51 protein-coding genes (2 of these 51 cut by a window edge) are annotated in these 57,671 nt (G+C 72.8%); 37 read left to right on the top strand and 14 right to left on the bottom strand.

Going from position 1 to position 57,671, the window contains the following annotated elements; all coding sequences use genetic code 11:
* Positions 1 to 565 carry the 3' portion of a CDP-alcohol phosphatidyltransferase family protein gene (locus FF096_RS16840; protein WP_309223433.1) on the top strand. 125 nt of this gene lie to the left of the window's left edge, so 565 of the gene's 690 nt are visible here — the last part of the coding sequence; its start codon lies off the left edge, out of view; it ends in the stop codon at positions 563 to 565.
* 141 nt (positions 566 to 706) lie between these two features.
* Here FF096_RS16840 and FF096_RS16835 read toward each other — a convergent pair whose 3' ends face one another.
* From FF096_RS16835 to FF096_RS16810, 6 genes are all read right to left on the bottom strand, one after another.
* Entirely contained in the window at positions 707 to 2,194 is a 1,488-nt protein-coding gene (locus tag FF096_RS16835) for an NAD(P)/FAD-dependent oxidoreductase (protein WP_155219202.1), read from the bottom strand.
* 23 nt (positions 2,195 to 2,217) lie between these two features.
* Entirely contained in the window at positions 2,218 to 3,345 is a 1,128-nt protein-coding gene (locus FF096_RS16830; RefSeq protein WP_155219200.1) for a glycosyltransferase family 2 protein, read from the bottom strand.
* A complete protein-coding gene (locus FF096_RS16825; protein ID WP_155219197.1) occupies positions 3,342 to 4,187 on the bottom strand; it encodes a carotenoid biosynthesis protein in 846 nt (281 codons plus the stop codon). The genes FF096_RS16830 and FF096_RS16825 overlap by 4 nt, the downstream gene beginning before the upstream one ends.
* The gene (locus FF096_RS16820; RefSeq protein ID WP_155219194.1) at positions 4,184 to 4,756 is read right to left on the bottom strand and encodes a GNAT family N-acetyltransferase; all 573 of its coding nucleotides are present in this window, start codon (positions 4,754 to 4,756) and stop codon (positions 4,184 to 4,186) included. Before FF096_RS16820 ends, FF096_RS16825 begins: the two co-directional genes overlap by 4 nt.
* The gene (locus tag FF096_RS16815; RefSeq protein WP_309223432.1) at positions 4,753 to 5,496 is read right to left on the bottom strand and encodes a monooxygenase; all 744 of its coding nucleotides are present in this window, start codon (positions 5,494 to 5,496) and stop codon (positions 4,753 to 4,755) included. The genes FF096_RS16820 and FF096_RS16815 overlap by 4 nt, the downstream gene beginning before the upstream one ends.
* Before the next feature lie 61 nt (positions 5,497 to 5,557).
* Entirely contained in the window at positions 5,558 to 6,046 is a 489-nt protein-coding gene (locus FF096_RS16810) for a YbaK/EbsC family protein (protein WP_155219192.1), read from the bottom strand.
* A 563-nt stretch (positions 6,047 to 6,609) separates the two neighbouring features.
* On the opposite strand from FF096_RS16810, the gene FF096_RS16805 reads away from it, so the two are divergent.
* Both FF096_RS16805 and FF096_RS16800 read left to right on the top strand, forming a co-directional pair.
* A complete protein-coding gene (locus FF096_RS16805; RefSeq protein WP_155219188.1) occupies positions 6,610 to 7,059 on the top strand; it encodes an SAV_6107 family HEPN domain-containing protein in 450 nt (149 codons plus the stop codon).
* Positions 7,060 to 7,188: 129 nt separating this feature from the next.
* Complete coding sequence (locus FF096_RS16800; RefSeq protein ID WP_155219185.1) at positions 7,189 to 7,908, top strand: hypothetical protein; 720 nt, start codon at positions 7,189 to 7,191, stop codon at positions 7,906 to 7,908.
* Between the two features lie 95 nt (positions 7,909 to 8,003).
* Here the strand turns inward: FF096_RS16800 and FF096_RS16795 are convergent, their stop codons facing one another.
* Positions 8,004 to 8,675 (bottom strand): hypothetical protein, encoded by a 672-nt coding sequence (locus FF096_RS16795; protein WP_155219182.1) that lies wholly within the window; start codon positions 8,673 to 8,675, stop codon positions 8,004 to 8,006.
* A gap of 179 nt (positions 8,676 to 8,854) precedes the next feature.
* On the opposite strand from FF096_RS16795, the gene FF096_RS16790 reads away from it, so the two are divergent.
* The 6 genes from FF096_RS16790 (at position 8,855) to FF096_RS16765 (ending at position 17,899) form a co-directional block, all read left to right on the top strand.
* Positions 8,855 to 10,618: a DNA polymerase Y family protein gene (locus tag FF096_RS16790; protein ID WP_155219179.1), complete on the top strand. Its 1,764-nt coding sequence runs from the start codon at positions 8,855 to 8,857 to the stop codon at positions 10,616 to 10,618.
* Between the two features lie 57 nt (positions 10,619 to 10,675).
* Positions 10,676 to 14,050, top strand: coding sequence for an error-prone DNA polymerase (locus FF096_RS16785; protein ID WP_309223431.1), 3,375 nt, complete (start codon positions 10,676 to 10,678; stop codon positions 14,048 to 14,050).
* A gap of 43 nt (positions 14,051 to 14,093) precedes the next feature.
* A complete protein-coding gene (locus FF096_RS16780; protein ID WP_155219176.1) occupies positions 14,094 to 14,858 on the top strand; it encodes a methyltransferase domain-containing protein in 765 nt (254 codons plus the stop codon).
* Positions 14,855 to 16,090: an alkaline phosphatase family protein gene (locus FF096_RS16775; protein WP_155219174.1), complete on the top strand. Its 1,236-nt coding sequence runs from the start codon at positions 14,855 to 14,857 to the stop codon at positions 16,088 to 16,090. The genes FF096_RS16780 and FF096_RS16775 overlap by 4 nt, the downstream gene beginning before the upstream one ends.
* A gap of 38 nt (positions 16,091 to 16,128) precedes the next feature.
* Positions 16,129 to 17,388: a DNA polymerase IV gene (locus FF096_RS16770; protein WP_309223430.1), complete on the top strand. Its 1,260-nt coding sequence runs from the start codon at positions 16,129 to 16,131 to the stop codon at positions 17,386 to 17,388.
* Between the two features lie 115 nt (positions 17,389 to 17,503).
* Positions 17,504 to 17,899 (top strand): DUF3040 domain-containing protein, encoded by a 396-nt coding sequence (locus FF096_RS16765; RefSeq protein ID WP_309223429.1) that lies wholly within the window; start codon positions 17,504 to 17,506, stop codon positions 17,897 to 17,899.
* 85 nt (positions 17,900 to 17,984) lie between these two features.
* Here FF096_RS16765 and FF096_RS16760 read toward each other — a convergent pair whose 3' ends face one another.
* The 3 genes from FF096_RS16760 to FF096_RS16750 are packed head-to-tail and all read right to left on the bottom strand — an operon-like array spanning position 17,985 to position 22,822.
* Entirely contained in the window at positions 17,985 to 20,453 is a 2,469-nt protein-coding gene (locus FF096_RS16760; RefSeq protein WP_155219170.1) for a DUF3488 and transglutaminase-like domain-containing protein, read from the bottom strand.
* A gap of 16 nt (positions 20,454 to 20,469) precedes the next feature.
* Positions 20,470 to 21,768, bottom strand: coding sequence for a DUF58 domain-containing protein (locus tag FF096_RS16755; protein ID WP_309223428.1), 1,299 nt, complete (start codon positions 21,766 to 21,768; stop codon positions 20,470 to 20,472).
* 1 nt (position 21,769) lies between these two features.
* Complete coding sequence (locus tag FF096_RS16750) at positions 21,770 to 22,822, bottom strand: MoxR family ATPase (RefSeq protein WP_309223427.1); 1,053 nt, start codon at positions 22,820 to 22,822, stop codon at positions 21,770 to 21,772.
* A 518-nt stretch (positions 22,823 to 23,340) separates the two neighbouring features.
* On the opposite strand from FF096_RS16750, the gene leuS reads away from it, so the two are divergent.
* Positions 23,341 to 26,166 (top strand): leucine--tRNA ligase, encoded by a 2,826-nt coding sequence (gene leuS / locus FF096_RS16745; RefSeq protein WP_155219167.1) that lies wholly within the window; start codon positions 23,341 to 23,343, stop codon positions 26,164 to 26,166.
* Positions 26,167 to 26,236: 70 nt separating this feature from the next.
* On the opposite strand, the gene FF096_RS16740 is transcribed toward leuS, so the two are convergent.
* Genes FF096_RS16740 through FF096_RS16730 form a run of 3 tightly spaced genes read right to left on the bottom strand, consistent with a single transcriptional unit; the run spans position 26,237 to position 28,879 of the window.
* Positions 26,237 to 26,926 carry a VTT domain-containing protein gene (locus FF096_RS16740; protein WP_155219165.1) on the bottom strand — a complete coding sequence of 230 codons (690 nt, stop codon included), beginning with the start codon at positions 26,924 to 26,926 and terminating at the stop codon, positions 26,237 to 26,239.
* The gene (locus FF096_RS16735) at positions 26,923 to 27,642 is read right to left on the bottom strand and encodes a glutamine amidotransferase (protein ID WP_309223426.1); all 720 of its coding nucleotides are present in this window, start codon (positions 27,640 to 27,642) and stop codon (positions 26,923 to 26,925) included. Before FF096_RS16735 ends, FF096_RS16740 begins: the two co-directional genes overlap by 4 nt.
* Positions 27,632 to 28,879: a Mur ligase family protein gene (locus FF096_RS16730; protein ID WP_155219432.1), complete on the bottom strand. Its 1,248-nt coding sequence runs from the start codon at positions 28,877 to 28,879 to the stop codon at positions 27,632 to 27,634. Before FF096_RS16730 ends, FF096_RS16735 begins: the two co-directional genes overlap by 11 nt.
* A gap of 355 nt (positions 28,880 to 29,234) precedes the next feature.
* Here FF096_RS16730 and mraZ point away from each other — a divergent pair, with 355 nt between their 5' ends.
* The 24 genes from mraZ (at position 29,235) to FF096_RS16610 (ending at position 54,319) form a co-directional block, all read left to right on the top strand.
* Positions 29,235 to 29,666 carry a division/cell wall cluster transcriptional repressor MraZ gene (mraZ, locus tag FF096_RS16725; RefSeq protein ID WP_117227058.1) on the top strand — a complete coding sequence of 144 codons (432 nt, stop codon included), beginning with the start codon at positions 29,235 to 29,237 and terminating at the stop codon, positions 29,664 to 29,666.
* Between the two features lie 206 nt (positions 29,667 to 29,872).
* On the top strand, positions 29,873 to 30,973 hold the full coding sequence (gene rsmH, locus FF096_RS16720; RefSeq protein ID WP_155219429.1) for a 16S rRNA (cytosine(1402)-N(4))-methyltransferase RsmH: 1,101 nt from the start codon (positions 29,873 to 29,875) through the stop codon (positions 30,971 to 30,973).
* Positions 30,970 to 31,575 carry a septum formation initiator family protein gene (locus FF096_RS16715; protein ID WP_155219161.1) on the top strand — a complete coding sequence of 202 codons (606 nt, stop codon included), beginning with the start codon at positions 30,970 to 30,972 and terminating at the stop codon, positions 31,573 to 31,575. Before rsmH ends, FF096_RS16715 begins: the two co-directional genes overlap by 4 nt.
* Positions 31,576 to 31,578: 3 nt before the next feature.
* Positions 31,579 to 33,786: a penicillin-binding protein 2 gene (locus FF096_RS16710; protein WP_309223425.1), complete on the top strand. Its 2,208-nt coding sequence runs from the start codon at positions 31,579 to 31,581 to the stop codon at positions 33,784 to 33,786.
* A gap of 46 nt (positions 33,787 to 33,832) precedes the next feature.
* Entirely contained in the window at positions 33,833 to 35,389 is a 1,557-nt protein-coding gene (locus FF096_RS16705; RefSeq protein ID WP_309223424.1) for a UDP-N-acetylmuramoyl-L-alanyl-D-glutamate--2,6-diaminopimelate ligase, read from the top strand.
* Entirely contained in the window at positions 35,386 to 36,813 is a 1,428-nt protein-coding gene (murF, locus tag FF096_RS16700; RefSeq protein WP_309223423.1) for a UDP-N-acetylmuramoyl-tripeptide--D-alanyl-D-alanine ligase, read from the top strand. The genes FF096_RS16705 and murF overlap by 4 nt, the downstream gene beginning before the upstream one ends.
* On the top strand, positions 36,810 to 37,943 hold the full coding sequence (mraY, locus tag FF096_RS16695; RefSeq protein WP_309223422.1) for a phospho-N-acetylmuramoyl-pentapeptide-transferase: 1,134 nt from the start codon (positions 36,810 to 36,812) through the stop codon (positions 37,941 to 37,943). The genes murF and mraY overlap by 4 nt, the downstream gene beginning before the upstream one ends.
* A 345-nt stretch (positions 37,944 to 38,288) precedes the next feature.
* Positions 38,289 to 39,698, top strand: coding sequence for an FtsW/RodA/SpoVE family cell cycle protein (locus FF096_RS16690; RefSeq protein WP_155219417.1), 1,410 nt, complete (start codon positions 38,289 to 38,291; stop codon positions 39,696 to 39,698).
* Entirely contained in the window at positions 39,698 to 40,804 is a 1,107-nt protein-coding gene (murG, locus tag FF096_RS16685; protein ID WP_155219155.1) for an undecaprenyldiphospho-muramoylpentapeptide beta-N-acetylglucosaminyltransferase, read from the top strand. The genes FF096_RS16690 and murG overlap by 1 nt, the downstream gene beginning before the upstream one ends.
* Positions 40,805 to 40,982: 178 nt before the next feature.
* Positions 40,983 to 42,515 (top strand): UDP-N-acetylmuramate--L-alanine ligase, encoded by a 1,533-nt coding sequence (gene murC, locus FF096_RS16680; protein WP_155219151.1) that lies wholly within the window; start codon positions 40,983 to 40,985, stop codon positions 42,513 to 42,515.
* 32 nt (positions 42,516 to 42,547) lie between these two features.
* Positions 42,548 to 43,327: an FtsQ-type POTRA domain-containing protein gene (locus FF096_RS16675; RefSeq protein WP_309223471.1), complete on the top strand. Its 780-nt coding sequence runs from the start codon at positions 42,548 to 42,550 to the stop codon at positions 43,325 to 43,327.
* A 240-nt stretch (positions 43,328 to 43,567) separates the two neighbouring features.
* The gene (ftsZ, locus tag FF096_RS16670; protein ID WP_155219145.1) at positions 43,568 to 44,683 is read left to right on the top strand and encodes a cell division protein FtsZ; all 1,116 of its coding nucleotides are present in this window, start codon (positions 43,568 to 43,570) and stop codon (positions 44,681 to 44,683) included.
* A gap of 9 nt (positions 44,684 to 44,692) precedes the next feature.
* On the top strand, positions 44,693 to 45,442 hold the full coding sequence (locus FF096_RS16665) for a YggS family pyridoxal phosphate-dependent enzyme (protein WP_155219143.1): 750 nt from the start codon (positions 44,693 to 44,695) through the stop codon (positions 45,440 to 45,442).
* Positions 45,443 to 45,631: 189 nt separating this feature from the next.
* Entirely contained in the window at positions 45,632 to 46,318 is a 687-nt protein-coding gene (locus FF096_RS16660; RefSeq protein WP_155219140.1) for a cell division protein SepF, read from the top strand.
* Between the two features lie 29 nt (positions 46,319 to 46,347).
* On the top strand, positions 46,348 to 46,653 hold the full coding sequence (locus FF096_RS16655; RefSeq protein ID WP_309223421.1) for a YggT family protein: 306 nt from the start codon (positions 46,348 to 46,350) through the stop codon (positions 46,651 to 46,653).
* Positions 46,654 to 46,697: 44 nt separating this feature from the next.
* Positions 46,698 to 47,501, top strand: a complete 804-nt coding sequence (locus tag FF096_RS16650; RefSeq protein ID WP_155219137.1) for a DivIVA domain-containing protein — start codon at positions 46,698 to 46,700, stop codon at positions 47,499 to 47,501.
* 74 nt (positions 47,502 to 47,575) lie between these two features.
* The gene (locus tag FF096_RS16645; RefSeq protein WP_155219134.1) at positions 47,576 to 48,142 is read left to right on the top strand and encodes a hypothetical protein; all 567 of its coding nucleotides are present in this window, start codon (positions 47,576 to 47,578) and stop codon (positions 48,140 to 48,142) included.
* An 8-nt stretch (positions 48,143 to 48,150) separates the two neighbouring features.
* Positions 48,151 to 48,456, top strand: coding sequence for a DUF167 domain-containing protein (locus FF096_RS16640; protein ID WP_155219132.1), 306 nt, complete (start codon positions 48,151 to 48,153; stop codon positions 48,454 to 48,456).
* A 232-nt stretch (positions 48,457 to 48,688) separates the two neighbouring features.
* Positions 48,689 to 49,108 (top strand): TraR/DksA C4-type zinc finger protein, encoded by a 420-nt coding sequence (locus tag FF096_RS16635; RefSeq protein ID WP_155219130.1) that lies wholly within the window; start codon positions 48,689 to 48,691, stop codon positions 49,106 to 49,108.
* 67 nt (positions 49,109 to 49,175) lie between these two features.
* Positions 49,176 to 49,844 (top strand): signal peptidase II, encoded by a 669-nt coding sequence (lspA, locus tag FF096_RS16630; RefSeq protein WP_155219128.1) that lies wholly within the window; start codon positions 49,176 to 49,178, stop codon positions 49,842 to 49,844.
* Positions 49,841 to 50,785 (top strand): RluA family pseudouridine synthase, encoded by a 945-nt coding sequence (locus FF096_RS16625; protein ID WP_155219126.1) that lies wholly within the window; start codon positions 49,841 to 49,843, stop codon positions 50,783 to 50,785. The genes lspA and FF096_RS16625 overlap by 4 nt, the downstream gene beginning before the upstream one ends.
* A gap of 41 nt (positions 50,786 to 50,826) precedes the next feature.
* A complete protein-coding gene (locus tag FF096_RS16620; protein WP_309223420.1) occupies positions 50,827 to 51,846 on the top strand; it encodes a hypothetical protein in 1,020 nt (339 codons plus the stop codon).
* A 96-nt stretch (positions 51,847 to 51,942) separates the two neighbouring features.
* On the top strand, positions 51,943 to 53,337 hold the full coding sequence (locus tag FF096_RS16615; RefSeq protein WP_309223419.1) for an AAA family ATPase: 1,395 nt from the start codon (positions 51,943 to 51,945) through the stop codon (positions 53,335 to 53,337).
* A gap of 73 nt (positions 53,338 to 53,410) precedes the next feature.
* A complete protein-coding gene (locus FF096_RS16610; protein ID WP_375335353.1) occupies positions 53,411 to 54,319 on the top strand; it encodes a DUF2567 domain-containing protein in 909 nt (302 codons plus the stop codon).
* Here the strand turns inward: FF096_RS16610 and FF096_RS16605 are convergent.
* Positions 54,231 to 54,932 carry an LON peptidase substrate-binding domain-containing protein gene (locus tag FF096_RS16605; protein ID WP_309223418.1) on the bottom strand — a complete coding sequence of 234 codons (702 nt, stop codon included), beginning with the start codon at positions 54,930 to 54,932 and terminating at the stop codon, positions 54,231 to 54,233. The two genes, FF096_RS16610 and FF096_RS16605, sit on opposite strands and share 89 nt — an antisense overlap.
* Positions 54,933 to 55,038: 106 nt before the next feature.
* Between FF096_RS16605 and hisD the strand changes: the two genes are divergently transcribed.
* The 3 genes in view from hisD to hisB are tightly spaced (each overlapping or abutting the next) and all read left to right on the top strand, a layout consistent with a single transcriptional unit that may run on beyond the window.
* The gene (gene hisD, locus FF096_RS16600) at positions 55,039 to 56,403 is read left to right on the top strand and encodes a histidinol dehydrogenase (RefSeq protein ID WP_309223417.1); all 1,365 of its coding nucleotides are present in this window, start codon (positions 55,039 to 55,041) and stop codon (positions 56,401 to 56,403) included.
* A complete protein-coding gene (locus FF096_RS16595) occupies positions 56,400 to 57,521 on the top strand; it encodes a histidinol-phosphate transaminase (RefSeq protein WP_155219119.1) in 1,122 nt (373 codons plus the stop codon). Before hisD ends, FF096_RS16595 begins: the two co-directional genes overlap by 4 nt.
* Positions 57,518 to 57,671, top strand: the 5' end (the start) of a protein-coding gene (hisB, locus tag FF096_RS16590; protein WP_155219117.1) for an imidazoleglycerol-phosphate dehydratase HisB. It continues 458 nt past the right edge of the window; only the first 154 of its 612 coding nucleotides appear in the window; it begins with the start codon at positions 57,518 to 57,520; its stop codon lies beyond the right edge, outside the window. The genes FF096_RS16595 and hisB overlap by 4 nt, the downstream gene beginning before the upstream one ends.

Genomic DNA, 57,671 nt, shown 5'->3' with positions numbered 1-57,671 from the left:
GTTCCTGCTGGGTCGGCTACGGGTCGGCCCGACCGCGGTGACGGTGGTCGGGGTGCTGCTCTGCTTCTGCGTACCGCTGTTCGCGGTCCGGTCGGGCGACGGGCCGTTCCTGGGCGCGTTGTTCGTGCTGCTCGCCTCGGTCGCCGACAGCGTCGACGGGGCGGTGGCGGTGGCCACCGGGCGCACCACCCGCCTCGGCTACGTCTACGACTCACTGGCCGACCGGCTCGGCGAGGCCGCCTGGCTGGTGGCGTTCTGGCTGATCGGCGCGCCAGGGGCGCTGGTCGCCGCAGCCGGTGCGCTGTCCTGGCTGCACGAGTACGTCCGCGCCCGCGCGGTCGCCGCCGGCATGCGGGAGATCGGCGCGGTCACCGTGGGGGAGCGGCCCACCCGGGTCTGCGTGGCCGTGGCGGGGCTGCTGCTGGCGGGTCTGAGCGGGCTGATCGAGACGGACCTGGCGGCCGGCACCATCACCATGGCGACCGCCGTCTGGGTGCTGCTCGCCGCCTTCGGGCTGGGGCAGCTGCTCTCCGCCGTCCGCCGGGCGTTGATCGACGCCGGCTGAGCGGTCCCCGGGGTACCGCCGGGGGACTCCGGGGGCACCGCCCGACTGGCCGCGCCTGTTGGGTGTGCCAGCGCGCCTGGCGGGCGTTAGCAAGGGGCCCTTCCTCTACCGCAGGCGTTAGTAGGGGGCCCTTCCTTACACCTACCAGGCGGGGCCGATCGCCTCGGCGACGATCTGCGCGGACAGGGTCACCATCGGCAGGCCACCGCCCGGATGACTGGAGCCGCCGACCAGCCACAGGCCCCGGGCCGGTCCCCGGTTGGCCGGGCGGAGCAAACCACCGGCGGTGCCGTAGATGGTGCCGCCCGGCGCGCCGGTGGCGGCGGCCAGGTCGGCCGGAGTACGGACATCGCGGAACACCAGTCGGTCGCGTACGTCCACGCCGCGTTCGGCCAGCACGTCGAGGATCCGGTCGGCGTACGCCTGCGCCAGCCCCGGCCGACGCCAGTCGATCGCCCCCGGTGCGGTGCCCTGCCGGGCGGCGTTGACCAGCACGAACCACGCCTCGTGCCCGGCCGGACGGACGGCCGCATCGTCCGCCACGGTGACGAAGACAGTCGGGTCGGCGGCCGGGCGGGCCCGCAGTCCCCGCCCCGGATCACCGAAGACCGCGTCGAACTCGGCGTCGTAGTCGGCGGGGAAGAAGACGTTGTGGTGGGCCAGCCCGGAGTCGCCGCGTACGCCGAGCAGCAGCACGAAACCGGCCAGGCTGCGGTCGGTGAGCGCGGCCAGCCGGCGCGGGTCGGGCAGTAGATCGCGGTAGACGCTGAGCGCGTCGACGTTGGCCACCACCACGTCGGCCGGGATCGGGGTGGTCGAGTCGGCGACGCGTACCCCGTGCACCCGACCGCCCACCGCGTCGATCCGGCTGACCGTGGTGCCGGTACGCACCACCACCCCCAGGTCCAGGCAGCGCGACAGCAGCGCGTCGGCGAGGCTGCCCAGCCCGCCACGCAGATACCAGCCGCCGAAGGCCAGCTCGGCGTAGGGAACCGCGACCAGTGCGGCCGGTGCGCGGCGCGGGTCGGCGCCGGTGTAGGTGGCGTACCGGTCCAGCAGCATCCGCAGTCGTGGCTCGGAGATCAGGGAACGGCCCAGCCCACGGAGGCTCTGACCGGGCCGGATCGCGGCCAGGTCGCCCAGCCGCCAGGCCAACCGGGCCAGGTCACGGGGAGAGTCGACGCGGCGGCGCAGGATGTCGCGTTCGGAGGCCCGCCACACCCGGGCGGCCCGGCGCCACAGCCGCTGCCAGTCGGCGGCGGCGCGGTCGCCGAGGGCCGCACCGATCCGGGCGGTGAACTCGGCCGGGTCGGCGCAGGAGTCGAGCACCGGGCCGCCACCGGGGAAGACGTGCCGCACGATCGGGTCCAGCGGCACCAGGTCGAGGTACTCGTCGAGCTTCGCCCCGGTCGCCTCGAACAGCTCGTGGAAGACCTCGGGCAGGGTGAGCAGGCTGGGACCGGTGTCGAAGTGGAACGAGCCCTCGGGGGTGTCGTGGCTGTGCCGTCCGAGTTTGCCGCCGACCTGCTCGGCGCGTTCGAGGACGGTCACCTGATGCCCGGTGACGGCCAGTCGGGCCGCGGTGGCCAGCCCACCCACCCCGGCGCCGACGACCACGATCCGCGCCATGTCGCGCCCCCTCGCCCGAACCTTCAGCCGATCGGGCGACCGCGCCAGGACAGGCGCCGTCGCTTACGCAGATGGTACGACCGCAGGGTCAACCAACCGAGGATCGCGACCGACACGGGGTGGCCCAGCGCGTCGGGCCATGCCCGGCCGCCGGTGGCGCGGGCGCTGACCACCCGCCCGGCCACCCCGGCCAGGTACGCGCCCACCGCGATCCCGGCCACCATCGGCGCCCCGGCGAGCAGTGCCGCGACGGCCACCACGGGTGGTGCGGTGTAGAGCGTCAGCAGCAGGGCCAGCACCACGGCCGCGCCGGCCGGGTGCCCGAACGAGGCCCACAACGACTTGGTGTAGCCGTCGCGCAGTTGCGGCCAGTCCTCGTACATCCGGCAACTGGCCAGCCGGGAGCCGTCGGCGAGGGCGATCCGACCACCGGCCCGCTTCACCGCCCGGGCCAGCTCGATGTCCTCCAACACCCGGTCGGCGACCGCCGCGTGCCCACCGGCGCGCAGGTAGCCGTCGCGGTCGACGACCAGGAACTGTCCGCCGGCAGCGGCCAGCGACGGTCGCGGCGACCGTTCCATCGCCCGCAGCGGCAGGAAGGTCAGCCACAACCACTGCAACAGCGGCTGCACCAGCCGGTCGGCCGCCGAGCGCACCACGATCCGTGGGTACGGCGACAGCAGTGTCGCCCCGGCGGCGCGTAGCTCGGTGACCGCCGCCGCCACCGCGTACGGGTCGAGCACCACGTCGGCGTCGACGAAGACCAGTGCGGTGACGGGCTCGGCGACGCGGGTGGCCAACTGCCAGCAGGCGTGTGGTTTGCCCAGCCAGCCCGGTGGCGGGGTCACCCCGGTGAGCAGGGTGACCCGGGGATCGTCGGCGACGATCGCGCGCACCACGTCGGCGGTGCCGTCGGTGGAGCCGTCGTCGAGCACCATCACGCGCAGCCCGGGAACCGCCCGCTGGGCGAGCAGGGCGCGCAGGCACGGGGTGACCCGGTCGGCCTCGTCGCGCAGCGGCAGCAGCACCGCCACCGTCTCGGTGACCTCCGTCGGCCGGTCGGTCGGTCGGCGCAGCCAGCGACCGGCGTTGACCACGGTGTGCAGGGTCAGCACGCTCACGCCGAGCAGCAGGACCAGCGCTACGGTCATGCCGCCACGTCGAGCGCGTCGGTCGGGGAGCGCGGCGGACCGGTGTGGTCGCGGGTCCGCCCGGCCCGCAGCAGGGCCACGGCCAGCGGCACGGCGACCACCGCCATGCCGACCGCCCCCCACACCGCCGAGGCGGGCAGGTCGAGGAAGACGGCGTGGGCCAGCACGCTGGAGCCGTACGTCCACAGGTAGAGCGCGAACATCGGGTGATCGCCGTCGCCGGTGCCGGTCACGGTGGGCCCGGCGAGCGGGCGCAGCGCGGTCATCATCAGCACCGCGAACAGCAGCCAACCCAGGTAGTTGCTGACCGGGATGCCGGGCAGCCCGGGTAGGGCCGGAGTGGGAGCACGCCACACCCAGTGCCCCTCGGCCACCATCTGCGGGTCGAGGAAGAGGTCCCAGGCGGCCAACCCGACGGTGGCCAACGCGATCCGCACCGGCCAGCGCCACCGGCCGGGTGACCCGCCGGTGAGTCGGGTGGCCGCCAGCCAGGCGGGCCAGGCCATCCAGGTCCAGGCCAGCGGGATGATCAGCGGCACGCCGGCCAGTTTCGGGCCGAGCTGGCCGGAGTAGTCGTAGCTGCCGAACGGGAAACCGGTGGCCACGCCGAGCGCCTCGATGGCGAACCCGCCGCCGGTGGCCACCGCGACCAGCGCCGCCGCCGCCCGAGGCCCCCGGCTGAGCAGGGCGTGACCGACCGAGAGCAGGTAGCCGAGCACGACGGTGGCCACGGTCAGCCGGGCCCGGGTGACCCCGTCGGTCAGCGGGTAGCAGATCTGCGCCAGCACCAGCAGGGCCAGCATGGTCCAGGCGTAGCCCCGGACCGGTGACCGTGCGGTCATGACCGCACCGGTGGTGGTGTGGATTCCGGCGCGGGTAGCGGCAGGTCCCGGCCGAGCACCCCGAACGGACGCTCGTCGCCGGGGAACCGGAAGTCGCGCAGCACGTCGACGAAGCCGAACCGGCGGTACAGCCGCCAGGCGCGCGAGGTCTGCTCGTCGGCTTCCGGGGTGGACAGCAGGGTGGTGGCACCCTCGGCCATGGTGAGCAGGGCGCGCAGTTGCCCGGCGCCCAGCCCGTGCCCCTGGGCCGGTGGTCGTACGTGCAGCTCGACCACCTCGAAGCAGTCGGTCAGCCACCGCCGACGGGCGGCCTGGTCCAGGGCCCGCCAGACCTGGTCGTGCCACCACTGGCCGGTGGCGCCGACGTAGCCGTAGCCGAACCCGGCCAGCTGGCCGGTGTTGGTGAGGCTGGCCACGGCGCGGAAGCCGGGCCGGCGTACGTGGGTGGCGATGTAGCCACGACGGGCCTCCAGCAGGTCGGCGCGGTAACCCATCGCCTCGCCGTAGACGGCCACCACGTCGTCCAGCCGTCGGAGGAGATCGTCCGGCGTCCACCGCACCAACCTCATGCCCGTCCACCCTTCGCCGGGTCACCGTCGTCGGTGACCCACCCCAGTACCGTTCGGTCGCCGACCACGTCCCGCACCTCGAACCGGGCGAAGAGTTCCTCCGCGTACCACCGTTGGGTCTCCGTCCGGGTGATCGCGGCTCGGTGCTGCGGGTGACGGTACGCGAACGCCACGAGATCCGCCGGTTCGCGCCACACGCTGACGGTGCCCTGCCAGCCCAGCGGCGCCTCGCCGACGCCGAAGCGGGCCAGCAGCCCGGGTGCCGTGTGCAGGGCCGCGGCCACCGGCGGGACCGCCCGCCAGAAGGTGAGTGCCCGGGTGGGTCGTAGTCGGGCCCGGGTCAGCGCCAACACCGGGCCGGCGACCCGGCCGCCGGTCGGGTCACCGAACGGCCGCCGTCTCGACCACTCACCCCGGCTGGTCAGTGGGCGCAGGTCGAGGCGGACATCCGCGCGGGCGAGACCGGACCAGGCCCGCGCCACGGATGAGTCGGCGAACCGGGCGGCTGCGGCGGGGGAGTCCCAGACGGTCAGCGCCGCCCAACGGGTCAGGTCCGCGTCGCCGGGCCCGAAGCCGGTGCCGGTCCCGGTGCCGAGCAGCTTGCCGAAGCGTACGCCGGGCAGCGCGCGCAGCCGGCGCGGGTCGAGCGCCATCCGGGTCAGCGCCCGACCCACGGCGGCCGGCGCGATCCGCCACACGTGCAGGGTGACCAACTCGGGGACGCTCTCCGGGCGCCTCACGCCGCCACCTCGCTGCGCCCGCCGTCGGCGCGAGGCACCACTCTCCGCTCGCTTCGCTCGTTCACGCCACGTCGGTCGGCGTTCCGCCGGTGACCCGCAGCAGTTCGGCGTAGGTGATGGGGAAGACCGCCCGGGGCACGCCGCCGGCGGCCCAGATCTCGTCGTACTTCTCCAGGGCGGTGTCGACGAGCGTGCGCAGCGGCTGCGGGTGACCGACCGGGGCGACCCCGCCGATCACCTGCCCGGTGTGCTCCTTGACGAACTGCGGGGTGGCCCGGCGCAGCCGGGTGACGGCGAGCCGGTCCGCCAGAGCGGTGGTGTCGACCCGGTGCGCGCCGGAGGTGAGCACCAACAACGGGGCTCCATCGGCGTCGAAGACGAGCGAGTTGGCGATGGCGCCGACGTCGACGCCGAGCGCCTCGGCGGCGGCTGCGGCGGTGTGCACGGCGTCGGGCAGCAGGCGGACCGTGGCGGGCGCGTCGGAGCCGTCCCGGGCGTTCGCGGCGTCGAGGGCGTCCTGCACCGCCCGGACGTTCGGGTGTGACTGCATGCCGCCATTCTTGCCGGTACGCGGGCCGTACGCGCAGTCGGCCACGTCGCCGGGGGCGGAAACGTCGCGGTCGTCGCGGCCCGGTCGCCGCCGTGCGTCACCCGACCGGCCCGCGCCGGTGGCAGGCGACGGCGGCGCGGTTGCGCGGCTGAGCCGGTCGATGGTGTCGGCGCGTCACACGTTGCGTTTTCGTCGGTGGGAGGGTGTACTGTCAGCAGTAGTTAGAACGAGTGTTCGATTGCCTCGAACGTTCGTTCCAACCCCTCTCGGAGGCGGGTGTTTCGCGGCACCGGCTTCCGACAGGTGCGGTGCCGCGGACCGCACCTGGGCCCCGGGCAGTCGCGAGTCCGGGCCCGTCAGGCAGGCCGTCGTCCGCCGCCCAACGACCCCCGGGCGGCGGACGACGGACCCGCCGGTACGCCGGTCGGGTGTGGTGTGGGGAAGCTCCACGCCCGACCGGCCATCCACCTGGTGCGTCTTCCTCCGCACCGACCGCCGCGGGCTTGCGTGTCGACGGGCCACCGTCCACGTGCCTGCCCGCCCCGGCTCATCTGGAGGAGACCATGCCGACCAGTCCGGCTCAGGCACCGACGGTGCCCGCGCATGTGCTGCCGCACCGCACTCCCGTCCAGTTGCTCGCGGTCGCCCGACAGGGGCTCGCCGAAGCCGCCCGGACCGCCCCCGACGGCCTCCGGTACGCCGCCGCCCATCTCGCGGCCCTGCGCGCCGCCGCGGCGGTGCTCGCCGCCCGCGCCCGCCCCGCGCCCGTCCGGCGTCACCGGATCACCAACGTCTGGGTTCTGCTCGCCGGCGTCGCCCCCGAACTCGACGAGTGGGCCCGCTACTTCGCCCTCGGCGCGGGCAAACGGGCCGCCGCCGAGGCCGGCATACCCCGGGTGGTGACCGCCCGGGAGGCCGACGACCTGCTCCGCGCCGCCGAGGAGTTCGTGACGGTGGTGGAAACGGCGCTCGGCCTGGCGCACCAGCCGGCGATCGAGGGTCTCGTCGCCTGAGCCGCGGCGTCCGGCCACCACGGCGGGACCCAGGGTGGCCGGACGCCGCCCCGCCACGCGTACTTCTTTGTGATCCACGACAGCACCATCCACGGGCCGGATGCCCGGGGCGACGACGGGGGAGGTCCGATGGCGGGCCGCATGGTGGTCGGTTCCGCCGCGCTGGCCGGGCTGGTCCGCCCGGCCAGCGCACCCGACCCGGCGGGTGGGCACCGGGTGCTGCCCGTGCGGCCCGAGCTGACCGGGTTGCTGCCCAACCGGGGTCTGCGGCGCGGCAGCACCGTCGCGGTCGGCGTCGGGCGGCATCGGCACAGCGGCACCACCTCGTTGCTGCTCGCGTTGCTCGCCGAGGCGTCCCGCGCCGGGTCCTGGTGCGCCGTGGTCGGGATACCGACCTTCGGGGCCGGGGCGGCCGCCGAGGCCGGCATCGTCCTGGACCGGCTCGCCCTGGTGCCGCAGCCCGGCCCGGACTGGCCCACCGTGGTCGCCGCGCTCATCGACGGGGTCGATGTGGTGGTCACCGCGGTCCCGTCCACCGTCTCCGCCTCGGTCGCCGACCGGTTGGCCGCGCGTGCCCGGCAACGGGGCAGCGTGCTGGTGCCGTACGGCCGGTGGGACGGCGCGGACGTGACGCTCCAGGTGGTCCGTGGCATCTGGCAGGGGCTCGGCGCGGGGCGGGGACGGCTGCGCCGTCGGGAGGTGACCATCTCGGCGCGCGGCCGGGGGGCCGCCGCCCGCCCCAAGGAGCTCACGGTGTGGCTGCCCGGTGCCGAGACGACCCGGGTCATCCCCCGGTCGGCACCGGTCAGTCGGCCGGAGACCGCGCTACGCGTGGTGGCCTCGGCATGAGCGTCCACCCCCAGGCAGACCGTCAGCTCGGTGCGCGTCAGTTCGGTGCGCTCCGGGCTGGTGGTTGTGGAGTCGGTGGGTCGACCGCTGGTGGGTCAGTGGCCGGGGCCGGCTCGTCGGATGGGCCGGGGGCGGGTGGCACCTGCGGTTCGCCACAGCGCCGTGGCGAGCCAGAGCAGCCCGGCACCGATCAGCACGCCGTGGGAGATCCGGACCGCCGGCGGGGTGAAGAACTGGGGCAGGAAGAGCAGGAACCCGAGGGCGAACGGCACCCCGCTGAGCCGGGGCAGCAGGTTGTCGCGCCAGATCGCCACCGCGGCGAGGGCGGCGCCGACGCCGAGCGCCGCCAGGCCGATCCCGAAGGTGGAGGCCGCGATCGGGTGGTACCGCACCTGATCGGCCAGGGCGAGCAGGTCGATCTGTGGGTTGGTGGTGGCCTGGCGGGCGATCGCGTGCAGGCCGAACGCCTCGGCGCCGTAGTAGGGCAGCACCAGACCGGTGCCGACGGTGCTGGTGACGAAGGCGGCCACGAGGGTGCGGTCCGACCCGGTATCGGCGACGGTCCGGGCGAGGGCCAGCAGGCCGAGCGGCACCAGGATGAAACCGATCATGGCGAAGGTGTGCGAGGGCACCCAGGTGCTGGCGGACATCGAGGCGAGGGCGCCGGCCGCGGTGGATTCGTCGTGCCAGGGGCGCAGGGCGGGATAGAGGACGAACATGACGGCCGCGGCGGCGAGGGCGGCGGCACCGGCTCGGATCCGGTTCATTGCGGACTCCTTGACGGCCCTGCGGGCCGGATGAGGGGCAGGGGCGGCGGGGACCGCCGCAGTGGAGCATTCGCGGCGCGGCAACACCTAGCTTACTGCTGTAGCCAAAAAGCTAATGCCATTAGCTTTCGGGGTCAAGTCGGCCTGGTCGTGATCAAGACCAGCTCGAGGTACGGCCGATGACACGGAGCTTGCTGCTCTGGTGCCCGGACTGGCCGGTGCTCGCCGCCGAGATAGTCGACGGGGTGCCGGCCACCGGGCCGGTGGCGGTGCTGCACGCCAACCGGGTCCTCGCCTGCTCCGAACAGGCCAGGGCCGAGGGGGTACGCCGAGGGCTGCGTCGGCGGGAGGCGCAGCGGCGCTGCCCGGGGCTGACCGTCGTCGCCCACGATCCGGGGCGGGATGCGCGGGCCTTCGAGCCGGTGGTGGCCGCGATCGAGGAGGTGGCGGTCGGGGTCGAGGTGATCCGCCCCGGCGCCTGCGCGTTGCCCGCCCGGGGGCCGAGCCGCTACCTCGGCGGTGAGGAGGCGGCAGCCGAACGGATCGTCGAGCACGTCGCGCAGAGCTGCGCGGTGGAGAGCCAGGTCGGTGTCGCCGACGGGGTCTTCGCCGCCGGGTTGGCCGCCCGGCAGGGGCGGATCGTGCCGCCCGGCGAGACACCGGAGTTCCTGGCCGCCCAGCCCGTCGAGGCGCTCGGTCGGCCCGCTCTGGCCGACCTGCTGCGCCGGCTCGGAGTGCGTACGCTCGGCGACTTCGCCGCGCTGCCCGCAGGTGACGTGCTGGCCCGGTTCGGCTTCGACGGGGCGCTGGCGCACCGGCTGGCCGCCGGCCGGGACGACCGCCCGCTCGCGGCCCGGCGACCCCCGGTCGACCTGACGGTCACCACCGACCTCGACGAGCCGATCGAGCGGGTCGACGTCGCGGCGTTCGCCGCCCGGACGCTGGCCGAACGGTTGCACGAGCGGCTCGCCGGGCACGGGCTGGCCTGCACCCGGCTCGGCATCGAGGCGGTCACCGCGCACGGCCAGGAGCTGCACCGGGTCTGGCGGCACGACGGTCTGCTGAGCGCGGCGGCGATCGCCGACCGGGTCCGTTGGCAACTGGACGGCTGGCTCACCGGCGCTCGCCGGGCCGGCCCGGCCCGACCCACCGCCGGGATCATCCGGCTGCGGCTGGTGCCGGACGGGGTGCTGGCCCAGGCGGGCCTGCAACCCGGGCTGTGGGGCGAGATCGGCGCGGAACGCGAGCGGGCGCACCGGGCGCTGAGCCGGGTGCAGGGACTGCTCGGCCCCGAGGCGGTGGTCACCGCAGTGCTCGGTGGCGGGCGGTCTCCGGCCGACCAGACCCGGCTGGTGCCCTGGGGCGACGAACGCCTCCCGGCCCGTCCCGGTCCGGCCGAACCCGGACGATCCTGGCCCGGTCCGGCCGAACCCGTCGGACGATCCTGGCCCGGTCCGGACGCCCGGCCCGCCGTCACGGAGGCGACCGGCCCGGGTGACGGGCCGGCGCGCGGTGGATCGGCCAGTTCCCGCCGTCGGCGGGCGGGCACCGGGGCGGCCGTGCCCTCCTGGCCGGGGCGGCTGCCACCACCCTCGCCCGCCGTGGTGCTGCCGACCCCGCTGGCCGCGAGTGTGCTCGACGCCACCGGCGCGCCGGTCGTGGTGAGCGCACGACTGACGGTCAGCGCCTCACCGGCCCGACTGGGTGTCGCCACCCCGGCGGTGGCCACCGGCTCCGATCCCACCTTCGTTTCCGTCGTTCCCCCCGCCACCGCGTCGGCCGAGATCGTCGGCTGGGCCGGTCCGTGGCCGGTCGACGAGCGGTGGTGGGCCCCGGCCGAGGCCCGTCGCCGGGCCCGTTTCCAGGTCTGCCTGGCCGACGGCAGTGCCCTGCTGCTCGCCGTCGAAGGTGGTCGTTGGTGGGTGGAGGCGATCTATGACTGACGGGGATAGCGCGTTCCGGGGGCGGTCACGCACCACGATCGCGGTGAGGTGGGGGCGGTGAGCTTCCACAATCCCCGGTTGCCGTGGGCGGAGTTGGAGCGGGTGCTCTCCGGGCGGGGCGAGGGCGGGCGAGGTGCCGACGGCGGTGGGCAGCGGCACCTGCACGTGGTGGATCCCCTCGCGGTCGACGCCGACGGGGGCGACTCGCCGGCCTGGAGCCGACGGCGGGAGCACTACCGGCCGCCGGAGCTGACCCGACCCGACGACGTGCCGCCGTACGCCGAACTGCACGCGCACACCAACTTCAGTTTCCTCGACGGGGCCAGCCACCCCGAGGAACTGGCCGAGGAGGCCGTCCGGTTGGGGCTCACCGCGCTCGCCGTCACCGACCATGACGGCTTCTACGGTGTGGTGCGGTTCGCCGAGGCGGCCCGCGTACTGGACCTGCCCACCGTCTTCGGCGCGGAGCTGTCCCTCGGTCTGCCCGGCCCGCAGCACGGGGTCCCCGACCCACACGGCAACCACCTGCTGGTGCTGGCCCACGGCCACGAGGGGTACGCCCGGCTGGCCACCACGATCTCCCGCGCCCAGCTGCGGGGCGGTGAGAAGGGCCGCCCGGTCTACGGCGAGCTGGAGGAGATCGCCGCCGACCTGCGGGACCACGTGCTGGTGCTCACCGGCTGCCGCAAGGGGCACGTGCCGGCCGCCCTGCTCACCGAGGGGGTCGACGCGGCGGCCCGCGAACTGGACCGGCTCACCGCGTTGTTCGGCGCGGAGACGGTGGCGGTGGAGCTGACCGACCACGGGCATCCGGTCGACGGCGACCGCAACGACGCCCTGGCCGAGCTGGCGGCCGAGGCCGGGCTGCCCACGGTGGCCACGAACAACGTGCACTACGCCGCCCCGGGGCGACGTCGGCTGGCCACCACGCTGGCCGCCGTCCGGGCCCGGCGCAGCCTGGACGAGATCGACGGCTGGCTGCCCGCCGCGGGCACCGCACACCTGCGCAGCGGTGCCGAGATGGCGGCCCGGTTCGCCGCCTACCCGGGCGCGGTGGCCCGAGCCGCCGAGTTCGGCGCGGAACTCGCCTTCGACCTCCAGCTGGTCGCGCCGCGACTGCCCGCGTACCCGGTGCCGCCGGGGCACAGCGAGATGAGCTGGCTGCGTCACCTCACCGAGGTCGGCGCGCGGGAACGCTACGGCCCGCGCGAGGCGCATCCGCAGGCGTACGCGCAGCTCGACCACGAGCTGAACATGATCGAGGAGCTGGGGTTCCCCGGTTACTTCCTGGTGGTGTACGACATCGTCGACTTCTGCCGCCGGAAGGACATCTACTGCCAGGGGCGGGGCTCGGCGGCGAACTCGGCGGTCTGCTACGCGCTGCGGATCACCAACGTGGACGCGGTCCGGCACCGGCTACTGTTCGAGCGGTTCCTCGCCCCCGAACGGGACGGACCGCCCGACATCGACGTGGACATCGAGTCCGACCGTCGGGAGGAGGTCATCCAGCACGTCTACACCCGCTACGGCCGGGAGCACACCGCCCAGGTCGCCAACGTCATCTCCTACCGGCCCCGCTCGGCGGTGCGGGACGTGGCCAAGGCGTTCGGCTTCTCGCCGGGCCAGCAGGACGCCTGGAGCAAGCAGATCGACCGGTGGGGCGAGGTGGCCACGGTGGACGTACCGGAGATCCCCGAGCAGGTGGTCGCGTACGCCAACGAGCTACAGACGTTCCCCCGGCACCTGGGCATCCACTCCGGCGGCATGGTGATCTGCGACCGGCCGGTGATCGAGGTCTGCCCGGTGGAGTGGGGACGGATGCCCGGCCGCAGCGTGCTCCAGTGGGACAAGGACGACTGCGCCGCCGTCGGTCTGGTCAAGTTCGACCTGCTCGGTCTCGGCATGTTGTCCGCCCTGCACTACGGGTACGACATGATCGGGATGAGCCTGGATCTCGGTGACATGGCGCTGGACGACCCCGAGGTCTACGACATGCTCTGCCGGGCCGACTCGGTCGGGGTGTTCCAGGTGGAGAGCCGCGCCCAGATGGCCACTCTGCCCCGGCTCAAGCCCCGGACCTTCTACGACCTGGTGGTCGAGGTGGCGCTGATCCGTCCCGGGCCGATCCAGGGCGGCTCGGTGCACCCGTACATCCGGCGCAAGAACGGTCAGGAGCCGGTGACCTACCCGCATCCGCTGATGCGCAACGCGTTGGAGAAGACCCTCGGCGTGCCGCTGTTCCAGGAGCAGCTCATGCAGCTCGCCATCGACCTGGCCGGCTTCGACGCCGCCGAGGCCGACCAACTGCGCCGGGCGATGGGCGCCAAACGGTCGGTGCGGCGGATGGAGCAGATCGCCGACCGGCTCTACCGGGGCATGGCCGAGCGCGGCATCACCGGCGAGCTGGCCGACGACGTCTACCGCAAGCTCACCGCGTTCGCCAGTTACGGCTTCCCGGAGAGCCACGCGATGAGCTTCGCCTACCTGGTGTACGCCAGTTCCTGGCTGAAGCGCTATCACCCCGGTCCGTTCCTGGCCGCGCTGTTGAGCGCCCAGCCGATGGGTTTCTACTCGCCGCAGACCCTGGTCGACGACGCCCGCCGGCACGGCGTGGAGGTACGCCGACCGGACGTCAACGCCAGCGGCGCGAAGCCGGTGCTGGAGTCCACCCCGGACACCCGTTGGGGCAGCCGGGCGGGGGAGCCGCCGCACGCCTGGGGGCTGGGCGGTCCGGCGGTCCGACTCGGGCTGTCCAGCGTGCGTACCCTCGGCGACGGCGTGGCCGAGCGGATCGAGGCCGAGCGGGCGGCGAACGGCCCGTACCGCGACCTGGCGGACCTGGCCCGGCGGGCGGGCCTGACCGCCGGGCAGATGGAGGCGCTGGCCACCGCCGACGCCTTCGCCTGTTTCGGGTTGACCCGGCGGCAGGCGCTCTGGGCGGCCGGCGCGGCGGCTCAGGAGCGGCCCGACCGGTTGCCCGGCACGGTCACCGGCACGGCGGCGCCCGTGCTGCCCGGGATGGAGGAGGTGGACCGTCTGGTCGCCGACGTCTGGGCCACCGGGTTGTCGCCGGAGAGCCATCCGGCCCGGTTCATCCGCGCCCAGCTGGACGCGGTGGGCGCGGTGCCGATCGACCGGTTGGGTCGGGTGGAGCCGGGTCGGCGGATCCGGGTCGGCGGGATCGTCACCCACCGGCAGCGCCCGGCGACGGCGGGGGGAGTCACCTTCCTCAACCTGGAGGACGAGACCGGCATGCTCAACGTCACCTGTTCGCCCGGGCTGTGGCAGCGGCACCGGCGGGTGGCGCGCACCAGCGCGGCGTTGGTGGTGCGGGGGCGGTTGCAGCGGCACGAGGGAGTGGTGAATCTGGTCGCCGACCGGCTGGACGCGATCGAGCCACCGGTCCGCCCCACCTCCCGCGACTTCCGCTGACTCATCGACGGCGGGCAGGTGCCCCCTGACGATCTCCTCCGGTCTGACTAGGCTCGACCGGGTGGAACAGACCTCAGGCCCGGCCGGGCCGCCGCTCACCCCCCGTACCGCCGTGGTCTGGTCGGTGCTGCGCGCCGAGCTGGACCGCCGACCGGCCACCGAGCTGACCGTGCTGGACGTGGGGGGTGGCACCGGCGGGTTCGCGGTGCCCCTGGCCCGGGCCGGGCACCGGGTGACCGTGGTCGACGCCAGTCCGGACGCGCTCGCCGCGCTCAGCCGCCGGGCCGCGGAGGCCGGGGTGGCCGAGCGGGTACGCGCGGTGCAGGGCGACGGTGACGCGTTGGTCGGGCTGATCGAGCCGACCAGCGTCGACCTGGTGCTCTGCCACTCCGTGTTGGAGGTCGTCGACGACCCGAAACCTGTGGTGTCCGCGTTGGTGGGCGTGCTGCGACCGGGTGGGGCGGCGAGCGTACTGGTCGCCGGACGGGCCGCCGCGGTGCTCGGCCGGGCGACGAACGGGCACCTCGATGTGGCGGCGACGCTGGCCACCGACCCGGCGGGAGCCGCCGGTGCCCGGGACACCCTGCGCCGCCGCTTCGACGTCGAGGGCGCCGCCGCGCTGTTGTCCGCCGCCGGGCTGACCGTGGAGGAGATCCACGGCGTACGCGTCCTCGCCGACCTGCTGCCCGCGACGGTGGCGGACGGTCAGGCCGGCGCCCTGGTCGAGTTGGAACGGACGTTGGCCGGGCGACCACCCTGGCGGGACATCGCCGCCCAGCTGCACCTGTTCGCCCGTCGGCCGGCATGACCGGCCCCGCCGGCACCCCCGTTCCCGGCGCCGAGTCGGTGTTAGGAGGGGGCCCTTCCTATACATCAGGCGTTAACAAGGTGCCCTTCCTTACTCCCGTCGCGCCGGGGTACGGCGGTGCAAGCCTCGCCGACGTGCTGCCCAGCGCCCTGGCCGTGCTCGGTGTCCCCGGTGCCCCGGACCCGCTCGGCCTGACCGCCGAACTGTCCGGGGTACGCCGGATCGCGGTGCTGCTGGTCGACGGTCTCGGCTGGTACCAGATCCCGACCGCCGCGCCGCACGCGCCGACCCTGGCCGGGTTGGCCGCCACGTCGAGCCGACCGCTCACCTCCGGTTTCCCCTCCACCACCCCCACCAGCCTGGTCACCCTGGGCACCGGCGTGGCGCCCGGCGAGCACGGGGTGGTCGGCTTCACCGTGCGGGTTCCGGGCACCGAGCGGGTGCTCAACCACATCGAGTGGAACGACGGCGACCCCGATCCACTGCGCTGGCAGCCGGTCCCCACCCAGTTGGAACGGGCCCGGGCGGCCGGAGTGGCGGTGACCGTGGTGAGTCGCCCGGAGTTCGGCGGTACCGGTCTGACCCTGGCCGCGAACCGGGGCGGTGACTACCGGGGCGCGGCCGGGGTCGACGAGGTGGCCGCCACCACGCTGGCCGCGCTGCGCGCCGGAACCGGCCCGACCCTGGTTTCCGCCTACCACCCGGATATCGACCGGCACGGCCACTTCAGTGGCGTCGACTCGCTGCCGTGGCGGCTGGCGGTGACCGAGTTGGACGGGCTGCTGGCCCGACTGGTGGACGGGCTGCCGTCCGATGCCGCGCTGTTGGTGACCGCCGACCACGGGCAGCTCAACATTCCCGACGGAGACCGGTTCGACCTGGACACCGATCCTCGGCTTACCGCCGGGGTGCGGGTGGTCGCGGGCGAGCCCCGGCTGCGCTACCTGCACGTCGCCCCGGGGGCCACCGCCGACGTGGTGGCGGCCTGGTCGGCCGTGCTCGGCTCCGCCGCCCGGGTGCTGACCCGCGAGGAGGCGGTGGCCACCGGCCGGTTCGGGCCGGTGACCGCCGCCCACCTGGACCGGATCGGCGACGTGGTGGTGGCCTGCAACGACACGTACGCCGTGATGGCCAGTCGTTCGGAACCGCCGATCCTGTCCCGGTTGGTGGCCTTCCACGGCGCGGACACCGCAGCCGAGATGACGATTCCGCTGCTGGTGGTGCGGGGCTGACCGGCGGGAATGTCAGCGGCTCGGGCTAGTCTGCGCCGGTGGGTCGCAGCCAGTCGCTGCCTCGGGGCGGCGATTCCCGGTTCGAACCCGGCGCCGACGACGCCGGGTGCCCGATCCTGCACGTCGACATGGACGCCTTCTACGCCTCGGTGGAGGTCCGTCGCCGACCCGAGCTACGCGGCCGGGCCGTGGTGGTCGGTGGGATCGGTCCGCGCGGGGTGGTCAGCTCGGCCAGCTACGAGGCCCGACGTTTCGGCGTACGCAGCGCCATGCCCATGATGCGGGCCCGCGCTCTCTGCCCGCACGCGGTCTTCCTCGCTCCCGACTTCGCCAGCTACACGGCGGCCTCGCGGGCGGTCATGCAGATCTTCCGTGACGTCACGCCGCTGGTCGAGCCGCTCTCCCTGGACGAGGCGTTCCTCGACGTGGCCGGTGCCCGGCGGCTGTTCGGGTCGCCGACGGCGATCGCCCGCAGGATCCGGGAGCGGGTCGCCGCCGAGCAGGGGCTGACCTGCTCGGTGGGGGTGGCTCCGAGCAAGTTCGTGGCCAAGCTCGGCTCGACCCGGGCCAAGCCCGACGGTCTGCTGGTGGTGCCGGCCGACCTGGTGATCGAGTTCCTCCATCCGCTTCCGGTCGGCGCGCTGTGGGGGGTGGGGGAGCGTTCCGAGCAGGCCCTGCTGCGGCTCGGCCTGCGTACCGTCGGCGACCTGGCGCAGGCTCCGCTGGGGATGCTGCGGACCGCGCTCGGCGAGGCGGTCGCCGCGCACCTGCACGAGCTGTCCTGGGGGCGCGATCCCCGCCGGGTCAGCCCGGAGCAGGTGGAGAAGTCGATCGGAGCGGAGGTCACCTTCGACGTGGACGTCGATGATCCGGCCGAGATCCGCCGGACGCTGCTCGCCCTGGCCGAGAAGGTCGGTGCCCGGCTGCGGGCCGCCGGGCAGGTGGGGCGGACGATCTCGCTCAAGGTGCGTACCGCCGATTTCCGCACGGTGAGCCGGGCCCGCACCCTGGACGTGCCCACCGATGTGGCTCGGGAGATGTTCGACACGTCCTGGGCGCTCTACACCGCGTTGAACCCGGGTGAACGGATTCGCCTGCTCGGTGTCCGGGCGGAGGGCCTGTCGGTGGCGGCCGAGACACCGCGACAGCTCGCCCTGGGTCAGCCGGAGCGGGGGTGGCGGGAGGCGGAGGTCGCGGCGGACGCGGCGGCTGCCCGTTTCGGGCGGTCCGTCATAGGCCCGGCCAGTCTTCTCAGCGGGCGCGATCTGCGACGAAATGAAAATCCGACCCGGCCGTAGGTCGTCCCGCTTTCCGACGCGCGAGGGCCCTCGTAGACTTGCGGGTAAGCAGCCGGTTGGCTGCCACGGTCTGTCGGTCCGACCGGACCGACCAACGTGACCGGGGAGGAGTGCCGTGCCGCTCTCGGAGCACGAGCAGCGGCTGTTCGAGCAGATCGAGCGGTCGCTTGCCGAGGACCCCAAGTTCGCCTCGGCCGTGCGCGCCAGCGATCCGCGTTTCCACGCGCGGCGTCGCCTGCTCGTCGCTGCCGGCGTGATCATCGCTGGTTTGGCGTTGCTGGTTTATGGCGCGGTGATCAAGACTCCGCCACTGGCAGTGGCGGGATTCGTTGTCATGCTGGCCTCGGCCGCGTTCGCGGTGCAGTCGCACCGTCGGGCGCAGTCACCTGACCTGCACGTCGTCGGGGGCACGGCGACTCGTCGTCGCTCCCGGGGTCGAGCCGGCCGGAGGTCGGGCTTCCTCGACCGAATGGAGGACCGGTGGCGGCAGCGCCCGGAGGGGCACCGCTGACCCCGTTCCGCTAAGCGCGGTGATCAAGAAGTTTGCGTCGGCTCCAGCACTGATTCCGACGCAAACTCCTTGATCACCTCGACGGTCAGCGGGGGCGGGTGGCGATGAGGCGGCGCGGGCTGAAGCGCAGCAGCCTTCGGCGCAGCTGCCCGCCGGAGTTCACCAGTCGTGACGAGGTGTCCGCGATGGCGGTGCGCCACCGGTACAACACCGATGGCGGCAATGCGGACGCCATCAGCCGGGTCCGTCGCCCTGCCTGCTCGGCGAGCGCGCCGCGCACCTTTCGCAAGGCGGCCGGCAGCGGTTCGCCGGTCAGCGGGTCCCGGGCGTAGCGGGCCCGTTCCTCCGCCCGCCCGAGCAGCCGCGCCGCCGACGCCGCGTCGGTGTGCGCGACCAGCGGTTCCCGGGCCAACCGTTCCGCCGTGGCCCGGGGCGTCTCCGTCCGGTCCACCCTGACCCGGTAGTCGACGAGCGTGTCGATCAGCTCATCCCAGGCCGCGTGCGCGTCGGCCCGCGCCCGGTCCGGATCGGTGACGACCATCGTGACCGGTTGCCCGGCCCCGGACGGGGCCACGTCCGGCGCGTCCACCGACCGTACCGCCGGTGCCGGACGAGCCCGACGGCGGCGCAGCGCCAGCCGGCGCAGCGCGGGCACGGCGAGCAGGAGCAGCAGCGCCATGACTCCGGCGGCGACCAGCCAGGGCCAGCGGGGCCGCTGAGCGGCGGGAGTGTCCGAGCCGCTCAGCGCGCCCGGGTCCGCACCCTCCTCGAACCGGTTCGGTCCCTGCTCCGCCTCGGTCGACGGATCCGTCTCGTCGGGGGTGTCCGAGGTGCCGCCCTGCGGCGTGGTCTCCTCCGGGGCGTCCACGTCCGGTGCCCACGCCGAGCGGGTCGAGCCGGGCACGCCGTAGGCGGGGGTGGCGTCGAAGGGCACCCAGCCGATCTGGTCGAAGTAGACCTCCGTCCAGGCGTGCAGGTTGCGGTTGGTCAGGGTGAGGGTGTTGTCGCTGCGTCGGCTGCCGTTGGTGAAGCCGAAGGCGACCCGGGCCGGGATCCCCGCGTCGCGGACCATCCAGGCCAGCGCCGCGGCGTACTGCTGGCAGTAGCCGACCTTGTTCTCCAGGAAGTCGAGGATCGCCTGGCCGCTGGTGCCCTGCTCGGTGCTGAGCCGGTAGCTGAAGCCGTTGTCCTCGGAGAAGTAGTCGTAGATCGCCCGGACCTTGTCGTACTCGGTGCGCGCACCCCGGATCAGCTCTCCCACCAGGGCCCGGACCTCCGGCACGTCCGGCGTCGCGGTCTGCTGCCGGCGCAGCGGCAGGTCCGCCGGCAGCGGTTGGGCCCGCCGCAGCGCCTGCGGGGTGTACGACGAGCGTACGTAGTCGAAGGAGTACTCCCTGCCACGGGAGTTCTCCCGGTTGGAGAAGACGACCTGGAGGGTGGGGTCGTAGAACCAGTTGTTGTTCAGGTCGGCGAAGTCGACCGGCTCGGCGTAGACCGGCAGCAGCGGCATGTTCAGGTCCCGGCTCACCTGCACGGTGGCCCGTTGCCGGGTCCGTTCGACGCCGGGCAGCGACCGCCGCGACGGGTCGGGCAGCTCGTCGTTGACCCGCCTGCCGTTGGGCCCGCGCACCCGGAAACCGTCGGTACGCAGGTCGTCGGCGACCCCGAAACGCAGGTAGAACGGGTCCTTCTCGGTGGTGGTGACCGTAACCAGGTTGGTCACCTGGGACTGGTTGAGCTGCCCGCTGAGCGCGGCGAAGAGGTCGACCCGGCCGGGGGAGCCGCCGAAACCCGGACCGCCGCCGGAGCCGACGCCGGAGTTCAGCGTGCTCATCAGCCCCACGGTCATGCCCGGCACGGCCAACGGCACCAGCACGGCCACCGCCAGACCCACCACCGCCAGCCGCCGACCGGCGGCGGACAGCGGCGACGCCTCCCAGACGTCGACGTCGCGGCCATCGCCGGTGAACCGCCGGCCGAACCGGCGGACCCGGTCCACGTTGTCGGTGACCAGCAGCCACAGGAAACCGGCGGCACCGATCACGAACGGCACCGGCGGGACGCTGTCCACGTAGACGGCCACCGGCACCGAGTAGATGGCCAGCATCGGCAGACCGGCCAGGGCGGGACGACGAAGCCCGACGCAGAGCACATCCACCAGCACCGCCACCCCGCCGATGCCGAGCACGGTGATGAACAGCAGCGGGTCGGTGTCCGGCACCTTCACGCCGTGCGAGCGCATGTCCTCGACCGAACTGCCGAGCAGCTCCGCGAAGTGCCCGAAGGTGGCCGGGGTGGGTAGCACCGCCAGCAGTTCGGCACCGCTGGGGAACAGCCAGGTCAGCGCGAGCATGAGGCCGCCGACCATGGCCAGGATCTGCACCCACAGCGGGGTCCGGCCGAGCCGGGCCAGCGCCGCCGCGGCGGCCACCGCGGCCACCGCGATGACTGCCTGGACCAGCCACGTCCAGCTCGCGAAGATGGCCGACAACGGCGCTGACGCGAGCAGCGTCGCGCCGGCGGCCACCAGGCCCAGGTTCCGATGGGCGATCATGAGGGGGACCTTCCGTTCATCGCACGCCACCGGCCACGGTCTCGGCCATCGCCGCGCGCAGCGCGAACCCCTGCGAGCCCCGCCCGGCCTGCGGCCAGAGCGCCGGCAGCCGGCCGCCGTGGTCCACGCCGATCACCCGCCAGCCCGAATGCAGCAGCGCCAGCGCCGCCGCGTCGTGCGCCTGGTCGGCCTCGGCCCGCGCGGGTGTCGGCAGGTTCAGCCAGGCGGAGCTGTCCAGCAGGAAGCAGACACAGGTGGCGCCGTTGGCCCGCAGCCCGGCCAACAACTCCGCTTCGGCGGTGCTCAGCGAGCCGAACAAACCGATGATCAACCCGCCGTCGGAGCGCTGCCGGACGTGCTGCACCGCAGTGGTGATCTCGACCCGCTGGTCCAGCCGGACCTCGGCGAGCTGGTCGAGCAGCAGACCGTCACCGACGCCCTCGGCGGCGTCGACGTCCGCGCCCGCGCCGGTCACCAGCCGCAGCTTGTAACCGGCCTGCCGCAGGTGCACGGCGATGCTGGCGGCGGCCGAGACCGCCCACTCGAAGCTGGCCGTCGGGCCGTCGCCGTGATGGCCGTACGCGCGGGTGTCCAGCAGCACCGTCGCGCGGCTCTCCCAGGGCTGCTCCTCGCGCCGCACCATCAGCTCGCCGGTGCGCGCGGTCGACTTCCAGTGCACCCGGCGCAGGTCGTCACCGCGCCGGTACTCCCGGGTGGCCGTGTCGTCCTCACCGTGCACCGCCACCGAGCGGGCCCGGCTCTCGCCGCTGCCGGCGTACTCGCCGGGCAGGCGCACCGACGGCAGCGGGATCACCTGCGGGACCACCGTGAGGCGGTCGGTGCTGGGGAAGGAACGGGTGAGTTCGCAGAGGCCGAAGGGGTCGGTCATCCGGACCACCAGCGGGCCCACCTCGTACCGGCCCCGCACGTCGGCGCGCACCGTGTAGGCCACGGAACTCGCCTGGTGCGCGCCGAGCCGCTCCAGCACCACCCGGGGGCGGCTGCCGAGCGCGTACGGGAGACGGTCCTCCAGCAGCAGGGTGCCGGTGGGCAACCGGGACATGTTCTGCAGGCGCAGCACCACCCGCGCGGTCGCGCCGACCGGCACCCGGTGCGGTTCCAGCGACCGGTGGCAGGCGAGCTTGTAGCGGCTCCGGCCGACGTAGAGCGCGGCGAGCAACGGTAGGACGGCCAGCAGCACGGCCACCCGCAGCAGGTCCTTCTCGCCGAGGATGCCGGCGGAGATGGCCGCCGCCGCAGCGGCGGCCAGGAAGGATCGGCCGCGGGTGGTCAGCCCACGCAGCCCGGCCCGCACGTCACGGCCTCCGCGGCTCGAAGGGCGCCCGGCCGTTACCGCTCTGCGGCCGTGTGTCGTACGGCGAGCGCTTGCGGTCATGCGGCAGCGGCAGCCGGTGCACCAGGTCGGCGACGATCGCGTCGGTGGTACGCCGGGCGAGCTGAGCGTCGGCCGTGGGGATGATCCGGTGCGCCAGCACCGGCACGGCGAGGACCTGGAGGTCGTCGGGCAGGACGTAGTCACGCCCGTCGAGGGCGGCCACCGCGCGGGCGGTACGCAGCAGTTGCAGCGTGCACCGGGGGGAGGCGCCCAACCGCAGGTCGGGTGACTCGCGGGTGGCGGTGACCAGATCGACCGCGTACTGCTTGACCGCGTCGGCGACATGCACCTGCCGTACGTGACCGATCAGCCGGCGGACGGTGTCGGCGTCGGAGACCGGCCGCAGCCCGGAGAGCGGATCGACCGCGCCGTGCCCGTCGAGCATGGCCAACTCGGCGGTCGGGTCCGGGTACCCCATGGCGATGCGGGCGGTGAACCGGTCGCGCTGCGCCTCCGGCAGCGGGTAGGTGCCCTCCATCTCGATCGGGTTCTGGGTGGCGATCACCATGAACGGCGTCTGCAACTGGTAGGTCACCCCGTCGACGGTGACCTGCCGTTCCTCCATGCACTCCAGCAACGCGGACTGGGTCTTCGGCGAGGCCCGGTTGATCTCGTCGCCGACGACCAGGTTGGCGAAGACGGCACCCGGACGGAACTCGAAGTCGTGGGTCTCCTGGTTGTAGACGCTGACTCCGGTGACGTCGCTGGGCAGCAGGTCGGGGGTGAACTGGATGCGGCGTACCGAACAGTCGATCGACCGGGCCAACGCCTTGGCCAGTTTGGTCTTGCCGACGCCGGGCACATCCTCGATGAGCAGGTGACCCTCGGCGAGCAGGACGGCCAGCGCGAGCCGCACGGTCGCGGTCTTGCCCTCGATGACCTGTTCGATGTTGGTCACGATCGCGTCACTCGCGGCGTGGAACTCGTCGTACGGCAGCAGACCGCCAACGTCGTCCCAGGTCTGTTGTGTCACGGGCCTCCTCCTCGTCGCCGTCACGGCAGCCCTCTGTGAAGAGAGCACCTGGCCCCGCCGTTTCGTTCGCGACGTGTGAGCCTCATGTGCCGCGGCAATCTCACTGGCCTCTCAGGCTAACCATGTTTGTCGGCTACGCCGACCGCCGCAGGTGTTTGAGCGCTTACGCAGCGATTTGTCGTTCACGCAGCGCATGTCGTCGATTCTGTCGGGTAAGGGGATCGGCGCATCGCCGGTGCTGTCGTCGCGCGCCGTCGGCGGTGGGCCCCTTGATGTGGTGGACGGCCTCGAGGGGTGGTGCAGGCGGCCACCGTGTGGCGCGCGGTACACTGCCGTTCATGGCCGGAGTCTTCCTGCTTCTTATCGGGCCGTGCTGATGCGCTGAGCGCGACAGCACGGCGGCCCCTCCTGCGTGAGGGGTTTTTTCATGCCCGCTGCCGGCCCGAAACGGGTCATCGAGGCAGATCCGAGACCAGCCAGCACTCCGACAGACTCCCGAGCGACGCGAGGAGAAGGCCATGACAGAAGCAGAAGTCCCACCGTTTCGGTACACCGCGGCGCTGGCCGACGAGATAGAGCGTCGCTGGCAGGACCGTTGGGAACGGGAGGGCACGTTCCACGCGCCGAACCCGTCCGGCCCGCTGGCCGATCCGGCTCATCCCCGATCCGGCGCGGAGAAGCTGTACGTGCTGGACATGTTCCCCTACCCGTCCGGCGCCGGGCTGCACGTCGGGCACCCGCTGGGGTACATCGGCACCGACTGCTTCGCCCGGTACCAGCGGATGGCCGGCCGTAACGTGCTGCACGCCATGGGCTTCGACGCGTTCGGCCTGCCCGCCGAGCAGTACGCGGTGCAGACCGGCACCCACCCGCGCACCACCACCGAGGCCAACATCGAGCGCTATCGGTCGCAGCTGCGTCGGCTGGGGCTGGCCCACGACCGGCGGCGTTCGGTGGCCACCATCGACACCGACTTCTACCGCTGGACCCAGTGGATCTTCCTGCAGATCTTCAACTCCTGGTACGACCGCGAGGCCGGCCGGGCACGGCCGATCAGTGAGCTGACCGCCGAGTTCGCCGGAGGGGTGCGGCGCACTCCGGACGGTCGGCCGTGGGCCGAGCTGTCGCCCGCCGAGCAGCGCGCCATCATCGACGACCACCGCCTGGCGTACGTCTCGCAGGCGCCGGTGAACTGGTGCCCCGGGCTGGGCACGGTGCTGGCCAACGAGGAGGTCACCGCCGACGGCCGCTCCGAGCGGGGCAACTTCCCGGTCTTCAAGCGCAACCTGAAGCAGTGGATGATGCGGATCACCGCGTACGGCGACCGGCTGCTGGACGACCTGGACAAGCTGGACTGGCCGGAGCCGATCAAGCTGATGCAGCGCAACTGGATCGGTCGGTCCCAGGGGGCGCACATCGACTTCCCGACCACCGTCGCGCCGATCCGGGTGTTCACCACCCGGCCGGACACCGTCTTCGGCGCCACCTACATGGTGCTGGCGCCCGAGCACGAGCTGGTGGACACGCTGGTGCCGACGGCCTGGCCGGAGGGCACCCGGGCGGCATGGACCGGCGGGCACGGCAGCCCGCGCGACGCGGTCGAGGCGTACTGCAAGGCGGCGGCGGCCAAGACCGACGTGGAGCGGCAGGCCGAGACGAAGGAGAAGACCGGCGTCTTCACCGGGGCGTACGCCACCAACCCGGTCACCGGGGGGCAGATCCCGATCTTCATCGCCGACTACGTGCTGGCCGGTTACGGCACCGGGGCGATCATGGCGGTGCCGGCCCAGGACGAGCGTGACTGGGAGTTCGCCGAGGTCTTCGAGCTGCCGATCGTGCGTACCGTGCAGCCGCCGGAGGGCTTCGACGGCAAGGCGTACACCGGCGACGGCCCGGCGATCAACAGCGCCGCGCCCGACCATGGCCTGGACCTGAACGGCCTGGGGGTGGCCGAGGCCAAGGCCCGGATCATCGCCTGGCTGGAGGAGACCGGCAACGGCCAGGGCGCGGTGACCTACCGGCTGCGGGACTGGCTGTTCAGCCGGCAGCGCTACTGGGGCGAGCCGTTCCCGATCGTTTACGACGCCGACGGCACCGCCATCGCGCTGCCCGAGGAGATGCTGCCGGTAGAGCTGCCCGAGGTGGACGACTTCTCCCCGCGCACCTTCGACCCGTCCGACGCCGACAGCGACCCGGAGACGCCACTGTCCCGCCGCCGGGACTGGGTCGAGGTCGAGCTGGACCTGGGTGACGGCCCGAAGCGGTACACCCGGGAGACCAACGTGATGCCGCAGTGGGCCGGCTCCTGCTGGTACGAGCTGCGTTACCTGGACCCGACCAACGACGGCCGGTTCGTCGACGCGGACAACGAGCGGTACTGGATGGGCCCGCGCGGCGAGGGCGACTGCGGCGGTGTCGACCTGTACGTCGGTGGGGCCGAGCACGCCGTGCTGCACCTGCTGTACGCCCGGTTCTGGCACAAGGTGCTGTACGACCTGGGCCACGTCTCCAGCTTCGAGCCGTTCCGCAAGCTGTTCAACCAGGGCTACATCCAGGCGTACGCGTACACCGACGCCCGGGGTGCCTACGTGCCCGCCGAGGAGGTCGTGGAACGCGACGGCGGCTTCTACCTGGGCGACGTTCAGGTCAACCGCGAGTACGGCAAGATGGGCAAGTCCCTGAAGAACGTGGTCACCCCGGACGAGATGTGTGCCGCCTACGGTGCCGACACGTTCCGGGTGTACGAGATGTCGATGGGCCCGCTGGAGGTGTCCCGCCCGTGGGAGACCCGGGCCGTCGTCGGCTCGTACCGCTTCCTGCAACGGGTGTGGCGGGCCATCGTCGACGAGCGGACCGGCGAGTCCCGGGTGGTCGACGAGCCGGCCGACGAGCCGACCCGGCGACTGCTGCACAAGGTCATCGACGGTGTCCGGGGCGACATGGAGCAGATCCGGTTCAACACCGCGATCGCCAAGCTGATCGAGCTGACCAACGGACTGACCCGCCTGCCGCGTACCCCGCGTGAGGTGGCCGAGCCGCTGGTGCTGATGGTGGCCCCGTTCGCCCCGCACATCGCCGAGGAGCTGTGGCAGCGGCTGGGCCACCAGACCTCGCTGACGTACGCGGACTTCCCGGTCGCCGACCCGGCTCTGCTGGTTGCCGAGACGGTCACCTATCCGGTGCAGGTCAACGGCAAGGTCCGGGGCCGCGTCGAGGTGAGCGCCGACGCGAGCGAGGACGAGGTGCGTACCGCAGCCCTGGCGGCGGTGGCCGGTCCACTGGCCGGCAAGGAGCCCCGCAAGGTCATCGTGGTGGCCGGCCGGATGGTCTCCGTCGTCGTCTGACGGGTGGGGAGGGCGTCAGGGATGGTGCTGCCTGCGAGCGGGGGACACCATCCCTGACGCCGCCCGTGGATCAGGCCGGCGGGCGGGCTCGGCGTTCGGCGCGCCACCAGCAGGCGAGGAGCACGGCGCTGGCGATGAAACCCAGCGCGGCCGGGGCGGCGGCGAACCAGTTGATCTCGTCGGGACTGGTCACGGCCGCGCCGAGAGCCGCGTAGCCGAACGCGGTGGGCGCGGAGGCGATCACGCTGCCGACGAGGAACGGCAGCAACCGCGCGCCGGTGGTGCCGTAGCCGTAGCTGACCAGGCCGAAGCCGGAGACCGGCAGCAGTCGTACGGTGACCACGCCGAGGACGCTCTGCCGGGTGAACCAGCGGTCGAGGCGGGCCAGCCGTCCCCGGACGCGTTCGGCGACGAACTCCCGGCCCAGCACCCGGCCCACGGTGAAGCCGATCAGGGCCGCCAACAACGCGGCGCCCAGCGCGTACGCGGCACCTTCCAGGGCCCCGAAGATCGCCCCGGCGGCGAGCGTGATGAACGTGCGGGGGACCAACGCCACCAGCAGCAACGCCCCGCCGAGCACACCGGCCACCGGGGCGAGCCGACCCATCCGGTCGGCCAGCTCCGACAGCGCCGCCGGGTCGGGGTGGGGTGCCAGCAGCAGCGTCACCCCGAGACCGGCGAGCAGGGCCAACAGCAACACGAACCGGGTGACCGACGGCGTCGTGGCGACCGGCAGACGGCTGCGTAGCTGCCGGATCATCCCCGGGATGTGGCCACCGCGGTCCGGCGTTCGGCCCGCAGCCGGTCGGCCCAGGTGTCGTCGAGCGGGGGAAGGTGTTGCGCTCCGGTCGCCCAGCGCAGCAGCAGGTCGGCCAGGGCCGGGTTGCGGGCCAGGGCGGGACCGTGCGAGTAGGTGCCGAGCAGCTTGCCCCGCCAGGCGCCCTCGGTGGTGCCGTCGTTGCCGATCCCGGCGGTGACCCGGGCCAACGGGGAGACCCCGGGGCCGAGGTGGGTACGGCCGCCGTGGTTCTCGAACCCGGTCAGCGGCGGCAGGCCGAGGCGGGCGTCGATGTCACCGGCCAGTTCGCCGACGGCCCGGCTGGGGCCCCGGTCCGAGGAGAGGTCGAGCAGTTCCAGACCCCGGTACTGGGTGCCCTTGGCGAAGAACGAGGTGCCCAGCAACTGGTAGCCGGCACAGACGCCGAAGACCACCGAACCCTGGGCGACCGCCCGGTGCAGGCCGCCGTCGGCGAGCAGTCGCTGCGCGCCGAGCGCCTGCGGGCCGTCCTCGCCGCCACCGAGGAGGTAGATGTCGGCGGTGGTGGGCAGCCGCTGGTCGGAGCGGACCTCCAGCACCTCGACCGGGAACCCGCGCTGCTGGGCTCGGCGGGCCAGGATCAGGGCGTTGCCCCGATCGCCGTACGTCGACAGCAGGTCCGGATAGATCCAGACGATGCGCAGGGTCTCAGTTGACACGGTCCAACTCCGCTCGGATGTCCTGGAACGCGGTGTAGTTCGCGATGACCTCCAACCGGCCCGGTGGCACCGCCCGGACGGCCTCGTCGAAGGTGCGTACGTACTGGAACGGTACGTCGTTGACCTCCAGCCGCACGGCCAGGTCGTACGCCCGGTCGCCGGTGATGAGCACCAGGCGTCCGCGTAGCGGGGCGAAGTCGACGTCGAAGAGCCAGGAGGTGTCCAGTCCGTCGGGGTCCCGGGCGTTGATGGACAGCAGCGTCGGCGCCTCGTCGGCCATGTCGAACGCCTCCAGCCAGCTGGCCGGGTTCTTGGCCAGCAACAGCCGCACGGTGCGACCCTCCCGGACGACCTGGGCGTAGCGCCCGGCCACCGAGGTCACGTCACCGAGGCGGGGCACCGCGTCGAAGGGGCGTACGCCGAACTCGGCGGCGACCGCGAGGGCGGTGGCCGCGTTGCCGACGTTGACCTTGCCGGGAAGCTGGAGTTTGACCTTGTACCACGCGCCGGTCGGGTCGACCACGCCCTCGTCGTCCACCGTCCACTGCGGCTCCGGGCGGCGCAGCGGGCAGCCGGTGCACCACCACTGGTCGCCGGAGCGCTCGATGGTGGAGCCGCACTCGGGGCAGACCCAGGAGTCGTCGTGCCAGCGTTGCCCGGCGGAGAACCAGGTGACGTGCGGCGGGGTGATCCGCTGGTCGTGGCTGGCCGGTGGGGTGGCAGCCCAGACCACCATCGGGTCGTCGGCGTTGGCGACCACGCGGATGTCCGGGTGACGGGCCAGCGCCGCGCGCCAGAGCTGCGCCATCATGGCGACCTCCTTGGCCCGGTCCAGCTGGTCGCGGGAGAGGTTGAGCAGCGCCACCACGTGCGGGTCGGTCGCCTCGATCACCTGCGCCAGGTAGTGCTCGTCGACCTCCAGCACCGCGTACGGCGTGCTGCCGGCCTTGGCCAGCGCGGAGGTGTGCCCGGTGGGCATGTTGGCGCCGAACGAGTTGGTGGCGACCCGACCGAGCACCCCCACGGCCGCGGCGGCGAGCCGGGTGGTGGTGGTCTTGCCGTTCGTGCCGGAGATCAGCGCGATGGCCCGCCCGGCGGAGAGGTGCGCGAGCAGCTCCGGGTCGATCTTCAGCCCCAGCCATCCACCGATCACCGAGCCGTCGCCCCGGCCCGCCGCCCGGGACAACGCCGCGGCGGTCCGTGACACGGAGCTGGCCACCTTCGCCCGCAGGGGCATCTTCGCGTCCGTCACGCGAGCGAGGTTACCGGACCAGCGGACCCGCGAGATCGCCACCGACGACGATCCGTTCGGCTGGGCCCGGTCGGCACCCGGTCGGATCGGGCTCAGCCAGATGGAGTCGATCTATGTCGGAAAGCGGACCTGCCGCGCGGGGCCGCTCGCCCCTCCACTCCGCTCCACCCTCGCTGACGTGCGGTTTTGTGGTCCGACACGGCGCGCCACGCGGGCGATTCTGGTTGCGGGTGGAGGGAAGTGGAGTAGAGTGGGGCGCATTGGTGGGGCCGGGAGGGGCCCACCGGCCCGGGGGGTCAGCGGCGCGCGAACGCCGCCAAAGGGCGAGGGGGTTGGGCCGATGTTCCTCGGCACCCACACCCCGCGCCTGGACGACAAAGGCCGGTTGATCCTTCCGGCGAAGTTCCGGGATGAGTTGGCGGGGGGTGTCGTGATCACCAAAGGGCAGGAGCGCTGTCTCTACGTCTTCCCGACGCCTGAGTTCCAGCACATCGCGGAGCAGTTGCGCGCGCAGCCGATGACACACAAGGCGGCCAGAGCCTACAGCCGGGTGTTCTTCGCCAGCGCGCACGACGAGGTGCCGGACAAGCAGGGCCGGGTGACCATCCCGGCGCACCTGCGCTCGTACGCGGGGCTCGACCGGGACCTGGTGGTCATTGGCGCGAGCACCCGGGTGGAGATCTGGGACAAGGTCGCCTGGGAGACCTACCTCGCCGAGAGCGAAGACGACTTCGCCGACATCGAGGAAGGGGTGCTGCCCGGCGGTCTGTAGGGCGTGACGACGCCCGACGTACTGCGAGATCTCCAGCCGCTTTCGAGTTCCTGGCATCCCTTCCCCGGTGCCAGGCGCGAGATCCGATCCTCCGGGCCACGGCCCGACGGGCGGGCGGAGAGCGGATGGGGATCTGGCGGTACGACGGCAGCGTCGTCCGACGAACAGAACGCGAACACAACCGGTTCACACCAGTGGGGGTCGACATGGGGGAGCTACGCGGCACGCATGTGCCGGTGCTGCTTGAGCGGTGTCTCGAGCTGCTGGCCCCCGCACTGGGCCGGGGTGGGCGCACCGTGCACGTCGACGCGACGCTGGGCCTCGCCGGCCACGCCGAGGCGGTGTTGCAGGCGCATCCGGAGACGGTTCTGGTGGGCCTGGACCGGGACACCGAGGCGCTGGAGCACGCCAGGATCCGGTTGGCCCGCTTCACCGGCCGGGTCCACCTGGAGCACGCCGTCTACGACGAGCTGCCCGAGGTGCTCGACCGACTGGGTTACCCGTCCGTGGACGGGGTCCTGTTCGACCTCGGTGTCTCCTCGTTGCAACTCGACGCGCCCGACCGCGGGTTCGCGTACGCGCAGGACGCGCCGCTGGACATGCGGATGGACCAGACCCGGGGGGTGACCGCCGAAGAGGTGGTCAACACGTACACCCATCCGGAGCTGGCCCGGGTGCTGCGGGTGTACGGCGAGGAGAAGTTCGCCGGCCGGATCGCCTCGGCGATCATCCGGGAACGGGAACGCACCCGGATCACCTCGTCGGCGCGGCTGGCCGAGTTGGTCCGGGATTCGATCCCGGCACCAGCCCGACGAACGGGCGGACACCCGGCAAAGAGAACGTTTCAGGCTTTACGTATCGAGGTAAACAGGGAACTGGCGGCGCTGGAGACGGCGCTGCCGGCCGCTCTGGACAGACTCGCCGTCGGCGGTCGCCTGGTGGTCCTGTCCTACCACTCGTTGGAGGACAGGCTCACCAAACAGGCGCTCGCCGATCGGGTCCGCAGCACGGGTCCGATCGACCTTCCGGTCGAACTGCCCGGGTCGGAGCCGACGTTCCGGCTGCTCAGCCGGGGCGCGGAACTGCCCGGGGAGGCGGAGGTCGCCGCGAACCCGCGGGCCGCGTCAGTACGACTGCGGGCCGCGGAGCGGATCGACCCGCAGGCACGGGGGCGTACCGACCGCGAACGGTACCGCCGCCGGGTCAAGGCGATGCACCAACCGGGGACGGCGTCGGCCACGGGATCCGATCCGGATCCGCGGCAGGCGCCGGGGGACACGACGGACGAAGAGGGGGAGGGGACATGAATGTAGACAAGCGCCGGACCACTGCCGGCGTCGGGCAGCGCGCACCGCGGTCGGGGGGCCGGATCGCGGCGGAGCGGACCCGGGGAGCGGGCGACGGTGCCCGGCGGACGGACCGGCCGAACCGGTCGGCGGAGACTCGCGCCCGGGGGGCGCGCGAGTTTCCCACCCAGGGCAGCGCGGCTCTGCGCCCGGTGGAGCGGGCCGCCGTCGCGGCCGAGCGGCCGACGACGCCGCGGCTGCGGGTCGCTCCGCCGCCGCCGGTCCGGGTGCCCCGGGCGCCCTTCGCCGCGCTCGTGGTGACGCTGGTCGTCGGCGGGGTGCTGGGCATCCTGGCGGTCAACACGAAGATCAACGAGAACGCCTTCCGGTTGGACGAGTTGCAGCAGCAGCAGGCGAAGCTCGACGTGGAGCAGCAGCAGCTGAAGAAGCAGATCGCCGAGTCCGAGTCGCCGGGCAACCTCGCGGCCCAGGCCCGCAAGCTGGGGCTGGTCGAGTCGGGTGAGCCGGCGTACATCCGGCTGCCGGACGGCAAGGTCATCGGGGTGCCGCAGCCTGCCGGCGGGCAGCCCTCCATCGCGAGCCAGCAGGGCGCGGAGGGGTAAGCCGTGCCACCGAGGTCGGAGGAACCGCGCCGGGACGCCGAGGGCTCCCGGCGCGGTTCGTCGCGTGGCGGCGGCCAGCGCGGGATGTCACCACACCCGGGGGAGCGGGACGCCGAGCCCGGCATCGGTGGCATCTCCGACGCCCGCGCCTACACCCCGCGTGGCCGCTCCATCCGCGAGGGTGCCGGCAACGGGCGGGTGGCGCAGCGGCGCACCCCACGCAGCAACCGGTCGCAGGATCCGTTCCGCCCGGCTCTCCAGGTCCTCGACGGCGGTCGGGGCACCGCCGGCCGGTCCGCCGACCCGGCCCGCCGCGGCGGCGGCACCGGGCGCGCACCGGTGACCCGTGCCGTCACCGACCGGACTCCCCGCGACGAGGCCCCGGCCAGCGCCGCCCGGCGGCGGGTCACCGCCCGGGAGCCGCGCCGTGGGGAACGGCCGCCCCCGCGCCGGCCGTCGCGTAAGCCACCCAAACCGCCCCGGCTGGCCGACCCGGGGCGACGGCTGCGGCTGGGTACCGCGTTGACGCTGGCCCTCTTCGTCGCCATCGGTGTGCGGCTCGTCGTGCTCCAGACGGTCGACACACCGGCGTACGCCGACGGCGGGCTGCCCGACCGGCTCGTGAAGGTCGAACTACCGGCGCCGCGCGGCGCCATCTACGACCGGGACGGAGCGGCCCTGGCGCACAGCGTCGAGGCCCGGTACGTCTACGCCGACCCCACCCGGGTGGAGGACATCGACGCCACCGCGCGGGCCCTCTCCCCGCTGCTGGGTATCCCGGCCAGCAAACTGGCCGAGAAGATGAAGCCCCGTAAGCGGATCAACGGTGAGGACTCGCAGTTCGAGTACCTGGCCCGGGGCGTGGACATCGACCGCGCCAAGAAGATCATGGCGCTCAAGCTGTCCGGCATCGCCACCCACCGCGACGAGCGGCGCGAGGTGCCCGGCGGTGACCTGGCCGCCAACCTGATCGGGTTCACCAGCCAGGACATGGTCGGGTTGGAGGGCCTGGAGGCGCGCTTCGACGACGTGCTGCACGGCGAGGACGGCCAGCGGGTCTTCGAAGCGGGCCTCGGTGGCCTCGCCGCCCCCATCCCCGGCGGCTACAGCCGCACCACGAAGGCCAAGCCGGGCAGTTCGCTGGTGCTCACCATCGACCGTGACCTGCAGTACATGGTGCAGCGCATCCTCAGTGAACAGATGCAGCAGGTCAGCGGCAGCACCGGGGCGGCCGTGGTGCTGGACGCGCGTACCGGTGAGGTGCTCGCCCAGGCCAGCCACCCCACCTACAACGCGGCGAAGGCGTCGGCGAGCGAGCCGACGGACCGGGTGGACGCGGCCACCAGCTTCGTGGTCGACCCGGGCTCGGTGCACAAGGCGATCACGTTCGGCGCCGCGTTGCAGGAGGGCGTGATCACCGCAGAGACGTCGTTCCCGGTCGCCAACGCCATCCGCAAGGGCGACACCTGGTTCCGTGACTCCCACCCGGCGAACGGGAAGCGGATGAGTGTCGCCGGCATGATGGCGTACTCCTCGAACGTCGGCACCATCCAGATCGCCGACAAGCTCGGCCCGGAACGCCTGCTCGACTACCAGCGGCGGTTCGGCCTGGGTAAGCCGACCAAGGTCGGGATGCCCGGTGAGGCCAGCGGCCGACTGCTGCCGGTGCAGGAGTGGAGCGGGTCGTCGCACGGATCGGTGCCGATCGGGCACAGCGTGGACGCCACGCCGTTGCAGATGGCCGCCGCCTATGCCGCCATCGCCAACGACGGCACGTACGTCCAGCCGCACCTGCTGAAGGAGACGATCGCCCCGGACGGCAAGCGGACCCCCGCGCCGGACCCGGAGACCTGGCAGGTGCTCAGCCCGGACAACGCCGCCGCGCTGCGTACGATCATGGAGGCCGTCACCACGGTCGAGGGCGCCACCGGTCTGGCCGCCGCGGTGCCGGGCTACCGGGTCGCGGGCAAGACCGGAACCGGCTGGCGGCTGGTCGACGGCAAGAAGCAGCCCGGCGAGGTCGCCTCGTTCATCGGGATGGCTCCGGCGGAGAACCCGAGGTACGTCATCGCGGTCTTCGTGCACAGCCCGAGTGGCGGCGGGGGGCAGATCTCGGCCCCGGCGTTCCGCGACATGATGACCTTCACTCTGCGGCACTACCGGGTACCGCCGTCGACCGAACCGGCACCGACGTTCACCGTTTTCCCGTAGCCGCTACCTGCGGTTGCACTCCATGAGACGGAGATTCAGGCGCGCCGTGCGGCCCGGACCGAGCGACCGGGTAGGGTCTGACGCCGTGCGCGGCAATCCTCGTCCCCGTTCCGTGACCGGAATCCGGCTCGGTGACCTGGCCGCCCGGCTTGCCGTGGCGTCCCCGACCGGTGCCGACCCGACGGTGACCGGGGTGACCCACGCCAGCGGCGAGGTCCGCCCCGGTGACCTGTACGCGGCGCTGCCCGGTGCCCGACGCCACGGCGCGGAGTTCGCCGTCGACGCGGCGAGGGCCGGCGCGGTGGCGCTGCTGACCGATCCGGCCGGTGCCGAGCGGGCCGCCGCGAGCGGGTTGCCGGCCCTGGTGGTGGCCGACCCCCGGGCGGTGCTCGGCACGCTCGCGTCGGCCGTCTACGGTGACCCGACGGCCGGGCTGACCGTGATCGGGGTGACCGGCACCGCCGGTAAGACCTCCACCGCCTACCTGGTCGAGTCGGGACTGCGCGCGGCCGGCCACGTCACCGGGCTGATCGGCACCGTGGAGACCCGCCTCGGCGACCTGGTGATCGACAGTGTGCGCACCACGCCCGAGGCCACCGACCTGCACGCCATGTTGGCCGCCGCCGCCGAGCGCGGCGTCACCGCCGTGGTCATGGAGGTGTCCAGCCACGCGTTGGCGATGGGGCGGGTCGGTGGGGTGCGCTTCGTCGTCGGCGGCTGGACCAACTTCGGCTCCGACCACCTGGACTTCCACGCCGACAGCGAGGACTACTTCGCCGCCAAGGCCCGCCTGTTCGACGGTCGGTGCGCCGCCGAGGTGCTCAACCACGACGACCCGGCGTTGAAGGCACTGGTCAAGCCGGGCACGATCACCTACTCGGCAGCCGGGGACCGAACCGCCACCTGGTGGGCCGACGAGATGACCGGCGAGGGGTACGCACAACGGTTCACCGCGCACGGCCCGGACGGGTTGGTGCTGCCCGCCCGGGTGGCGTTGCCCGGTCGACACAACGTGGCCAACGCCCTGCTGGCCATCGCCAGCCTGGTGGCGGCCGGGGTCGACCCGGTGACCGCCGCCGAGGGCGTGGCGGCGTGCGGTGGCGTCCCGGGCCGGCTGGAATCGGTGGGGGTGGCCGGTGGCGTACGCGGGGTCGTCGACTACGCGCACAAGACCGACGCCGTGGTGGCCGCCCTGGCCGCCCTGCGGGACCTGAGCACCGGCCGGCTGGTCTGTGTCATCGGTGCCGGTGGCGACCGGGACCGGGGCAAGCGGCCGGCGATGGGTGCCGCCGCCGCGGCCGGTGCCGACGTGGTGGTGGTGACCGACGACAACCCCCGTACCGAGGACCCGGCGGCGATCCGCGCCGAGGTGCTCGCCGGTGCCCATCGGGCCGGCGGGTCGGCCCGGGTCGTCGAGGTCGGTGGCCGCCGCGCGGCGATCGACGAGGCGGTGCGGCTGGCAGCGCCGGGTGACGTGGTGGTGCTGCTCGGCAAGGGGCACGAGCGGGGCCAGGAGATCGCCGGAGAGGTGTACCCGTTCGACGACCGGACCGAACTCGCCGAGGCGCTGCGGAGCCGTTTCGGGGATCTGGAGGGCCAGTGATCACGCTCAGCCTGGCCGAGGTGGCCTCGGCGGTGAACGGTCGGCTGGTCGCCGCCGATCCCGCCGCGCAGGTCACCGGCAGCGTGGAGTTCGACTCCCGCAAGGTCACCCCCGGCGGACTCTTCGTGGCCTTCGACGGGGAGAAGGTGGACGGCCACGACTTCGCCGCCGCCGCGGTGGCGTCCGGCGCGGTGGCGGTGATGGGCACCCGCGAGGTGCCCGACGTGCCGATGATCGTCGTCGCCGACCCGTTGGTCGCGATGGGACGGCTGGCCCGTGCGGTGGTGGACCGGCTGCCCGAGCTGACCGTGATCGGGCTGACCGGTTCCTCCGGCAAGACCACCACCAAGGATCTGATCGCCCAGGTGGTCGCCCGGCTCGGGGAGACGGTGGCCCCGCCCGGGTCCTTCAACAACGAACTGGGGCACCCGTACACGGCGTTGCAGGCCGGACCGACCACCCGCTACCTGGTGATGGAGAAGGGCGCCCGGGGCATCGGCCACGTGCGGTACCTCTGCGAGATCGCACCGCCGCGCGTCTGTGTGGTGCTCAACGTCGGGGTGTCGCACATCGGCGAGTTCGGGTCGCAGGAGAACATCGCGCTGGCCAAGGGCGAACTGGTCGAGGCGTTGCCGGCCGACGGTCTGGCGGTGCTCAACGCCGACGACCCGCTGGTCGACGCGATGGCCGCCCGGACGGTGGCCCGGGTGGTCCGCTACGGCGAGTCGGCGCACGCCGACGTGCGGGCCGTGGACGTGACGCTGGACGAGCGCGGACGGCCCGGGTACACCCTGGTCACGCCGGAGGGCAGCGCGCCGGTGCGGCTCGGACTCACCGGCCGGCACCAGGTCTGGAACAGCCTGGCCGCCGCAGCGGTGGCCCGGGAGCTGGGGATGCCGTTGGCCGAGCTGGCCACCGCGTTGGGCGCGCTCGGGTTGGTCTCCACCCGTCGGATGGACGTCTTCGAGCGCACCGACGGGGTGACCGTGATCGACGACTCGTACAACGCCAATCCGGCGTCGATGGCGGTGGCGCTGCGGGCGCTCGGTGGCGTCGGCGCGGGACGGCGTACCGTCGCGGTGCTCGGCTACATGGCCGAGCTGGGCGAGTTCGAAGCGCAGGGACACGCCGAGGTGGGCCGGCTCGCGGCGGAACTGGGCGTGGACCGGCTGCTCGTGGTCGGCGAGGCGGCGGCGTCGATCCACCACGGGGCGACATCGGTAGGTGACTGGGGAGGAGAGTCGGTGCTGCTCACCGATCAGGCGGCGGCCGTCGAGGTGCTGCGCAGCGAGCTACGGCCGGGCGACGTCGTCCTGGTGAAGGGCTCCCGGTATCGGACCTGGGAGGTGGCCGACGCGTTGCGCGTCGACGCCGTCGGGAACGACTCGGGTTCGTCGGTGTCGGCCGAGGGTGGCGCCGCGTGAGAGCGGTCATCGTGGCCATCGGAGTGGCCTTCCTCGTCTCGCTGTTCTGCACCCCGATCGCGATCCGGGTCTTCACCCGGCTCAAGGCGGGGCAACCCATCCGGGCCGAGGGCCCGCAGATGCACCAGGGCAAGAAGGGCACGCCGACGATGGGCGGCGTGGTGTTCATCCTCGCCACCGTCATCGCGTACGTGGCCGGTCACCTGGCCCTGACCACGCTGCCGGACGCGCAGATCGCCCAGGTCGAGCCGACCATCACGGCGCTGGTGCTGCTGGGGCTGATGGTCTTCTGCGGCGCGGTCGGCTTCATCGACGACTTCCTGAAGGTGCGCAAGCGGCACAGCGGTGGTCTCAGCGCGCGGGGCAAGCTGCTCGGGCAGATTTTGGTCGGTGCGGTGTTCGGGGTGGTCGCGCTCTGGTTCCCCTCCACCATGACCGACGCCACCGGGGCGGTGACGAACACCGAGACGGTCGGCAGCACCATGCTGAGCTTCATCCGGGACATCCCGGCCCTGGACGTCACCAAGATCGGCGCGGTGATCATCTTCATCTTCGTGGTGATGGCCGCGACCAACGGCGTCAACCTCACCGACGGGCTCGACGGGTTGGCCACCGGGGCCTCGGTGATGGTGCTGGGCGCGTACGCGGTGATCGCGTTCTGGCAGTACCGCCACTGGTGCGCCGACCCGGCGTACACCGCGAATCCGGACAACTACTGCTACACCGTGCGGGATCCGCTGGAGATCGCGCTGATCGCCGGAGCGGCGGCCGGTGCCTGTGTCGGCTTCCTCTGGTGGAACACCTCCCCGGCCCGGATCTTCATGGGCGACACCGGAGCGCTCGGCCTCGGTGGCCTGATCGCCGGCATGGCGATGTCGACCCGTACGATCCTGCTGCTGTTGATCATCGGTGGGCTGTTCGTGATCATCACGATGTCGGTGGTGATCCAGATCATCTCGTTCAAGACGACCGGCAAGCGGGTGTTCCGGATGTCGCCGTTGCAGCACCACTTCGAGTTGGCGGGCTGGAGCGAGGTCAACATCGTGGTCCGGTTCTGGATCATCGCCGGCATCGGGGTGGCCATCGCCCTCGGCCTCTTCTACAGCGACTTCCTGGCCAACATGGGCTGACCGACCCGCCGGACGGCGTCGATGGAGTCATGGGTCGGGATCCGCGCGGATCCCGACCCATAACTCTTGATCAAGCCGGTCAGGCGGGGGCGGTGGAGAGGGGCGACGCAAGTGCGACACGCCGACCGGGGCGTACGGCCTGTGTCGGGTGCCGGAAACGGCGATGATGGCGCTGTGGGGGAGGCGCGAGAAGGAGACGGCACGGTCGGGTCGGCAGCGGGCGGTGCCACGACGGTCAGGGGCGGAAGCCGGGCCGGGGCCGCGACCGCCGCGAGCCGGGCCGCCGACGGATCCGGTACGGCACGCGCCGACGGGGCGTTGCGTGGGCTGGACGCGGTGGGGTCGCTGGCGGCGCTGCGAGGTCTGCTGTCCCGGCCGCTGGCCTCCTACCACCTACTGCTGGCCAGCGCGGGTCTGCTGCTGCTGATCGGGCTGACCATGGTCTTCTCGGCCACCAGCGTGCGGGACTACGCCGAGGGCGGCAACGCCTCGGCGTCGCTGACCAAGCAGGCGATCTTCGCGGTGATCGGCATCGGCGCGTTCTGGGCCTGCCAGCGGCTGCCGGCACGCACCTACCGGGCCCTGGGTCGGCCGACCCTGGCGGTCGCGGTGGGGCTGCTGGTGCTGCTGAACCTGCTGGTGGCGTACGGGCGGCTGACCAACGGTCCGGCGAAGATCGGCCCGCTGGAGGCTGAGCTGCTCTGGCTGTACATCGGCGGGATCAGCCTGCAACCCTCGGAGCTGGCGAAGTTCGCGTTGGTGCTGTGGGGTGCGCACGTGCTCGCCCGCAAGGGCGCGGCGCTGGGCTGGTGGCGGGAGTTGGCCGCGCCGCTCTTCCCCGTGGTGGGGCTGCTCTTCGTCCTGGTCGGCTACAACGACCTGGGCAGCATGCTCTGCCTGCTGGCCCTGGTCGTGGGGTTGCTCTGGGCGGCGGGGGTGCGGCTGCGGGTCTTCGCCGCGCTCAGCGCCATCGGGCTGCTCGGCATCGGACTGCTGGTCGCGGTGGCCTCGCTCGGTGCCGGTTCCGGGGTACGAGGCGAGGAAAACTACCGGCTGGCCCGGCTCACCGTCTTCTTCAACCCGCCACCGATGGACGCCTGCAAGGAGCAGCTCTGCTACCAGATGGTCCAGGCCCGGTACGCCATCGCCAACGGCGGCTGGTTCGGCACCGGGCTGGGCCAGGGGCGGACCAAATGGGCCTGGCTGCCCGCCGCCGAGAACGACTTCATCTTCGCGGTGATCGCCGAGGAACTCGGGGTGGTCGGCTGTGCCGTGGTGGTCACCCTCTTCGCCGTACTCGGCTACACCGGCCTGCGCATCGCCCGCCGGGTCGAGGACCCGTTCCGCCGGTTGGCCGCCGCCGGGGCCACCGCATGGCTGGTCGGTCAGGCGTTCATCAACATCGGCGGGGTGATCGGGCTGCTGCCGCTGACCGGCATACCGCTGCCCTTCATCTCCGACGGCGGCAGCGCCCTGGTGGTCACCCTCGCGGCGGTCGGCATGCTGGCCTCGTTCGCCCGCGCCGAACCGGATGCGGCCCGGGCCCTGCATGCCCGTCCGCCGGCCCGGTGGGTCCGACTAGTGTGGGCACCGTTGCCGCCGCTTCCTGGCCGGCGGCGCCGCGTCGCGCCGCCGTCGACCGGCCGGGGTGCCGTGCCCCAGGCACGCAAGCGGCGCAGGGACGACCAGGCCGCACCGCGTGGCACCCGGGACGGCCGGGGTCGTGGCGGGTCGGCGGACGAAAGGAGACGTTGATGGGTCCGCTGCGTTCGGTGGTGCTCGCAGGAGGTGGCACCGGGGGGCACATCTACCCGCTGCTCGCCTTCGCCGACTGCCTGCGCCGGCATGACCCCGGCGTCCGGATCACCTGCCTGGGCACACCCAAGGGCCTGGAGAACGAGCTGATCCCACCGGCCGGTTACGACCTGCGGAACATCCCGGCCTACCAACTGCCCCGGTCGATCAACATGAACCTGGTGCGTACCCCGGGCCGGATGTGGACCGCGGCCCGCGCCGCGGGCAAGGTCATCGACGAGGTACGCGCCGACGTGGTGGTCGGCTTCGGCGGGTACGTCTCGGTGCCGGCCTACCTGGCCGCCTGGCGGCGGGAGATGCCCATCGTGATCCACGAGGTGAACGTGCCCCCGGGGGTGGCCAACCGGCTGGGGATGAAGTTCACCAAACACGTGGCGGTCGGCTTCCCGCATCAGCCGGCCCAGGCCGAGTCGCTGCGCGACGCCCGGGTGGTCGGTGTGCCGCTGCGGCGCAGCATCGCCGGGCTGGACCGGGCGGCGATGCGTAACGCCGCGCGGGCCCACTTCGGGCTCCGCCCCGACCTGCCGGTGCTCTTCGTCGCCGGTGGCTCGCAGGGCGCCCGGTCGATCAACCTCGCGGTCGCCGGGGCGGCGAAGGAGTTGGCGCGCAACGGAGTCCAGGTGCTGCACGTGATCGGTGCCCGCAACGAGCCGGTGTCGATCCCGACCGACCTGCCGGTGCCGTACGTGACGTTGCCGTACCTGTCCGACATGGATGCCGGGTACGCGGCGGCGGACCTGATGCTCGGTCGGGGCGGGGCGATGACCTGTGCCGAGGTCGCCGCGATCGGGCTGCCGACCATCTACGTGCCCTACCCGCACAGCAACCAGGAGCAGAAACGCAACGCGCTGCCGGTGGTCGAGGCCGGCGGTGGTCTGCTCGTCGACGACGCCGAGGTCACCCCCGACTGGCTCGAACGCACGGTGATCCCGCTGATCCGCGACCCGCAGCGGCTGCACGCGATGGGCAACGCCGCCGCGGCCTACGGCCGGCGCGACGGGGACGAGGCGCTGCTCAACTTCGTCTACGAGGCGGTCTCCCGGTGAGCGCGAGGAGTGAGCCGGTTTTGCGAGCCCCGCAGTCGCGAACGAAGGACGGCTCGGTGAGCGCGAGGAGTGAGCCGGTTGTGCGAGCCCCGCAGTCGCGAACGAAGGACGGCTCGGTGAGCGTGAGGAGTGAGCCGGTTCTGCGAGCCCCGCAGTCGCGAACGAAAGGCTGGTCCCGATGACCACGTTCAGCCCGGCGGGCACGTTGACCGCCGAGGACCTCGGTCACATCCACCTGATCGGGGTGGGTGGGGTCGGTATGAGCGGGCTGGCCCGGCTCTTCCTCACCCGGGGCCTGCCGGTCTCCGGCAGTGAGCTGCGGGAGTGGCCGTCGCTGGCCGGCCTCCGGGCGCTCGGTGGGACCGTCCACATGACGCACGAGGCGAGCAATCTCGACGGGGTCGACACGGTCGTGTACTCCTCGGCGATCCCGGCGGACCACCTGGAGATGGTCGAGGCGCGTCGGCGCGGGCTGCGGGTGCTGCACCGTTCGGAGGCGCTGGCGGCGGCGATGACCGGTCGTCGTACCGTGGCCGTCGCCGGAACCCACGGCAAGACCACCACCACCTCCATGGTCACCATGGTGCTTCAGCAGGCCGGGGCGGATCCGTCCTTCGTGATCGGTGGGGAGATCTCCGAGGGGGGCTCGGGGGCGCACCACGGCACCGGCGAGTACTTCGTGGTCGAGGCCGACGAGAGCGACCGCTCCTTCCTCATCTACCGGCCCTTCGTCTCGATCGTGACGAACATCGAGGCGGACCACCTGAACACCTACGGCGACCTGGCGAACCTGGAGGCGGCCTTCGCCGAGTTCGCCCGGCTCACCGATCCGGACGGCTTCATCATCACCTGCGCCGACGACGTGGGCGGCCGCCGGTTGGCGGCGACGCTGCGCGCCGAGGGGCGTCGGGTCTACACCTACGGCGAGGCCGAGGACGCCGACCTGCGGCTGACCGACATGGCCTCCTCGGCGCGGGGAGTGCGCTATCTGGCCCACATCGACGGCCGCTCGCTGGGCGAGTTCCGGCTGCCGGTGCCGGGTCGGCACATGGGGCTCAACAGCGCGTCGGCGGTGCTGGCGGCGTACCTGCTGGAGTTGCCGTTGCCGGCGGTGGAGGCCGCGCTCGCGGCCTTCCCGGGGGTGCGTCGGCGCTTCGAGCGCAAGGGCGTCGCCGACGGGGTGCTGGTCTACGACGAGTACGCCTACCATCCGACCTCGATGACGCTGGCCCTGCGGACGCTGCGCGAGGTGGCCGGCGACGGCCGCCTGATCGTGGTCTTCCAGCCCTACCGGCTCTACCGCACCCGCGAGTTGCAGGCGGAGATCGCCGAGGCGCTGGCGATCGCCGACGAGTTGGTGCTGCTGGAGGTCTTCGGGCCGGGCGAGGAGCGCGGCCCCGGCGAGGGCTCGGCGGCCCTGATCGAGGCGGTGCCGCTGCCGGCGGAGCGGAAGGTGTTCGTCGACACCTGGGAGGCCGTGCCGACCGAGGTGGCCCGTCGGGCCTGGTCCGGTGACGTGGTGGTGACGATGGGGGCCCCACCGATCTCGCTGATGGGCGACGAACTGTTGGCCGCGTTGGCGGCGCGCACCGCCGGTGCGCAGGCGTCGACCGACACCGTCCCCGGCGGGGTGACCGGCGGGTCGACGAGCATCGGGGGCAGCGTGCCTGACGCCGTCGGTGTGGACGGCGCGGCGCCTGTCGCGGAATGAGTCCCGGCCCGGCCCGTGGGCGCGGCACCGGTGTGGACGGTGCCGCCGGGCGTCGCCCCGTCCGCAGGTGGCAGCTGGTACGCGCGGGCAGGGACGCGGTGCCCGCCTCGACCCGGCGGTTCATGGCCCGCGCCCGGCGTCGTCGGATGCGCGCGGCGCTGCCCTGGGCGGTGCTCGGTGGCCTGCTGGCGGTGGCGGGGCTGGTGGCGTGGACGCTGCTGAGCACCGGCCTGTTCGGGGTACGTGAGATGCGGGTGGAGGGTGCCGACCTGGTGACGGCGGTGCAGGTGCGCGACGCGGCGGGGGTGCCGGACGGTGCTCCGCTGGCCCGGGTCGACCTGGCGGAGCTGGCCGACCGGATCGGCGCCCTGCCGCCGGTGGAGCGGGTCACCGTGACCCGGGACTGGCCGGACGCGTTGGTGGTGCGGCTGACCGAGCGCACCGGGGTGGCGGTGGTGCCGCGTGGGGAGCAGTTCGTGGTGATCGACGCAGCCGGGGTGGTGTTCCAGACGGTCCCGGATCGACCGGCCGACCTGCCGCTGGTGCGGCTGGCCTCGCCCGGCCCGGAGGATCCGGACACCCAGGCGGGTCTGGAGGTGCTCGGCGCGCTCACCCCGGAGCTGCGCGACCACCTGGTCGAGGTCAGTGTGGAGGGTCTGGCGCGGATCAGCCTGACGTTGCGCGACGACCGTACGGTGTTCTGGGGCGACGCGACCCGTGGTCCGGACAAGGCGCGGGTGGCCACCGCGCTGCTCGACCAGGACGCGGCCCGGATCGACGTGAGCGCACCGGACGTGGTCACCTTCCGATGAGTGGCCGATCAGGGGTGAGCCGTCTCGCTAGACCGGCGACACGCCGGAAAGGTCCTTGGCTCATCGCTCGGCTGCGCTTACGTTGCCCCGAAGAGGATCAGTGGTTGACATAACTCTAACCCTCTAGTAGAGGGTGAGGGTTTACCTCTCGACCTCGGTGGTGGTAGCTGCGTCGACCGTCGGTCCGGCCAGGCCGTAGCCGGTCGGGGAGTAGCCGATCTCGAAGGGAAAGGACCGGAGATGACACCTCCGCACAACTACCTGGCGGTCATCAAGGTCGTCGGCATCGGGGGTGGCGGCGTCAACGCCGTCAACCGGATGATCGAGGTTGGGCTCAAGGGCGTCGAGTTCATCGCGATCAACACAGACGCGCAGGCGTTGCTGATGAGCGATGCCGACGTGAAGCTGGACGTCGGTCGCGAGCTGACCCGTGGGTTGGGCGCGGGCGCCAATCCGGACGTCGGCAAGAACGCCGCCGAGGATCACCGAGACGAGATCGAGGAGGTCCTCAAGGGGGCCGACATGGTCTTCGTGACCTGCGGTGAGGGCGGTGGCACCGGCACCGGTGGCGCGCCGGTGGTGGCGAACATCGCCCGCAAGCTCGGGGCGTTGACCATCGGTGTGGTCACCCGCCCGTTCTCCTTCGAGGGCAAGCGCCGTCAGGTGCAGGCCGAGGCCGGCATCGACGAGCTGCGCAACCAGTGCGACACCCTGATCGTCATTCCGAACGATCGGCTGCTGGCGCTCGGCGACCGCAACATCAGCATGATGGACGCCTTCCGCACGGCCGACCAGGTGCTGCTCTCCGGTGTCCAGGGCATCACCGACCTGATCACCACGCCCGGTCTGATCAACCTGGACTTCGCCGACGTCAAGAGCGTGATGAGCGGCGCGGGCAGCGCGTTGATGGGCATCGGTAGCGCCCGTGGCGAGAACCGCGCGGTCGAGGCCGCCGAGGCCGCCATCTCCAGCCCGCTGCTGGAGCAGAGCATGGACGGTGCCCGGGGCGTGCTGCTCTCCATCGCCGGTGGGTCCGATCTCGGTCTGTTCGAGATCAACGACGCGGCGCAGCTGGTCACCGACGCGGCGCACCCGGACGCGAACATCATCTTCGGTGCGGTCATCGACGACGCGCTCGGCGACGAGGTGCGGGTGACCGTGATCGCGGCGGGCTTCGACGGCGGCACGCCGGCGTACAAGGCGGCCGAGCCGGCCCGCAAGACCAACCAGAACCAGCCCGCGCAGCCGAGCACCCCCATCCTGCCGTCGCCCGCCGCGCCGACCACGCCGCAGTCGCCGCGCCGGGTGCTCTTCGACGATGTGGACGTGCCTGACTTCCTGAAGAACGGGTCCTGAACAGCACCGATGACTGACAGTCAAGCCCCGGCGAGAGCCGACCGGCGCGCGGAGATCGCCGCCGGGCTCGCGCGCGTACGTTCCCGGATCGCCGACGCCTGCGCCGCCGCCGGCCGGGACCGGACCGAGGTGACCTTGATCGCGGTGACCAAGACCTACCCGGCGGCCGACGTGGTGACGCTGGTCGGCCTCGGCGTGACCGACGTGGGGGAGAACCGCGACCAGGAGGCGGCACCCAAGGCGGCCGAGGTCGCTGCCGCCGGTGTCGCCCCGCGTTGGCACTTCGTCGGCCGGTTGCAGCGCAACAAGGTCAAGTCGGTGCTGCGGTACGCGGACATGGTGCAGTCGGTCGACAGCGTCCGGTTGGCGTCCGCGTTGGACGCGGGCGTCACGTCCGTCGGCCGGGAGCGGCCGTTGGACGTGCTGGTCCAGGTCAGCATCGACGGTGACGCGGCGCGGGGCGGCGCCGTGCCGGACTCGGCCGATCCGGACGTCGGCCTCGGTCCGGTCACCGAGGCGGTGGCCACCGCCGGTGGGCTGCGACTGGCCGGTCTGATGGCGGTGGCGCCGCTGGGCTGGGAGCCGGAGCGAGCGTTCGCCCGGCTGGCCACCGTCGCCGCACTGGTCCGGGCTGACCATCCACAGGCCACGACGTTGTCCGCCGGCATGAGCGGCGACCTGGAGACGGCTATCGGTCACGGCGCGACACATGTCCGCGTCGGCAGCGCGTTGCTCGGAATGCGTCCCACGCTGCGGTAGCCTGGCCGCGAGGGAAGCAAATTACATCAGTGTTGTTTGTGGGAACGGCCTTCCCGGCAACGGGGGGTGTGACGTGCAACGCGAATTGTGCGTCAGGGATTGCCGTTCCTGTCCGGTGGGCAGGGATGTCCACTCGCGACAGGCGACACGGCGGGGGCGTGCCGCACGGCGGACGGGAAGGGCGCGGGGATGGGTGCACTGCGCAAGGCGGGGGTCTGGCTCGGACTGGTCGAAGAGGACGACGAGCGGGCCTACGACGACGGTGGCTACGACAAGGGTGGCTACCGCGAGTCGCGGTACCGGCAGAGCCGGTACGCCGAGGAGTTCGCCGACGAGGAGGACGAGGCGGAGGAGCCCCCGGCACCTCGGCCACGGCTGGGTGAGCGTGGGCGCCTGAGTGAGCGGCCGAGCCGGCTGGGCGAGCCCGAGCGGGTGGAGTCCGAGCGCCCGGAGCGGGCCGAGCGGTCCAGCGTACGGTCGATCACCCGGTCCACCGGCGAGCCGTCCGGTGCGCTGACCTACCACACCCGGGACAACCTCGCCCTGGCACCGCAGGCGCAGCCACGGGAGCGTGCGTTGGCGCCGGAGGAGGAGCAGCGCTACCAGATCACCACGCTGCACCCGACCACCTACCGCGAGGCGCGCACGATCGGTGAGCACTTCCGCGACGGGGTGCCGGTGATCATCAACCTCACCGAGATGGATGAGGCGGATGCCCGCCGTCTGGTGGACTTCGCCGCCGGGCTGGCCTTCGGCCTGCGCGGTACGATCGAGCGCGTGACCAACCGGGTGTTCCTGCTCTCACCGGCCAATGTCCAGGTCACCGCGGAGGACAAGGCCAAGATCGCTGAGGGTGGGTTCTTCAGCCTGAGTTGACCCGCCCGACCTGAGGGACATCGCCTGCCGTGTTGTCGATCTTGCTACAGGTTCTCTACCTGACCACGTACATCTTCCTGATCGTGCTGTTGGCGCGGTTCGTACTGAGCGCGGTGTTGCAGTACGGCCGGCGTTGGCAGCCCGGTCGGGGAGCGTCAGCCGGACTGGAATCCGTGTGGAGCGTCACTGATCCCCCGCTCCGGGCGTTGAGGCGTGTGATCCCTCCGCTGCGAATTGGTACCGTGAGCATCGACCTGGCCTCCCTTGTGCTCCTGGTTATCCTGTTCGTGCTGATGAGGTTTGTGTTAGAGCCGGCGATCATCAGGACCGCCTGATGACCGACGCGCTATCGCGGCCGCAACTGACCCGAGGAGTTTCGATGCCGCTGACCCCGGCCGACGTCCACAACGTCGCCTTCAAGAAGCCGCCGATCGGCAAGCGGGGCTACGACGAGGAGGAGGTCGACGCCTTCCTGGACGAGGTCGAGCGCGAACTCGCCCGCCTGATCGAGGAGAACAACGAGCTGCGCGCCCAGGTGGAGCGCGGCGGGCGGGGCGGTGCCCCCGCCGGTCCCGGTGGCGACGCCCGCCTCGCGGCCGAGCTGAACGACGTCAAGGCCCAGCTCGACCGGGTGCAGCGCGACAAGGCCGCCGCCGAGCAGGCCGCCCGCGCCATGCAGGCCGAGCTGGAGCAGGTCCGTGCCGTCGGTGTCGGTGGCGCGGTGCCCGGCGGTGACGGCGAGCAGCAGGCGCTGCGCGTGCTGATGATGGCCCAGCGCACCGCCGACGACCACGTCTCCGACGCTCGTCGCGAGGCCGACCAGCTGCTCTCCGAGGCCCGTTCGAAGGCCGAGGAGGTCACCCGCGAAGCCCGCGCCAAGGCCGACGCGCTGGAGCGCGACGCCCGGCAGCGGCACCAGGAGGCCATGGGCGGCCTGGACGCCAAGCGCACCGCGTTGCAGAAGCACATCGAGGAGCTCAAGCAGTTCGAGCGGGAGTACCGCACCCGGCTCAAGGCGTACCTGGAGAGCCAGCTGCGGGACCTCGACGGTCGTGGGCAGGGCCTGGAGGCCGAGATGACCCGCGGCGAAGGTGGCCGGGCCGCCGGCAACGGTCTCGCTGCGGCGGGGCTCGCCGGATCCTACGGCGGGGGCCGCTCCGGCGCGCTTGAGGCCGGTCGCTGAACCGGGTTGGTGACCGCCGCCGACGCGGCGATCACCGGCCCTGCCTCATCGGTACGACACGGCGAGGGTGAGCCATGATAGTCATCAGTCTCGCGCTCATCCTCGTCGCGGTGGTGCTGCTGGTCTTCGGCTTGGCCGGGGGCTCCAGCCCGCTGTTGGTCGTCTCGATCGGGGCCAGCCTGCTGGCCGCCGTGGCACTGGTCGCCGGTGCTCGCCAGGCGGCCGGCCGCGCCTCGGCCGCCACCAGCGGCCCGACCGGCCACGCGCCTCGCGGAGCGCGTGAGCCGAGCATTCCGACCCAACAGACCTCCGCAGACTTCGACGCCGGCGATGCCGGGTGGCGGCAACCACCCGGCTCGCCGGTGGCCGAGCCGGGCGAGCGGTCGAGCGCCGTCGACGGGTACGACGACGAACCCGCTGCCGAGGAGTTCAGCGCGGAGCAGGCGGCCCGGGTGGCTCGCCTGACGGACGACGTCCGGGTCGTCGACGGTCGGCCGCGTTACCACCTCGACCAGTGTCCGCACCTGGTCGGCCGAAAGCACGAACCGCTTCCCGTCGCGGAGGCGGTCGAACTCGGCTTCACCCCCTGCGCGCACTGCACACCGAACGCGGTGTTGCTGTCAGAAGCTGAACACCGCTGAGTCGCTCGATGGACGATTCGCTCACTGTCGCCGTACGGGTGAAACCGGGGTCGTCGCGGGCTCGGGTGGGCGGCCGGTTCGACGGCCCGCATGGTCCCGCCCTGGTCATCGCGGTGCATCCGCCAGCGGCTGACGGCCGGGCCACCGAGGCGGCCCGGCGCGCGTTGGCCGCCGCGCTCGGCGTCCGACCCGCCGCCGTGTCACTGCGTACCGGTGCGGCCAGCAGAGACAAGCTCTTCCTGGTCACCCCGTCCGGACCGGAGGTGGTCGGCCGGCTGAACCGGCTACGGGACGGTGCGGAACAGGCCGGTTGAGTGGTGCTCTTCTGCTAGCGTTCCCTTTGCCCTGAAATGGCAGTAATCAGGGTGGACCGGGTGTTTCGGTGCGGCACGTTGTCGGACGCCCTTACGTTCCGTATCCTTGCCAACCTCCGGAGTGCGCGGCCAACATGGCCGCGCGCCCGTTTTGTACCTGGGGCGGCCGATATCGGCGGCCCCTGTCGAGGCGTCGCGGACTCACCGCGGCTCCGTGGCCGAGGGAGCGACGATGGCCAAGCCCACCGACACCAGGACCGCCGGCCGCAAGTCCGCGGCGAAGTCCACCCGCAGCGCCGCGGAGACCGAGAAGATCCGAGCCGCGCTGGCAGCGCGGCATGAGGAACTGCGCGCCGAGTACGATCAGACGTTGAGCGAGATCACCGAGCTACAGCGCGACCGTCTCACCGACTCGGCCGGGGACGACCAGGCCGACACCGGTACCAAGACGTTCGAGCGGGAGCAGGAGATCTCTCTCGCCAACAGCATCCTGGAACGGATCACGCAGGTCGAACGCGCCCTGGAGCGTCTCGACGAGGGCGGCTACGGCTGGTGCGAGCGGTGCGGCAACCCCATCCCGGTGGAGCGGCTGGCCGCCTTCCCGTCGGCCACCCTCTGCGTGACCTGCAAGCAGCTGGAGGAGCGGCGCTGACGGTACGCTTCCCGGCGTCCGTGCGTGGCGGTGCGACGGCACCGCCACGATCGTCGATGGGGAGCAGATGAGCGCAGCACCACCCGCGGGATCCGGTACCACCGGGCCAGGCACCGCCACGAGCTCGCGGCGCCGGGCCGTCACGATCCTGCTCTCGCTCGCGGCGTTCGCGCTGGCCGTCGACCTGTTGACCAAGCACCTGTCGCTCCAGGAGCTCAGTGACCGCGAGCCGGTGCGGCTGCTCGGTGGCGCTCTCTACCTGTCGCTGACCCGCAACAGCGGGGCCGCCTGGAGTCTCGGCAAGGACTACACCTTCATCTTCCCGATCATCGCGATCGGGGTGCTGGGTTGGATCGCCTGGATGGCGCGGACGCTGCGGTCGGTGCCGTGGGCGATCTCGCTGGGCCTGGTGGTCGGCGGCGTGGTCGGCAACCTGCTCGACCGGATTTTCCGGGCACCGGGCTGGTTCGTCGGGCACGTGGTCGACATGTTCAGCGTCTTCGACCCGTACGGCCGGGTCTTTCCGATCTTCAACGTGGCCGACAGCGCCCTGGTCTGCGGCGTGCTGCTCGCCGTGGTGCTGGAGTTCACCGGCCGCCAGCGCGACGGCACCCGGGCGTTGGCCGACGACCGGCGCGCCGACACCGAGTCGGCGGACGACCGCGCCGCCGACCGGCAGCCCGCCGGGGCCGGCGAACCGGGCGACGGCGACGGCGGACGGGGGGAGCGGGCATGACCGCCGCCTTCGCCACCGGCGGCGACCAGCGCAGCCTGCCGGTACCCGACGGGCTCGACGGGATGCGGCTGGACCAGGCCGTGGCCCGGCTGTTCGGCCTCTCCCGGACCACCGCCGCCGCGCTCATCGACGCCGGTGAGGCGCTGGTGGACGGCGCGGTACGGCCCAACTCGCACAAGGTGCGGGCCGGTTCCTGGCTGGAGGTGACACTGCCCCCGCCGGCCAGGGCGCCGGTGGTGGTGGCTGAGGCGGTGCCCGGCCTGCGGGTGGTGTACACCGACGAGGACATCGTGGTGGTCGACAAGCCGGTCGGCGTGGCCGCGCATCCCAGCCCGGGGTGGACCGGCCCGACGGTGATCGGTGGGCTCGCCGCGATCGGGCACACGATCGCCACCAGCGGCGCCGCCGAACGGCAGGGCGTCGTGCACCGGCTCGACGTCGGCACCACCGGGATCATGGTGGTGGCCAAGAGCGAGCAGGCGTACAGCGCGCTGAAGCGGGCCTTCAAGTACCGGGAGGTGGAGAAGCGCTACCACGCGGTGGTGCAGGGGCACCTGGATCCGCTGCGCGGCACCATCGACGCGCCGATCGACCGGCACCCGCACCACGACTACCGCTGGGCGGTGGTGTCCGGCGGCAAACCGAGCATCACCCACTACGACACCATCGAGGCGTTTCCCTCCGCGAGCCTGGTCGACGTGCGGCTGGAGACCGGCCGCACCCACCAGATCCGGGTGCACTTCTCGACGCTGCGGCACCCGTGTGTGGGTGACCTCACGTATGGTGCCGATCCGACGCTCGCCGCCCGGCTCGGACTGGATCGCCAGTGGTTGCACGCCAGAGAGTTGAGCTTCCAGCACCCCCGTACGGGGGACGAGGTCCGCTTCGTCAGCGACTACCCTGACGATCTGAGACGCGTGCTGGACATCCTCCGCGACTGACGCGTCCCGCCCGTTCCGACCGACCGACGAGGGGACCGCCCGTGCGCGCCGGCGATCTGCTGCGGAAGTTGGATCAGCGACTGCTGCCCCGCCTCGCGGCCACCGTGACCCGGCTGAGCCACGGTCCGAGCCGTGGTCCGCTGCTCGGATGGGTGGCGACGCTCTCCTGCGCCACGGTGCTGGCCACCGCCATGCTCGCCACCGGTGGCCCGCCCGGGCAGGATCAGACGGTCGGCGAGGTCACCCGGGTGGGGGTGGTCGAGGGCGACTCCATTCCGCGGTACGAGGCGACCGCCGCGGCCGACCTGGCCGCGCTGGCCGGCCGGTCACTCGACGACGGTACGTACGCGTTGGTCTCGCTCACCGAGTACCTCACCCCGTCCCGGCTCGCCGCGGTGGTCGGGGACGTGGGGGTCGCGTTCGTGTTCGGCCGGGTGCCGCTGCCGGAGCGGCAGACCGAGATCGTCCGCATTCCGGCCCAGCGGGTGCCGGAGGACGTCACCGCCGGGATGATCAAGCTCGCGGAGCGCAAGGAGCGGGAGGCCGCCGACTACCGGGCCCGAGCCACCGCGTTGGGTGGCGGCGCGCCAACGGAACGCGAACTGCGCGACCTGTACCTCAGCGGTGCCCGGGTCGCGGCGGCGGAGGCGGCCGCGTACCGGGCCGAGTGCGCCTGTCTCTACGCGCTGGTGGTGCGGGCCGAGCCGGCGAAGCTTCGTGGCGTGGCGGCCCGATCCGGGGTACGGGTGGTGGACCCGGCACCGGAGGTGCGGCGGTTGGAGCGGACGGTGTTCACCCCGCCGTTGCCCGAACAGCGGGACGTCGTCCGGCCGCCGGTCGACCGGGCGACCACACCGGAGCCGACCGAGAGCCCTGTCGTCCCCGTCAGCCCGTCCGCGTCGGAACCGACCGTGGCGGTACCGACGCCGACACCGACACCGACACCGGAAGTGACGGATTCGTCACCGCCGCCGCCGTCGCCCGCGCCGTCGGCTTCGACCTGGACGCCGTCCACCTCGACAGACACCGTCGACGGAGACGACCCGGACCCGACACCGTGACGATCGCCGACACAACTGGGGGCCGCCCGGTGTGGCCTCAATAGGCTTTCGTTCGTAGCCTGTCAGACGGAGACCGAAGCGCTGGGGAGGCGATCCGTGGAGGGCAGCGAGACCGGTTGGGGACGACCCGCCGAACCGGCACCGCGGTGGCGGGCGCTGCTCGACCGAGCCCGCCTCGGCAGTCGCAGCGCAGAGCCGCCCGGCACCGAGCGGCACGCCGAGGAGCCCTCCGCGCCCGCCTCGCCGCCGCCGGAGCCGTTACCGCGACGAGGGCCCGGCACCGGCTACGCGGCGCGCGTACCGGCCGTCGGGCAACCGGCCGACCGGCCGTACGGCGAGGAGCCGGCCTACCGCGCCGAACCGGCGTACCGGGTGGATCCGGCGCGTCCCGTCCAGCCCTATCGGGGGCAGCCGGGACCGTCGCCGTACCCGGCGGTGCCGGAGCCCCGTCGGCCGGAACCTGTCGAGTCGCGGTACACCCTGCTGGACAACGGCTACCGGCACGCCGCGCCGCCGGTGGAGTCCCGCTACGCCCTGTTGGACAACGGTGGCTACCAGCCGCCCTCGGCGACGGTCGCACCGCCGCCCACCCCGGCACCCGTGACGCCACCACCGGCCGTGGCGCAGCCTGCGGTGGCCGGTCGCCCGGGGCGTATCGAGTGGCGTGCGCAGAGCGCCGGAAACGACCTGGAACGGGCCGCCGCCGTGCTCCGGCGTGACCTGGGCGCTCCCCGGGTGATCGCCTTCGCCAACCCCAAGGGCGGGGTGCACAAGACGACGGCCACCGTGCTGGCCGCGGCCACCATCGGCAGCGTACGCGGCCGGGGGGTGTTGGCCTGGGACGACAACGAGTTGCGCGGCACGCTCGGGCTGCGTGCCGGCAGCGCCCGGCATGCCCGTACGATCCGGCACCTGGTCGCCGATCTCGTGCAGATCGAGATCCGGGAGGGCAGCGAGCTGCTGGAGATCCTGGACGACTATCTGCGGCACGCCTCCGACGGGTCGTACGACGTGCTCGCCGGTGAGGAGAGTCCCCGGTTCGCCCAGCGACTGGACCAGTTCACCGTCAAACGGGTGCTGGAGCTGCTGCGTCGCACCCACGACGTGATCTGTGTGGACACCGGCAACAACGTGGAGAGCCCGAACTGGCGCACGGTCATGCAGGCCGCCGACCAACTGGTGGTGACCACGGTGCCCCGCGAGGACGCCGCGTTCAGTGCGGACTGGATGCTCGACCTGCTGCACGAGGAGGGGATGGGTGAGCTGGCCGACAACGCGGTCACCCTGATCTCCTGCCCCACTCCCGGCCGGTTGCCGTTGCAGAGCGACCTGGAGCGACACTTCGCCACCCGGACCCGGGCGGTGACCGTGGTGCCGTACGACCCGGCGCTGGAGACCGGCTCCTCGATCGAATACCACCAGCTCCAGGGTGAGACCCGGCAGGCGTGGTTGCGCGCGGCGTCGGCGATGCTGGAGGCGTTCGGTCACTGACGCGCCCGGAGGCCGGTGGCGACTTCCGGCGACACGGTGTACGACCGGTGACGGTTGCTGCGAGGATCATCGGGTGAGTCCGACCACCCCTGCCGCCGAACCTCCCGCACGACCGCCAGCGGACCGGTCGCCGTCGCCCTACGGGCCGGTGGCCGAACCGGGTACCGCACAGCCGATCACGGAGGGGACAGCCGGACCGGCGGGCCCCGCCGGGGCGGCGTTGTCCCACCAGGTGACAGCCGGACCGGCGACCCAGCCGACCGGCGAGGCGGTGGCTACCGACGAGCGGACCGCCGGACGCGGTCGGCTGGCCGCCGCCGCAGCGGTGACGGTGCTGGTGGTGGGTGTGTTGGGGGCGCCGCTGGGTTGGCTCTGGTCGGTGCTCGCACCGGCCACGCCGGTGGTCAAGAGCGGCGACGGCGCGGTCTACGGCCAGGCACAACCGGAACAGCCGATCGCCGCGGACGGGTGGTTCAGCCTGCTCGGGCTGCTGTTCGGGGTGCTCGTCGCGCTCGCCGTGTGGCTGCTGCTGCGCCGCCACCGGGGGCCGGTCGGGCTGGTCGTCGCGGTGGCCGGTGGACTCGCCGCCGCGTTGGTCGCCTGGCAGGTGGGGCGTCGGATCGGACTGGCCGAATACCAGCGGCTGCTGGACACCGCCCCGGACGGCACCCGGTTCAGCAAGCCGGTGGACCTGCGGGCCGGTGGGATCGACCTGTTCCTCGGGGTGCTGCCGATGCCCTACGGCAACCTGCTGCTGGCGGCGTTCGCTGCCGCGGTGACGTACACCCTGCTCGCCGGGTGGTCCCGGTGGCCGTCGTTGCGCCCCGAGCCGGAACCGGACGGGGCCTGGCTCGCGGCGTACCCGTCGTGGCCGGCGGGATCGGCGGGCGGCGTCAGTTCGGGGCCGGCGGGGGCGACGCCAGCTCCGCCAGCGGCACCGGAACCGCCCGCACCTGGCGCAGCAGAGCCGCCTCGCGGTTGAGCAGGTGCAGCTCGGCCCGCAGCCGGGCGGCGGTGCTGTCGATGGCGAGCAGCCGCTGGCGGTCGGCCAGCGTCAGCGCCGCCGTCGCGGCGACCAGGTGGGACAGCACCGTCGGGTCCTCGGGCAGCTGCTCGGTCAGTTGGCCGTCCTCGGCCCGGATCAGGCCGAGGTACTGCCGGAAGACCGAGATCACCCGGGCCGCCAGCAGGTCCGCGGCCTCGTCCGGGCCGTCCGGCTCGGGCAACCACTGCACCTGGGCGGTCAGGTACGGCGCGGAGGTGCGGTCGATGTCGCCCACCCGGAACCGTCGCCGCCCCACGGTGACGATGTCGAAGCCCCCGTCGTCCAACTCGGTGACCTGCCGCAGCTCGGCCGTGCAGCCCACCTCGTGCAGGGCGACCTCCGCGGACCGGGACGCGGCCCGGCCGCGACCGGTGGCGACCTCCCAGCCTCGGCGGATGGCCACCACCCCGAACTCGCGTGGGGTGCCCTCGGGCAGCGCGACCAGGTGTCGGACCAGTGCGCGGTAGCGTTCCTCGAAGATGTGCAGCGGCAGGACCAGCCCCGGGAAGAGCACCGTGGCGAGCGGGAACACCGGTAGCCGTGCGGTCACGTGATCAAGCGTAGCCGCTGGGGCGGGTCGGGGCGTGTCCCGGCTCACCGTCCCGGACAGCGGGCGCACCGGTCGGCTCGTCGGGACGCCGCCTAGACTCGCAGGCGTGTTGAACCGGATCGACCTGCGCGGTGGCGTGCGTGACCCGCGCCACCTGCTGCCTCGCGCCCAGCTCGACGTCTCGGTGGCGGTCGAGCGCATCCGTCCGATCGTCACGGCGGTGCGCGAGCATGGGTATCCGGCCGTCCGCGAGGCCAGTGAACGCTTCGACGGGGTCGCTCCGGAGGTGCTGCGGGTGCCCGCGGAGGCCATCGCCGCAGCGGAGGGCACCCTGGACGGCCAGGTCCGCGCGGCGTTGCTGGAGTCGATCGCCCGCGCTCGGCGGGTGCACGCCGACCAACGCCGGGTCGACCACACCACCCAGGTCGTGCCGGGCGGCACGGTCACCGAGCGGTGGATCCCGGTCGACCGGGTCGGCCTCTACGTCCCCGGTGGGCTGGCGATGTACCCGTCGACCGTGGTGATGAACGTGGTGCCCGCCCAGGCGGCCGGTGTCCGGTCCCTGGTGGTGGCCAGCCCGCCGCAGCAGGACAACGGCGGCCTGCCCGATCCCCGGGTGCTGGCGGCTTGCGCGCTGCTCGGCGTCGACGAGGTGTACGCCGTCGGCGGTGCCCAGGCGGTGGCGATGCTGGCCTACGGCTGTGCCGTCGACGCCGCCGGCAGCGCGCACTGTGCCCCGGTGGACATGATCACCGGTCCGGGCAACATCTGGGTGACCGCCGCGAAGCGGCTGCTGCGCGGGGTGGTCGGCATCGACGCGGAGGCCGGTCCGACGGAGATCGCCATCCTGGCCGACGACACCGCCGACCCGGTGCACGTCGCGGCCGACCTGATCAGCCAGGCCGAGCACGACCCCCTCGCGGCCAGCGTGCTGGTCACCCCGTCGGTCGCGCTGGCCGACGCGGTGGACCGGGAACTGGCCCGGCTGGTGCCGGCCACCAAGCACGCCGAGCGGATCGGCACCGCGTTGAGCGGTGAGCAGAGCGGTGTGGTGCTGGTCGACGACCTGGCGGCGGGGTTGGCCGTGGTCGACGCGTACGCGGCGGAGCACCTGGAGATCCAGACCGTCGACGCCCGCGAGTGGGCGATGCGGGTGCGTAACGCCGGGGCGGTCTTCGTCGGCGCGTACTCGCCGGTGTCGTTGGGTGACTACTGCGCCGGCTCCAACCACGTGCTGCCCACCGGGGGATGCGCCCGGCACTCGTCCGGCCTGTCGGTGCAGTCGTTCCTGCGCGGCGTGCACGTGGTGGAGTACACCGAGCAGGCGCTGCGGGAGGTCGCCGGGCACGTGGTGACCCTGGCGAACGTGGAGGACCTGCCGGCGCACGGCCAGGCGGTCACCGCCCGGTTCTCCGACGAGGTCGTCGACGCGGGAAGCGGGCCGGTCTCACCGACCGGGGCCACGACATGACCGGGCTGGACGAGCTACCGATCCGGGACGATCTGCGGGGGCTGTCGCCGTACGGCGCGCCGCAGCTCGACGTGCCGGTGCGGCTGAACACCAACGAGAACTCGCACCCGATGCCGGAGGCGGTCGCCGAGGCGATCGGCAAGGCCCTCACGGCGGAACTGCGTGATCTCAACCGCTACCCCGACCGGGACGCGCTGGCGCTGCGGGCCGACCTGGCCGGGTATCTGGGTCACGGGCTCACCGCCGACCAGGTGTGGGCGGCCAACGGCTCCAACGAGATCCAGCAGCAACTGCTCCAGGTGTTCGGCGGGCCGGGCCGCAGTGCGCTCGGCTTCACCCCGGCGTACTCGATGCATCCGCTGCTGGCGCTCGGCACCGGCACCCGGTGGGTGCCGGGCCACCGGGGGGTGGACTTCGCGCTGACCGCCGACGAGGCGGTCGCGCAGGTCCGTGAGCACCAACCGGACGTGGTCTTCCTCTGCTCACCGAACAATCCCACCGGCACCGCGCTCGACCCGGCGGTGATCGGCGCGGTGCTCGACGTGGCACCCGGCATGGTGGTGGTCGACGAGGCGTACGCGGAGTTCGCCCGGCGGGGCACGGTCAGCGCCCTGACGATGCTGCCCGGACAGCCACGGCTGGTGGTGACCCGGACGATGAGCAAGGCCTTCGGGTTCGCCGGTGGCCGGCTCGGCTACCTGGCCGCCGACGCGGCCGTGGTGGCGGCGGTGCAGTTGGTCCGCCTGCCGTACCACCTGTCCGCGCTCACCCAGGCCGCCGCGCGGGCCGCGTTGGCGCACCGGGACGCCCTGCTCGGCACGGTCGCCGAGATCACCGAACAGCGGGACCGGATCGTCGCCGAGCTGCGCCGCCGGGGCCTGCGGGTCGCCGACAGCGACGCCAACTTCGTGTTGTACGAGGTGGGTGGCGACCAGACGGTCGCCTGGCAGGCGCTGCTGGCCCACGGCGTGCTGGTGCGCGACGTGGGTCTGCCCGGTTGGCTGCGGGTGACCGCGGGCACCCGCGCCGAGACCGACGCCTTCCTCGCCGCCGTGGACAGCAGCCAGCGCGGGGATGCCATCGCCCCGCAGCCGAGATCGACGAAAGGCACACCATGAGCCGGACCGCCCGGGTGGAGCGGATCACCAAGGAGACCAAGGTCCTGGTCGAGGTCGACCTCGACGGCACCGGAGTAGCCGAGATCAGCACCGGGGTCGGTTTCTACGACCACATGCTGCACCAGATCGCCCGGCACGGCGGCTTCGACC

It is taken from the genome of Micromonospora sp. CP22, from assembly GCF_009712475.1.
In the GTDB taxonomy this organism is placed as follows: domain Bacteria; phylum Actinomycetota; class Actinomycetes; order Mycobacteriales; family Micromonosporaceae; genus Micromonospora.
This window is presented reverse-complemented; position numbering and strand designations above follow the sequence as displayed.

What these genes read in the sequence shown, in the direction of transcription:
- FF096_RS16835 (WP_155219202.1), bottom strand. Translation starts at nt 2,194, where the DNA reads ATGGCGCGGATCGTGGTCGTCGGCGCCGGGGTGGGTGGGCTGGCCACC.
- FF096_RS16830 (WP_155219200.1), bottom strand. Translation starts at nt 3,345, where the DNA reads ATGACCGTAGCGCTGGTCCTGCTGCTCGGCGTGAGCGTGCTGACCCTG.
- FF096_RS16825 (WP_155219197.1), bottom strand. Translation starts at nt 4,187, where the DNA reads ATGACCGCACGGTCACCGGTCCGGGGCTACGCCTGGACCATGCTGGCC.
- FF096_RS16820 (WP_155219194.1), bottom strand. Translation starts at nt 4,756, where the DNA reads ATGAGGTTGGTGCGGTGGACGCCGGACGATCTCCTCCGACGGCTGGAC.
- FF096_RS16810 (WP_155219192.1), bottom strand. Translation starts at nt 6,046, where the DNA reads ATGCAGTCACACCCGAACGTCCGGGCGGTGCAGGACGCCCTCGACGCC.
- FF096_RS16805 (WP_155219188.1), top strand. Translation starts at nt 6,610, where the DNA reads ATGCCGACCAGTCCGGCTCAGGCACCGACGGTGCCCGCGCATGTGCTG.
- FF096_RS16800 (WP_155219185.1), top strand. Translation starts at nt 7,189, where the DNA reads ATGGCGGGCCGCATGGTGGTCGGTTCCGCCGCGCTGGCCGGGCTGGTC.
- FF096_RS16795 (WP_155219182.1), bottom strand. Translation starts at nt 8,675, where the DNA reads ATGAACCGGATCCGAGCCGGTGCCGCCGCCCTCGCCGCCGCGGCCGTC.
- FF096_RS16790 (WP_155219179.1), top strand. Translation starts at nt 8,855, where the DNA reads ATGACACGGAGCTTGCTGCTCTGGTGCCCGGACTGGCCGGTGCTCGCC.
- FF096_RS16775 (WP_155219174.1), top strand. Translation starts at nt 14,855, where the DNA reads ATGACCGGCCCCGCCGGCACCCCCGTTCCCGGCGCCGAGTCGGTGTTA.
- FF096_RS16760 (WP_155219170.1), bottom strand. Translation starts at nt 20,453, where the DNA reads ATGATCGCCCATCGGAACCTGGGCCTGGTGGCCGCCGGCGCGACGCTG.
- leuS (WP_155219167.1), top strand. Translation starts at nt 23,341, where the DNA reads ATGACAGAAGCAGAAGTCCCACCGTTTCGGTACACCGCGGCGCTGGCC.
- FF096_RS16740 (WP_155219165.1), bottom strand. Translation starts at nt 26,926, where the DNA reads ATGATCCGGCAGCTACGCAGCCGTCTGCCGGTCGCCACGACGCCGTCG.
- FF096_RS16730 (WP_155219432.1), bottom strand. Translation starts at nt 28,879, where the DNA reads ATGCCCCTGCGGGCGAAGGTGGCCAGCTCCGTGTCACGGACCGCCGCG.
- mraZ (WP_117227058.1), top strand. Translation starts at nt 29,235, where the DNA reads ATGTTCCTCGGCACCCACACCCCGCGCCTGGACGACAAAGGCCGGTTG.
- rsmH (WP_155219429.1), top strand. Translation starts at nt 29,873, where the DNA reads ATGGGGGAGCTACGCGGCACGCATGTGCCGGTGCTGCTTGAGCGGTGT.
- FF096_RS16715 (WP_155219161.1), top strand. Translation starts at nt 30,970, where the DNA reads ATGAATGTAGACAAGCGCCGGACCACTGCCGGCGTCGGGCAGCGCGCA.
- murG (WP_155219155.1), top strand. Translation starts at nt 39,698, where the DNA reads ATGGGTCCGCTGCGTTCGGTGGTGCTCGCAGGAGGTGGCACCGGGGGG.
- murC (WP_155219151.1), top strand. Translation starts at nt 40,983, where the DNA reads ATGACCACGTTCAGCCCGGCGGGCACGTTGACCGCCGAGGACCTCGGT.
- ftsZ (WP_155219145.1), top strand. Translation starts at nt 43,568, where the DNA reads ATGACACCTCCGCACAACTACCTGGCGGTCATCAAGGTCGTCGGCATC.
- FF096_RS16665 (WP_155219143.1), top strand. Translation starts at nt 44,693, where the DNA reads ATGACTGACAGTCAAGCCCCGGCGAGAGCCGACCGGCGCGCGGAGATC.
- FF096_RS16660 (WP_155219140.1), top strand. Translation starts at nt 45,632, where the DNA reads ATGGGTGCACTGCGCAAGGCGGGGGTCTGGCTCGGACTGGTCGAAGAG.
- FF096_RS16650 (WP_155219137.1), top strand. Translation starts at nt 46,698, where the DNA reads ATGCCGCTGACCCCGGCCGACGTCCACAACGTCGCCTTCAAGAAGCCG.
- FF096_RS16645 (WP_155219134.1), top strand. Translation starts at nt 47,576, where the DNA reads ATGATAGTCATCAGTCTCGCGCTCATCCTCGTCGCGGTGGTGCTGCTG.
- FF096_RS16640 (WP_155219132.1), top strand. Translation starts at nt 48,151, where the DNA reads ATGGACGATTCGCTCACTGTCGCCGTACGGGTGAAACCGGGGTCGTCG.
- FF096_RS16635 (WP_155219130.1), top strand. Translation starts at nt 48,689, where the DNA reads ATGGCCAAGCCCACCGACACCAGGACCGCCGGCCGCAAGTCCGCGGCG.
- lspA (WP_155219128.1), top strand. Translation starts at nt 49,176, where the DNA reads ATGAGCGCAGCACCACCCGCGGGATCCGGTACCACCGGGCCAGGCACC.
- FF096_RS16625 (WP_155219126.1), top strand. Translation starts at nt 49,841, where the DNA reads ATGACCGCCGCCTTCGCCACCGGCGGCGACCAGCGCAGCCTGCCGGTA.
- FF096_RS16595 (WP_155219119.1), top strand. Translation starts at nt 56,400, where the DNA reads ATGACCGGGCTGGACGAGCTACCGATCCGGGACGATCTGCGGGGGCTG.